The sequence below is a fragment of the Corynebacterium pilosum DSM 20521 = CIP 103422 genome (assembly GCF_000373805.1).
Classification (GTDB): domain Bacteria; phylum Actinomycetota; class Actinomycetes; order Mycobacteriales; family Mycobacteriaceae; genus Corynebacterium; species Corynebacterium pilosum.
In genome coordinates this window covers 230,686-286,568 of the sequence record NZ_KB892438.1, presented here as the reverse complement: position 1 = coordinate 286,568, position 55,883 = coordinate 230,686, and the positions used below count along the sequence as shown (strand labels likewise).

The 55,883-nt window shown below is 60.5% G+C and carries 55 protein-coding genes and 3 tRNA genes (2 of these 58 only partly in view); 40 read left to right on the top strand and 18 right to left on the bottom strand.

The annotated features are described in order from the left end of the window. Positions 1-387, bottom strand: partial view of a guanyl-specific ribonuclease gene (locus tag B097_RS0101310; protein WP_018580729.1) — the 5' portion only. Its footprint begins 24 nt before the window's first position; only the first 387 of its 411 coding nucleotides appear in the window; the start codon lies at positions 385-387; its stop codon lies off the left edge, out of view. A gap of 63 nt (positions 388-450) precedes the next feature. Here B097_RS0101310 and dnaG point away from each other — a divergent pair, with 63 nt between their 5' ends. After that, complete coding sequence (dnaG, locus tag B097_RS0101305; protein ID WP_018580728.1) at positions 451-2,340, top strand: DNA primase; 1,890 nt, start codon at positions 451-453, stop codon at positions 2,338-2,340. 160 nt (positions 2,341-2,500) lie between these two features. Next, positions 2,501-3,385, top strand: a complete 885-nt coding sequence (locus tag B097_RS0101300; protein ID WP_147287059.1) for a hypothetical protein — start codon at positions 2,501-2,503, stop codon at positions 3,383-3,385. 77 nt (positions 3,386-3,462) lie between these two features. Here the strand turns inward: B097_RS0101300 and nadC are convergent, their stop codons facing one another. Continuing rightward, positions 3,463-4,320 carry a carboxylating nicotinate-nucleotide diphosphorylase gene (gene nadC, locus B097_RS0101295; RefSeq protein ID WP_026254217.1) on the bottom strand — a complete coding sequence of 286 codons (858 nt, stop codon included), beginning with the start codon at positions 4,318-4,320 and terminating at the stop codon, positions 3,463-3,465. 30 nt (positions 4,321-4,350) lie between these two features. Here nadC and B097_RS0101290 point away from each other — a divergent pair, with 30 nt between their 5' ends. After that, positions 4,351-4,959 carry a MazG nucleotide pyrophosphohydrolase domain-containing protein gene (locus B097_RS0101290; protein WP_026254216.1) on the top strand — a complete coding sequence of 203 codons (609 nt, stop codon included), beginning with the start codon at positions 4,351-4,353 and terminating at the stop codon, positions 4,957-4,959. Between the two features lie 47 nt (positions 4,960-5,006). Here B097_RS0101290 and B097_RS0101285 read toward each other — a convergent pair whose 3' ends face one another. After that, a complete protein-coding gene (locus B097_RS0101285) occupies positions 5,007-5,426 on the bottom strand; it encodes a hypothetical protein (protein WP_018580724.1) in 420 nt (139 codons plus the stop codon). A gap of 150 nt (positions 5,427-5,576) precedes the next feature. On the opposite strand from B097_RS0101285, the gene B097_RS0101280 reads away from it, so the two are divergent. Together B097_RS0101280 and eno are read left to right on the top strand one after the other, a co-directional pair. Further along, entirely contained in the window at positions 5,577-6,383 is an 807-nt protein-coding gene (locus B097_RS0101280) for a lysozyme family protein (protein ID WP_051078006.1), read from the top strand. A 119-nt stretch (positions 6,384-6,502) separates the two neighbouring features. Continuing rightward, positions 6,503-7,780: a phosphopyruvate hydratase gene (gene eno / locus B097_RS0101275; protein ID WP_018580722.1), complete on the top strand. Its 1,278-nt coding sequence runs from the start codon at positions 6,503-6,505 to the stop codon at positions 7,778-7,780. 390 nt (positions 7,781-8,170) lie between these two features. On the opposite strand, the gene B097_RS0101270 is transcribed toward eno, so the two are convergent. Then, positions 8,171-8,764 (bottom strand): hypothetical protein, encoded by a 594-nt coding sequence (locus B097_RS0101270; RefSeq protein ID WP_018580721.1) that lies wholly within the window; start codon positions 8,762-8,764, stop codon positions 8,171-8,173. Positions 8,765-9,025: 261 nt separating this feature from the next. On the opposite strand from B097_RS0101270, the gene B097_RS12265 reads away from it, so the two are divergent. From B097_RS12265 to B097_RS0101255, 3 genes are read left to right on the top strand one after another with little or no spacing between them, the layout of a single operon-like run. Then, positions 9,026-9,634, top strand: coding sequence for a septum formation initiator family protein (locus tag B097_RS12265; protein WP_018580720.1), 609 nt, complete (start codon positions 9,026-9,028; stop codon positions 9,632-9,634). A 29-nt stretch (positions 9,635-9,663) separates the two neighbouring features. Further along, the gene (locus tag B097_RS0101260; RefSeq protein ID WP_018580719.1) at positions 9,664-10,233 is read left to right on the top strand and encodes a DUF501 domain-containing protein; all 570 of its coding nucleotides are present in this window, start codon (positions 9,664-9,666) and stop codon (positions 10,231-10,233) included. After that, the gene (locus tag B097_RS0101255) at positions 10,230-11,177 is read left to right on the top strand and encodes a Ppx/GppA phosphatase family protein (RefSeq protein ID WP_018580718.1); all 948 of its coding nucleotides are present in this window, start codon (positions 10,230-10,232) and stop codon (positions 11,175-11,177) included. Before B097_RS0101260 ends, B097_RS0101255 begins: the two co-directional genes overlap by 4 nt. Here B097_RS0101255 and B097_RS0101250 read toward each other — a convergent pair whose 3' ends face one another. Beyond that, positions 11,178-11,423, bottom strand: a complete 246-nt coding sequence (locus tag B097_RS0101250) for a hypothetical protein (RefSeq protein ID WP_018580717.1) — start codon at positions 11,421-11,423, stop codon at positions 11,178-11,180. It lies immediately after the preceding gene. A gap of 104 nt (positions 11,424-11,527) precedes the next feature. Between B097_RS0101250 and B097_RS0101245 the strand changes: the two genes are divergently transcribed. After that, the gene (locus tag B097_RS0101245; RefSeq protein ID WP_018580716.1) at positions 11,528-12,391 is read left to right on the top strand and encodes a YwiC-like family protein; all 864 of its coding nucleotides are present in this window, start codon (positions 11,528-11,530) and stop codon (positions 12,389-12,391) included. 92 nt (positions 12,392-12,483) lie between these two features. Here B097_RS0101245 and B097_RS0101240 read toward each other — a convergent pair whose 3' ends face one another. Further along, positions 12,484-13,692, bottom strand: a complete 1,209-nt coding sequence (locus B097_RS0101240) for a multidrug effflux MFS transporter (RefSeq protein ID WP_018580715.1) — start codon at positions 13,690-13,692, stop codon at positions 12,484-12,486. A 61-nt stretch (positions 13,693-13,753) separates the two neighbouring features. After that, positions 13,754-13,826: transfer RNA gene (locus B097_RS0101235), tRNA-Asn, on the bottom strand. A 187-nt stretch (positions 13,827-14,013) separates the two neighbouring features. On the opposite strand from B097_RS0101235, the gene B097_RS0101230 reads away from it, so the two are divergent. From B097_RS0101230 to B097_RS0101145, 19 genes are all read left to right on the top strand, one after another. Continuing rightward, positions 14,014-14,090 (top strand) — tRNA-Ile (locus B097_RS0101230). A gap of 1,003 nt (positions 14,091-15,093) precedes the next feature. Then, positions 15,094-15,285, top strand: a complete 192-nt coding sequence (locus B097_RS0101225; RefSeq protein ID WP_018580714.1) for a hypothetical protein — start codon at positions 15,094-15,096, stop codon at positions 15,283-15,285. Between the two features lie 629 nt (positions 15,286-15,914). After that, positions 15,915-16,127 (top strand): DUF6308 family protein, encoded by a 213-nt coding sequence (locus B097_RS13865; protein WP_350339255.1) that lies wholly within the window; start codon positions 15,915-15,917, stop codon positions 16,125-16,127. Then, positions 16,058-16,300 carry a DUF6308 family protein gene (locus B097_RS13780; RefSeq protein WP_018580713.1) on the top strand — a complete coding sequence of 81 codons (243 nt, stop codon included), beginning with the start codon at positions 16,058-16,060 and terminating at the stop codon, positions 16,298-16,300. The genes B097_RS13865 and B097_RS13780 overlap by 70 nt, the downstream gene beginning before the upstream one ends. A 241-nt stretch (positions 16,301-16,541) precedes the next feature. Next, complete coding sequence (locus B097_RS0101215) at positions 16,542-16,961, top strand: hypothetical protein (RefSeq protein WP_147287058.1); 420 nt, start codon at positions 16,542-16,544, stop codon at positions 16,959-16,961. 57 nt (positions 16,962-17,018) lie between these two features. Continuing rightward, on the top strand, positions 17,019-17,483 hold the full coding sequence (locus B097_RS0101210) for a helix-turn-helix domain-containing protein (protein WP_115324614.1): 465 nt from the start codon (positions 17,019-17,021) through the stop codon (positions 17,481-17,483). A gap of 229 nt (positions 17,484-17,712) precedes the next feature. Next, positions 17,713-19,623: a hypothetical protein gene (locus B097_RS0101205; RefSeq protein WP_147287055.1), complete on the top strand. Its 1,911-nt coding sequence runs from the start codon at positions 17,713-17,715 to the stop codon at positions 19,621-19,623. Positions 19,624-19,766: 143 nt separating this feature from the next. Continuing rightward, positions 19,767-20,336: an Ltp family lipoprotein gene (locus B097_RS0101200; protein ID WP_018580709.1), complete on the top strand. Its 570-nt coding sequence runs from the start codon at positions 19,767-19,769 to the stop codon at positions 20,334-20,336. 183 nt (positions 20,337-20,519) lie between these two features. Continuing rightward, positions 20,520-21,656 (top strand): ImmA/IrrE family metallo-endopeptidase, encoded by a 1,137-nt coding sequence (locus tag B097_RS0101195; protein WP_040429205.1) that lies wholly within the window; start codon positions 20,520-20,522, stop codon positions 21,654-21,656. Positions 21,657-21,671: 15 nt separating this feature from the next. Next, positions 21,672-22,157, top strand: coding sequence for a DUF4411 family protein (locus B097_RS0101190; protein ID WP_018580707.1), 486 nt, complete (start codon positions 21,672-21,674; stop codon positions 22,155-22,157). Between the two features lie 228 nt (positions 22,158-22,385). Further along, a complete protein-coding gene (locus B097_RS12260) occupies positions 22,386-24,410 on the top strand; it encodes a choice-of-anchor M domain-containing protein (protein WP_018580706.1) in 2,025 nt (674 codons plus the stop codon). A gap of 170 nt (positions 24,411-24,580) precedes the next feature. Further along, entirely contained in the window at positions 24,581-26,218 is a 1,638-nt protein-coding gene (locus B097_RS0101180; RefSeq protein ID WP_018580705.1) for an ABC transporter substrate-binding protein, read from the top strand. Then, a complete protein-coding gene (locus tag B097_RS0101175) occupies positions 26,209-27,249 on the top strand; it encodes an ABC transporter permease (RefSeq protein WP_018580704.1) in 1,041 nt (346 codons plus the stop codon). The genes B097_RS0101180 and B097_RS0101175 overlap by 10 nt, the downstream gene beginning before the upstream one ends. Then, complete coding sequence (locus B097_RS0101170; protein ID WP_018580703.1) at positions 27,212-28,060, top strand: ABC transporter permease; 849 nt, start codon at positions 27,212-27,214, stop codon at positions 28,058-28,060. The genes B097_RS0101175 and B097_RS0101170 overlap by 38 nt, the downstream gene beginning before the upstream one ends. A gap of 7 nt (positions 28,061-28,067) precedes the next feature. After that, the gene (locus B097_RS0101165; RefSeq protein WP_018580702.1) at positions 28,068-28,784 is read left to right on the top strand and encodes an ATP-binding cassette domain-containing protein; all 717 of its coding nucleotides are present in this window, start codon (positions 28,068-28,070) and stop codon (positions 28,782-28,784) included. Beyond that, entirely contained in the window at positions 28,781-29,401 is a 621-nt protein-coding gene (locus B097_RS0101160; protein ID WP_018580701.1) for an ABC transporter ATP-binding protein, read from the top strand. The genes B097_RS0101165 and B097_RS0101160 overlap by 4 nt, the downstream gene beginning before the upstream one ends. Positions 29,402-29,449: 48 nt before the next feature. Further along, on the top strand, positions 29,450-30,481 hold the full coding sequence (locus tag B097_RS0101155) for an ABC transporter substrate-binding protein (protein ID WP_018580700.1): 1,032 nt from the start codon (positions 29,450-29,452) through the stop codon (positions 30,479-30,481). Between the two features lie 10 nt (positions 30,482-30,491). Next, positions 30,492-31,508 carry a FecCD family ABC transporter permease gene (locus tag B097_RS0101150; protein ID WP_018580699.1) on the top strand — a complete coding sequence of 339 codons (1,017 nt, stop codon included), beginning with the start codon at positions 30,492-30,494 and terminating at the stop codon, positions 31,506-31,508. Beyond that, positions 31,505-32,308 (top strand): ABC transporter ATP-binding protein, encoded by an 804-nt coding sequence (locus B097_RS0101145; protein WP_018580698.1) that lies wholly within the window; start codon positions 31,505-31,507, stop codon positions 32,306-32,308. The genes B097_RS0101150 and B097_RS0101145 overlap by 4 nt, the downstream gene beginning before the upstream one ends. 226 nt (positions 32,309-32,534) lie before the next feature. On the opposite strand, the gene B097_RS0101140 is transcribed toward B097_RS0101145, so the two are convergent. The 3 genes from B097_RS0101140 to B097_RS0101130 form a co-directional block, all read right to left on the bottom strand. Then, entirely contained in the window at positions 32,535-33,320 is a 786-nt protein-coding gene (locus B097_RS0101140) for a hypothetical protein (protein WP_026254214.1), read from the bottom strand. Positions 33,321-33,461: 141 nt separating this feature from the next. Next, the gene (locus B097_RS13040; protein ID WP_018580697.1) at positions 33,462-34,064 is read right to left on the bottom strand and encodes a hypothetical protein; all 603 of its coding nucleotides are present in this window, start codon (positions 34,062-34,064) and stop codon (positions 33,462-33,464) included. A gap of 1 nt (position 34,065) precedes the next feature. Continuing rightward, positions 34,066-35,355, bottom strand: coding sequence for an amidohydrolase family protein (locus B097_RS0101130; protein ID WP_018580696.1), 1,290 nt, complete (start codon positions 35,353-35,355; stop codon positions 34,066-34,068). A gap of 112 nt (positions 35,356-35,467) precedes the next feature. On the opposite strand from B097_RS0101130, the gene B097_RS0101125 reads away from it, so the two are divergent. Genes B097_RS0101125 through B097_RS0101115 form a run of 3 tightly spaced genes read left to right on the top strand, consistent with a single transcriptional unit; the run spans position 35,468 to position 38,848 of the window. Further along, on the top strand, positions 35,468-36,952 hold the full coding sequence (locus B097_RS0101125) for a peptide MFS transporter (RefSeq protein ID WP_051078005.1): 1,485 nt from the start codon (positions 35,468-35,470) through the stop codon (positions 36,950-36,952). 51 nt (positions 36,953-37,003) lie between these two features. Beyond that, positions 37,004-37,990 carry a trimeric intracellular cation channel family protein gene (locus B097_RS0101120; RefSeq protein WP_081617982.1) on the top strand — a complete coding sequence of 329 codons (987 nt, stop codon included), beginning with the start codon at positions 37,004-37,006 and terminating at the stop codon, positions 37,988-37,990. A 30-nt stretch (positions 37,991-38,020) separates the two neighbouring features. After that, positions 38,021-38,848, top strand: a complete 828-nt coding sequence (locus B097_RS0101115) for a serine hydrolase domain-containing protein (RefSeq protein ID WP_018580693.1) — start codon at positions 38,021-38,023, stop codon at positions 38,846-38,848. Between the two features lie 10 nt (positions 38,849-38,858). Here the strand turns inward: B097_RS0101115 and B097_RS0101110 are convergent, their stop codons facing one another. Further along, positions 38,859-40,337 (bottom strand): NAD-dependent succinate-semialdehyde dehydrogenase, encoded by a 1,479-nt coding sequence (locus tag B097_RS0101110; RefSeq protein ID WP_018580692.1) that lies wholly within the window; start codon positions 40,335-40,337, stop codon positions 38,859-38,861. Positions 40,338-40,598: 261 nt separating this feature from the next. Between B097_RS0101110 and B097_RS13035 the strand changes: the two genes are divergently transcribed. Further along, entirely contained in the window at positions 40,599-40,958 is a 360-nt protein-coding gene (locus B097_RS13035) for a hypothetical protein (RefSeq protein WP_018580691.1), read from the top strand. A gap of 9 nt (positions 40,959-40,967) precedes the next feature. On the opposite strand, the gene B097_RS0101100 is transcribed toward B097_RS13035, so the two are convergent. Continuing rightward, positions 40,968-41,813, bottom strand: coding sequence for an HAD-IIA family hydrolase (locus B097_RS0101100; RefSeq protein WP_018580690.1), 846 nt, complete (start codon positions 41,811-41,813; stop codon positions 40,968-40,970). Positions 41,814-41,832: 19 nt separating this feature from the next. Further along, positions 41,833-42,141, bottom strand: coding sequence for an acyl carrier protein (locus tag B097_RS13420; RefSeq protein WP_018580689.1), 309 nt, complete (start codon positions 42,139-42,141; stop codon positions 41,833-41,835). Positions 42,142-42,178: 37 nt separating this feature from the next. Here B097_RS13420 and B097_RS0101090 point away from each other — a divergent pair, with 37 nt between their 5' ends. Further along, positions 42,179-43,156, top strand: coding sequence for an alpha/beta fold hydrolase (locus B097_RS0101090; RefSeq protein WP_018580688.1), 978 nt, complete (start codon positions 42,179-42,181; stop codon positions 43,154-43,156). A gap of 67 nt (positions 43,157-43,223) precedes the next feature. Here the strand turns inward: B097_RS0101090 and aceE are convergent, their stop codons facing one another. Next, positions 43,224-45,956 (bottom strand): pyruvate dehydrogenase (acetyl-transferring), homodimeric type, encoded by a 2,733-nt coding sequence (aceE, locus tag B097_RS0101085; RefSeq protein ID WP_018580687.1) that lies wholly within the window; start codon positions 45,954-45,956, stop codon positions 43,224-43,226. Positions 45,957-46,167: 211 nt separating this feature from the next. Here aceE and B097_RS0101080 point away from each other — a divergent pair, with 211 nt between their 5' ends. After that, positions 46,168-46,602: a DUF3052 domain-containing protein gene (locus B097_RS0101080; RefSeq protein WP_040429166.1), complete on the top strand. Its 435-nt coding sequence runs from the start codon at positions 46,168-46,170 to the stop codon at positions 46,600-46,602. 59 nt (positions 46,603-46,661) lie between these two features. Further along, positions 46,662-46,737, top strand: a tRNA-Val gene (locus tag B097_RS0101075). A gap of 316 nt (positions 46,738-47,053) precedes the next feature. On the opposite strand, the gene B097_RS0101070 is transcribed toward B097_RS0101075, so the two are convergent. From B097_RS0101070 to B097_RS0101055, 4 genes are read right to left on the bottom strand one after another with little or no spacing between them, the layout of a single operon-like run. Then, the gene (locus tag B097_RS0101070) at positions 47,054-47,860 is read right to left on the bottom strand and encodes a hypothetical protein (RefSeq protein WP_018580685.1); all 807 of its coding nucleotides are present in this window, start codon (positions 47,858-47,860) and stop codon (positions 47,054-47,056) included. A 15-nt stretch (positions 47,861-47,875) separates the two neighbouring features. Beyond that, positions 47,876-48,865: an SURF1 family cytochrome oxidase biogenesis protein gene (locus tag B097_RS0101065; RefSeq protein WP_048402807.1), complete on the bottom strand. Its 990-nt coding sequence runs from the start codon at positions 48,863-48,865 to the stop codon at positions 47,876-47,878. A 15-nt stretch (positions 48,866-48,880) separates the two neighbouring features. Then, positions 48,881-49,351 carry a low molecular weight protein-tyrosine-phosphatase gene (locus B097_RS0101060; protein WP_018580683.1) on the bottom strand — a complete coding sequence of 157 codons (471 nt, stop codon included), beginning with the start codon at positions 49,349-49,351 and terminating at the stop codon, positions 48,881-48,883. Next, a complete protein-coding gene (locus tag B097_RS0101055) occupies positions 49,338-49,985 on the bottom strand; it encodes an HAD-IA family hydrolase (RefSeq protein ID WP_018580682.1) in 648 nt (215 codons plus the stop codon). The genes B097_RS0101060 and B097_RS0101055 overlap by 14 nt, the downstream gene beginning before the upstream one ends. Positions 49,986-50,041: 56 nt before the next feature. Between B097_RS0101055 and B097_RS0101050 the strand changes: the two genes are divergently transcribed. From B097_RS0101050 to B097_RS0101030, 5 genes are all read left to right on the top strand, one after another. After that, positions 50,042-51,190, top strand: a complete 1,149-nt coding sequence (locus B097_RS0101050; protein ID WP_018580681.1) for a Nif3-like dinuclear metal center hexameric protein — start codon at positions 50,042-50,044, stop codon at positions 51,188-51,190. A gap of 18 nt (positions 51,191-51,208) precedes the next feature. Further along, positions 51,209-51,898, top strand: a complete 690-nt coding sequence (locus B097_RS0101045; protein WP_018580680.1) for a zinc ribbon domain-containing protein — start codon at positions 51,209-51,211, stop codon at positions 51,896-51,898. Between the two features lie 2 nt (positions 51,899-51,900). Then, a complete protein-coding gene (locus B097_RS0101040) occupies positions 51,901-53,058 on the top strand; it encodes a bifunctional RNase H/acid phosphatase (RefSeq protein WP_018580679.1) in 1,158 nt (385 codons plus the stop codon). A gap of 688 nt (positions 53,059-53,746) precedes the next feature. Then, positions 53,747-54,709 carry a hypothetical protein gene (locus tag B097_RS0101035; RefSeq protein WP_147287054.1) on the top strand — a complete coding sequence of 321 codons (963 nt, stop codon included), beginning with the start codon at positions 53,747-53,749 and terminating at the stop codon, positions 54,707-54,709. 152 nt (positions 54,710-54,861) lie between these two features. Next, positions 54,862-55,883, top strand: partial view of an RNB domain-containing ribonuclease gene (locus B097_RS0101030; protein WP_018580677.1) — the 5' portion only. The gene runs 373 nt beyond the window's last position; only the first 1,022 of its 1,395 coding nucleotides appear in the window; it begins with the start codon at positions 54,862-54,864; its stop codon lies beyond the right edge, outside the window.

Here is a 55,883-nt window from a genome sequence, read left to right as displayed (position 1 = left end):
AGTTTCATAGTGGTCATCGGTGTAGTAGACCACCTCGGGATTGTCGGCTGGGTCTCCGCCGGTGACGATACGCCGGGCCCCACGATGATTCAAACCGGGCGTTTCCACTGTGTACTCGCGATAAAAGTCCGACCTTTCGTCGGGAAGGTGCCCCTCATAGTTGCCGAAATGGGCGCCGTCGTTGTCTGGGTAGTCGAAGGGCCCGCCGGCATAAATGTCCGCGATGGTGTCGGTGGCCTCCGCGGGAAGTTCGGCGACGGCGCACGTGGCCTGCTCTGCGTCTTGATCCGTAGCCAGGTCAATGCCGAAGATGCCGGCAGCAACGATGACGACACCGGTGACCAGGGTAGGGATCGCCTTGTTCGTCTTCCGATTGGGGTGAGACATGCCAAACATTGTGCACGGCAGCCGCCCCGATTTCGAATTGACGCGCGGTATACCATGGGGCACATGGCTAAGGGCAGAATTCCGGACTCGGATATCGAGGCGATCCGCGAGCGCGCCCACATCGAGGAGATCGTGGGGGAGTACGTCCATCTCAAACCGGCCGGGCATGACTCGATGAAGGGGCTTTCTCCGTTCAAGGACGAGAAGACCCCCTCTTTTCACGTCCGCCCAGCGCGCGGCTACTACCACTGCTTTTCCACCGGCAAAGGCGGCGACGTCTTCTCCTTCCTCATGGAAATGGAGCACCTCACCTTCCCCGAGGCCGTGGAGTCCGTCGCCGAAACCATCGGCTACCACATCAACTACCAGGGCGGATCCACCGGCGCCCGCGACGTCAAGCCCGGCACCCGCGCCCGCCTCATCGCCGCGAACAAGGCCGCCCACGAGTTCTACCGCGAGCAACTAGAAACCCCCGACGCCGCACCCGCCCGCGACTTCCTGCTCAAGCGCGGCTTCGGCCAGGACATCATCTACACCTTCGAATGCGGCTACGCGCCCGGCGGCTGGGACACCCTGACCAAGCACCTGCTGCGCAAGGGCTTCGAGGCAAAGGAGCTTGTCGACGCGGGCCTGTCCTCGATGGGCAGGCGCGGTCCCATCGACAAGTTCCACCGCCGCCTGCTGTGGCCCATCAAAGATATGGCCGGCAACGTGATCGGCTTCGGCGCCCGCAAGTTGTTCGAGGACGACAAGATGGGCAAGTACATGAACACCTCGGACACCATGTTGTACAACAAGTCCAAGGTGCTCTTCGGCCTGGACCTGGCCAAGAAGAACATCGCCGCGCAGCACCAGACTGTCGTCGTCGAGGGCTACACCGACGTGATGGCCATGTACGCCGCCGGGGTCACCACCGCCGTCGCCTCCTGTGGCACGGCTTTCGGTGCCGATCACCTTTCCATGATCCGGCGTTTGATGCTTGACGACGATTACTTCCGCGGTGAGCTGATCTACACCTTTGACGGGGACGAAGCTGGTCAGAAAGCCGCCATGCGCGCTTTTGAGGGCGACCAGAAATTTACCGGCCAGTCTTTTGTGGCCGTCGCCCCTGATGGCATGGACCCCTGTGACCTGCGGCTGGAGCGCGGCGACTCAGCCGTGCGCGACCTGGTGGCCAATCGGGTGCCGATGTTCGAGTTCGTCATCGACTCTTTGCTTTCTGATTATCCTTTGGACACCGCCGAGTCCCGTCTGCAGGCGCTGCGCCGCACCGTCCCCGTTGTCGCCGGCATCAGGGACAACGCGCTGCAGTCCGAGTACGCCCGCCAACTGGCCGGCTGGGTGGGTTGGGACCCCGTAGAAGTGCTGGAGCAGGTTCGTCGAGAAGCGAAAAACCCCACCCAGAAGCGCGACCGTATTATCGTGCGCCGCGACACCGAGGAAGCTAGCGGCGTCGAGCCTGCCTCCCTGGTGGCTCCCGACCCAGACGACCCCGTCCTGTGGCCCCAGCGCGAAGCCCTCAAGCTGGCCTTGCAATACCCGCAGCTGGCCGGCGACTACTTCGACGGCATCAACCCGGACGCCTTCTCCAACCACGCCTACTCCCTGGTGCGCGAGGCCATCGGGCGCGCCGGTGGGGCCGCGGCCGCGGGTGAGGGCGGGCCGAGCTGGCTGGCCACCGTCGCCGCCGAGATGTTTGACCTGGCCGGCCGCAACCTCGTCTCCGAGCTGGCCGTGGAGCCCATTCACGCCGATGACCTGGAGATTTACACCGACTCCGTGCTCTCCCGACTGCAGGAAGCCCGGGTGGGGGACCAGATCGCCCAGCTGAAATCCCAGCTGCAGCGCATGCGGCCCAGCGACGACGAGATGGCCTACAACTCCCTCTTCTCCGACCTGGTGGCGCTGGAGCAGGCGCGCCGGGAGCTCAACGACCGCGCCTTCAGGAACTAGCCTTCGGTTACGGTCGATGAATCTTCCAAAAACAGGCCCAAAACCCGCCTTTTAACAAGATCCATCGACCGCGCCTATGAGTTTTGTGGACAACTCCGAGTTATCCACAGGTTTTTTAGGGCTGTCTGCGGCCCCGCGCGCCGTGCCTCATGCTGTGTGTATGAAAACACAAACGCTAACACCCATTTACGGCAATCCAGACGGCACACTCAGCACAGCCGAGCTGCAATTCATCACAGCAAACTACCGCGGACTCCGCTCCGCCGCGATCACAGGCCTCGCCGGCGCCCGGATCCGCGGCCTAAAAACTTACACGCCGCTCACAACCCTCGACCTCATCCACCCCGACGGCGTCAACGCCCCCGCCCGCTCGCGCTGGAAGCACAGCAGGCGCTATACCACCGGCTTCATCTCAACCAGCCAGGTCAAAATACTGAACGGCTTTAGGCTCGCCCCGCTGTTTCCCACGCTGCTGCACATCCAGAAACTCTACGGCGACCTCGACTCCCTCGTCGTCCTTGACTCGCTGCGCGCCCGCAGCCCCCAGATCACCGAGGAACGCTTTTTATCGCTTGCCGACGATTACCCCTCTCATAGCGGGGTGCCGGGGTTGAGGGAGATGATCTTAATGAGTGAGGCCTCCACGCGCAGCCCTTTAGAGTCGGTGGGAAGGTATCGCCTGCTGACCGGCAACTTTCCCTGGATTCATAGCATTGAGTATGAGGTTAAGATCACCATTATTACCGAGACCGGGCAGCTAGTCACCTATTATGCCGACATCCTAATCAACGGCTTCCTCGTGCTGGAGCTGGATGGACGCTCAAAGTACACGATGGTCTATGGCAAAGACCCTGTTGACACCGTGGTTCAGGAGAGGATCCGGGAGCACCTGATCCAGAACTGCGGTTTTGTGATCAGGCGCGCGAAGTGGGCCGATATGAAGCCGGATGCACAGGGTAGTTGCCCCTTCATCAGGATGGTGGAGCGCGCCGTGCACTCTTACCCCGAGCCTCTGCGCCCGCTGCCCCGCCATTTCCAGTTTTGACCCCCTCCCCGCGGTCGATGAATCTTGCAAAACCAGGCCCAAAACCCGCCTTTTAGCAAGATCCATCGACCGCAGCCCTACTGCTCAAGAAAATCCAGCCCCAGGTCCAGCACCACAGCGGAGTGCGTCAGTGCGCCCACGGCCAGAAAATCAACCCCGGTAGCCGCATAAACAACGGCAACATCAATAGTCAGCCCGCCAGAGGCCTCCAGCAGTAGCTCAGGGGCCCGCGCATCGCGCACCTCCACGGCGCGCGCCACCTCCTCCACAGTGAAGTTGTCCAGCAGGATCATCTCAGGCTCATATTCCAGCAGGGATTCGAACTGCTCGAAGGTGTCTACCTCCACTTCGCAGAACACGTCAGGATACTTTTCCTTCACCGCCAGGAAGGCAGCAACGACAGATCCGGCCGCGACCACGTGATTGTCTTTGATCAGTGCCTCGTCGCCAAGCCCCATCCTGTGGTTCACGCCGCCGCCACACCGCACCGCGTATTTGTCCAGCTCGCGCATGCCAGGCAGGGTTTTGCGGGAGTCCCGTACGCGCGCGCGGGTGCCGGCCAGCTCGCCGACCCAGTCCCGGGTGGCAGTGGCGATGCCGCTCATGTGCCCCAACAAATTCAGGAACGTGCGCTCGCAGGTGAGCAGCTCCCGTGTAGGCGCAGCAATCCGCGCAACAACATCGCCCGGGCCCACGGCCACGCCGTCGTCGATAAGCCTCTCTACTTCAAAGGCGTTGGTCTGCGTCTCCAAGGTCCACGCGACCACATCGAGCCCCGCCAGCACGCCGGGCTCGCGCGACCTGATTTCGGCGACGGCGCGGGCGTCGTCGGCGACGGTTGCGATGGATGTGATGTCGGGGCCGTAGTGGAGGTCTTCGTCCATTCCCCGGCGGATTGCCTGCTTTGCCGCGGCTTCGTTGAGCGGTTGAATCATGGTATCTAGCTTAGGCATATGATGATCTGCATGACGGTTATTGTGCTAGATCCGCGTTGGCCCGATCAGGTTCCGTTGGGTGTGGTGAGCCAGTTGGAGTCGCCTGTGGAGTGCACGGGGGAGGTGCCGGTGTCGGTGCGTTGGGCGTTGCAGGATGTGCCGACGCGGGTGTCGTTGACGGGGTGGGGCACGCTGCTCACGACGGATCCGCGGGCGCCGGAGGTGGCGCAGCGTCGGGCGCGCGGGGAGGCGATCATCGAGGTTCCTAGTCTTAATGATCGGGTGCAGGAGGCCGTGGAGACGATGCGCCACGCCCGCGATCGGGGCGCGTGGGAGATCGCGCAGACGCACGAGTCGCTTCTGCCTTATTTGCGCGAAGAGGTGGGGGAGTTTATTGAGGCGGTCGAGCGCGGGCTTGACGACGATCAACTGTGCAAAGAGCTAGGCGATGTGCTTCTGCAGGTGCTGTTCCACGCGGAGATCGCTTCTCGACGAGGCGCCTTCGCCTTCGGTGATGTGGCAGAGGCCTTTACTAATAAGATGCGTTCGCGTTCGCCTTATCTATTTGATGGGTCCACGGGCATCGTGGATGAGGAGACGCAGGACCGGCTGTGGCAGGAGGGGAAGCGCAAAGAGTAAACCCCCGAGGAGAAGGATCTCGGGGGCCACGTTGCAGGTAAATCAGTTTAGAGACCGAGCGCTGGTAGCAGGTTGCGGATCTCCGGCAGGCCAGCCTGGGAGGACAGTTGTGAGGAGAGGGCAACTGCCTGGTTGGCTGGGGTGACAGGGTCGGCCTTGACGATCTTGCATTCCAAGGCACGGTCGCCCACGGCGTTGATGGTGGGGGCGGAGATAAGCTTCAGTGATGCGTCGTCACTGGCTGCTTTGTGCAGCTTTTCGACGAGGCCGCCACGGGTGGTGGTGTCGTCGACAAGCCCGATGCCGCGCAGGGCTGCACCGAGGGCGCCGCAGTCTGCGGTTTCGACGCCGGCGTTGATGGTGCTGATCAGACCGAGCAGGTTGGTCTGTGCGCCCGCCGGGGCAGCGAGCCCGACGGTGAGTGCCGCTGCAGCTGCGGCCGCGGTGATGCGGGTTTTTCGTGCCATATACCGTTCCTTTCGATGTTTTTGGTTAGGTTGGAGCAATCATATAACAACGCAAGTGATTCGTGGTGCTCTTGGGGTGGAACTGACATGATCGGGGGTAGGTTCTGGTCATGTCGGAATGCCAAAAGTGGTGCTGTATGATCGGCCCTCATGACTGATCGGACAAGGCGGGTAACGGCGGGCTGCGGCTGCGCCGGAGTTATTGCTGTCGTCTTGGCGATCGTGCTGGTAGTCGTGCTAGTCGGCTGGGTCCTCAGCGCGCTACGCCCCGGCGCTGCCGTCCGTTCGTGGCAGCCCGTACCGGACAATGTTCCGCCGCAGGCCGGCACGCCACCGCCGCTTATCGACGTGCACGGCCCCGGCCGTACCGCGGACCTGTTGGCAGACTGGGCCTCGCCGATCGCGGCTGAAACTTACGTGGACCCCCAGGCTCTTCGCGCCTACGGCAACGCGGAGCTGATCGCCCGCGAGGCATGGCCGGAGTGCAACCTGGTGTGGAACACTCTGGCCGGGATCGGCTGGGTGGAAACCCGCCACGGCACCTATACCGGCGATGCGCTTACGCGCGGAAAGCTGGACCCGAACGGTTACGCCACCCCACCCATCGTCGGCCCGGCCCTGGATGGCTCGCCCGGCTTCGCCCGCATCGAGGACACCGATGGGGGACACCTCGACGGTGATACCGAATTCGACCGCGCCGTGGGTCCGATGCAGTTCATTCCTGAGTCCTTTGAGAAGTACGGCCGTGATGCCAACGGCAACGGCGTGCCTGAACCGCAGCAGATCGACGACGCCGCCCTGGCCGCCGCCAACCTCTTGTGTTCCGGGGGCCGCGACCTCTCCGTGCCGGAGGACTGGACTCAGGCCATTTTGTCCTACAACAATTCCAATGACTACGTGGTGAAGGTGCGCGACGCTGCCGCAGCTTATGCCATCCCGCAGCCGGCGGTTCGATAGTTTCTGGTAATAAAAGTCACATCAACAGGGTATTATTGGCTTCAGGCACCCGCCGAACCCAGTTTTCTGGAACAATTGAGTACGGAAAACAAATTTCTAGTCTTTGAGGAGACAAATCAGTGGCTGACATCATTCATGCATTCGCACGCGAGATCATGGACTCCCGCGGTAACCCCACCGTTGAGGCTGGCGTTGTTCTTGACGACGGCGCATCCGGCTTCGCCGGCGTCCCATCCGGCGCTTCCACCGGCGCGCACGAGGCTCACGAGCTGCGCGACGGCGGCGACCGCTACTTGGGCAAGGGTGTCCTGAAGGCTGTCGAGAACGTCAACGAGGAGATCGCTGATGAGATCGCAGGCTTTGAGGCTGATGACCAGCGCGCCATCGACCAGGCCATGATCGCCCTCGACGGCACTGACAACAAGTCCCGCCTGGGCGCGAACGCTATCTTGGGCGTGTCCATGGCAGTGGCGAAGGCAGCGGCGGAGTCCGCAGGCCTGCCTCTGTACCGCTACCTGGGTGGCCCAACCGCACACATTCTGCCTGTTCCGATGATGAACATCGTTAACGGTGGCGAGCACGCTGACTCCGGCGTGGACGTCCAGGAATTTATGATCGCCCCGATCGGCGCGGAGACCTTCTCCGAGGCACTGCGCATGGGCGCCGAGGTCTACCACAACCTCAAGAAGGTTATCTCCGACCGCGGCCTGTCCACCGGTCTAGGCGACGAGGGCGGCTTCGCACCGTCCGTCGACTCCACCCGCGAGGCGCTGGACCTCATCGTCGAGGCGATCAAGAAGTCCGGCTTCGAGCCAGGCAAGGACATCGCCTTGGCGCTGGACGTCGCTTCCTCCGAGTTCTACGAGGACGGCAAGTACAACTTCGAGGGCGGCCAGCTCAGCCCAGACGAGATGATCAAGGTCTACGAGGAACTCGTCGCCGAGTACCCAATCGTCTCCATCGAGGACCCACTGGATGAGGACGACTGGGACGGCTACGTCACCATCACCGAGAAGTTGGGCGACAAGGTTCAGCTGGTCGGCGATGACTTCTTCGTCACCAACCCTGAGCGCCTGGCCAAGGGCATCGAGAAGAAGGCCGCGAACGCTCTGCTGGTGAAGGTCAACCAGATCGGCACCCTGACCGAGACCTTCGACGCCGTGGACATGGCTCACCGCAACGGCTACCGCTGCATGATGTCCCACCGTTCCGGCGAGACCGAGGACACCACCATTGCCGACCTCGCAGTGGCTTGGGGCTGCGGCCAGATCAAGACCGGTGCGCCTGCTCGTTCCGAGCGCGTTGCCAAGTACAACCAGCTGCTGCGCATCGAGCAGGAGCTCGGCGAGGCCGCTGTCTACGCTGGCTACTCCGCGTTCCCACGCTTCAAGGCTTAAGTCTCACGTTTCGCGGGCGCGAGTTTCGAGCGCCCGCTTAACGACGACCGCCTGACCCACCTTCTCCGGTGCGGCCAGGCGGTTTCGCCTTTTCTTCTTTCACTGTCCTTTTCCTCTTCCTCGGTCTGTTTCCGGGTCGCTTCCGGCCCGTTTCCACCCCCTTTCCACAAACCGATATAGTCCTCGCTGCATAGTGCGACTAACTTACTGAAAACCTTTTGGCATCCTGCAGTATGGTCCGAGGACTATACCGGTTTGCACACTGGAGAGCGTTCACCCGCTACAAGCAGCTGACCGGCTGCAGCCTCGCCCGACGTCCGAGCACGAAAAAACCGCCGCCCCAGACCAATAAGGCCGAAGAGCGACGGTTTTGCTTAGCCGCTTAACCGTTTACTGGTCAAGCGTGATGGAAGATGAGCCCAAGGAGGGGAGCAGGCCTTCAAGCTTGCTGCTCAGGGTAGGCAGTAGGGTAGAAGATCCGGAGGACAGGTTAACACCAGGTTCAACGCCTGGCTCCTCGGCTGGTTCTTCGACCTCTGGCAGCTCAGGTGCGAAGTTGATAGTGAAGTAGTAGCTGTTCCAGTTCGAGGTGCGCACGTGCACCTTGTACTCGCCGTACTCCTGGATAGCGCCAGACTGCTCTTCAGGTGCCGCCGGTGCGGTGATCGAGAGTACTGGGAGGCCCTCGTCATTGACGGAACGCTTCACATTCCACTTTACGCTGGTCTCGCCGGGTGCGGTCTCGATGTAGGCGTTGCGGATCTGAATGCCTTCGCCAACCGCGTCAGCTGTCAGTTCGATGGTCTGACCTGGCAGGACGTAGGTGCCGTCGGAGGACTCAAAAGAGATCTCCTCCAGTCCCTGTGCGATTTCTTCTTCGGTCACTGGCTCGTTGCCGGGTTCATAAGCGTAGGCGGCCGGAACGCCCAAAATGCCCAGGGCCAGTGCGCTTGCTGCGATTCCGGAAATAAGCTTGCGGTTCATACTGAATTCCTTTCGTGTAAGGCTCGGGTGGCCCCACGGTACCAAAGAAAGGATAAGACACGCATAAGTTGACCCGACAAGCGTCCGCCTGTCAGGTTCTGAACTGCTGAAGCTCAACTGTTGGATCAGGGGGATTTTTGGTGCGGATCCGCAGTTTTGGTCCCTAATCCAACAGTTCAGCTCCAACAGTTTGGCAAGAAAGAGGTCCCAGCGCGCCGAACCGCCCCCGCACCTACCAACCGCGTAAACTAAACTGTCACTATGTCCACATCAGCATCACGCAACCCGCGCACTGAGCGCAACCCGCGCAGCCGCCGTCTGGGCCGCACGCCTACCCAGGTGCCGGTCGCCAGCCGTGATGCACGCAAGGCCGCCCAGCGCGAGGACAGGGAGCAGCGCAAGAAGCAGGCCCGCGCCTTTTCCCTGAAGGGCGATTACATCGGCATCGCGGTGATCATCGCGGTGGTGCTCGTTGTGCTGATCGCCATCGCGGTGCCTATGCGCACGTACTACGAAGGCCGCAGCGAGATCGCGCGGCTCAATGAGTCGATCGCGGCGAAGGAGCAGCAGCGCAATGAGCTGATCGAGGGCATCAATAAGTACAGCGATGAGGACTACATTAAGCAGGAGGCCCGTCGCCGCTTGGGCATGATTGAGCCGGGGGAGACCGCGTGGCGCATCATCGATCCGCGCATGGATGAGGATCAGGCGGTCACTACGGATCGCGATACGGCCGCCCCGCCCCCGCGTTCGTGGGCTGAGGTTGCGTGGGATTCGTTGGCGGATCCGGAGTCGCTTATCGACGAGGCCCCTGCCGCACCTCAGGGGGAGATCCCGCGGGCACCAGCTGAGGAACCTCAAGAGCCCTAAGAACCAAGCGCTGTGGAACAATAGCGTGCATGAATGTCGCGCAAGCAGATCTTGACATAATCAAAGAGCAGTTGGGTCGCCCGGCCCGCGGGGTGGTGGAGATTTCTTATCGCACCCCCGATGGTCAGCCCGCCGTGGTGAAGACGGCCCCGAAGTTGCCGGACGGCACCCCTTTCCCCACGCTGTATTACCTCACGGATCCGCGCCTGACCGCCGAGGCGTCGCGCCTAGAGGTGGCGCAGGTGATGAAGTGGATGGAAGCACGTCTTTCGACGGATCAGTCGCTTGCCGACGATTACCTGGCCGCCCACCAGCACTACTTGGCAGAGCGGAACAAGCTGGAGGATTTGGGGACTGACTTCTCGGGCGGCGGGATGCCGGATCGTGTGAAGTGTCTGCACGTTCTTATCGCCTACGCGCTGGCCGAAGGTCCAGAGCACTTCCGTCTCGGCACCGAAGCGGTAGCGCTGGCCGCCGACCACACCCCAGCCCTGCGCGGTACCGCGATCCCGCAGGACTGGCCCACCGCGCAGGACCTCGGAATCGTGGACGCCGTCAACGCGCACACGAAGGAGACGACGGGGGAGGAGCTGCTGTGACCCGTGTTGCGGCCGTCGACTGCGGCACCAACTCCATCCGCCTACTGATCAGCGACGTCTCTACCTCCGAGCACAAAGAGATCGCGCGTGAGATGGAGATCGTTCGCCTAGGTCAGGGCGTGGACGCCACAGGGGAGTTCAACCCGCAGGCGCGCAAACGCACCCGCGAGGCCCTAGAGCGCTACGTCAACCTGATGGAGTTTGAGAACGTGCATACGGTGCGGATGGTCGCCACCAGCGCTACCCGCGATGCCTCCAACAGGGACGAGTTCTTCAACATGACCGCCGAACTTCTGGGTCGCATCCAGCCGGGCGCCCAGGCAGAGGTGATCAGTGGGGAAGAGGAGGCAGCCCTGTCTTTCCGGGGCGCCACCTATGACATTCCGGATACGCAGGGGCCATATTGCGTGATCGATCTTGGTGGCGGTTCCACAGAGTTTATCGTCGGCACGCACGACGGCGAGATCCTGGGCGCGCACTCGACGCAGATGGGCTGTGTGCGGTTGACGGAGCGGATGATGTTGTCGGATCCGCCGACGCCGAGCGAGCAGGACATCGCGCGGGATTACATCAATGAGCGTCTGGATGAGACGACGGTGTTGGTGCCGTTTTCGAAGGCGCGGACGTTTGTGGGGTGCGCGGGGACCTTTACGACGATTTCTGCGCTGGCCCAGGGGCTGGAGGAGTATGATCCGCGCGAGATCCATATGAGCCAGCTCAATTTTGGTGCGCTGCGGTTGATTACGCGTCAGCTGGTGGAGGCGCCGTCGGATGCGCGCGCGGCGCACCCGGTGATTCATCCGGGGAGGGCGGATGTGATTGGTTCGGGCAGCGTGATCGTGGAGGAGATCATGGGGCGCATCGAGAAGCTCACTGGCGTCGATCGCTTTGTGATCAGCGAGAAGGACATCCTCGATGGGATCGTGGCCCAACTAGCGGAGTAGCTAGTCCTCGTCGGGTTCGAGGATCTGATCGCCACCCGTATCCTTGCGCAGGTTCTTGACCTCTTTCATGCGCGGGTTGGGGTCCAGGCGGTCGGCCAGGGCCTTGCGGGTGGAGCGCACCACCTGCTTGGTCACTGGCGAGTTGACGGCCTTGGCGGTGGCGTCCTTGATCTGGTGGTAGCGTTTGCGGCCTGCTTTCGTGCCGAGCACATACCCGGCAGCTGCTCCGACGACGAATTGAATCATGCTGCCATGATACAGACGTTGCCCTCTACCTCGCTGTCGGCCCTGTCGCGGTGTTAGAGTAGGCGGTATCCGCCAAAAGTTTGATAATTAGAGGAGTTGTCTGCGTGAGCGTCGCCTTAAGCAGTGCCAAGCCGAAGAAACGGAAGCGTGGCATCAGCCCGTGGGTGCCCAACCAGCATGGGGCGTGGGCGATGCTGATTGCGCCGGCCGTGCTGGGTACTGTCGCTGCGATCATCGCCATGGTGCGTGACGACGATCTTTCCTGGCATCCTTTCGTCGCTGTGCCCGCGATCCTGGTGGCGTGGTTCTTCGGCTACTTCGCCTTCTTTGCCTTCGGGCTTGTGGCGAAGGCGCGAACGCCTGAGCGGAAGAAGCAGTATGCGCCGCCCGTGTTCGTCCACGGTGCGGTTTCTCTTGTCGGGATCGTCGTGGCGCTGGTTGCCCAGCCGCAGTTGGTGTGGTGGGCCGCGTTCTTCGGCCCCCTGGTAGCTATCGCCGTGTGGGAGACCTTGAGGGGGAGGGCGCGCTCGATGGTCTCGGGCGTATCGACGACGATTGCCTCCGCTCTTCTTGTGCCGGTGTTGGCCATGAGTGGCCAGGACACCACCATCGGCAACGTGGTTCCTGCTGCCTGGGGTGCGGCCATCTTCTTGGCGCTGTATTTTTCGGGCACGATTCCCATGGTGAAAACCATGATCCGCGAACGCGGCAATATCACCGTGTACTGGGTCTCGGTGATCTATCATGCGGTGGCGCTGGCCCTCGTGGTGCTTGTGGTGGTGTGGGGCACACCGGGTGCGGTGGCCACTTTCTTTACTGTTGCGACGATGGTGATCGCGCTGTTTCGCGCCTGGTGGCTGCCGCGTTCTGCTGCTTCTGGCCGGAAGTGGACTGCGCGCGATGTGGGGATGGCCGAAGTCCCATTGCTGCTGGTGGCGTGTGTGGGCGTGATTGCTGCGTTTATCTAGCTGTATAGCCTTAGCTCGGGATTATTGCTGCGTAAGGTGCGAACTCGCAAAATACGACCGCTTCGTGTCGATTGTAGAATCTTTCCAGAAGTCTAAAGTTGGCTATGTTGGCGCAGCAGTGTCCGCAGAAACCATGCTTGTGCCACCGCCCCAAGTACCATCACGAGGAGCATCGGCACAGCTGTGGTGCCATCGCCAATCCCCGTAAGTGGGGCGATCACCGCGGCGAAGCTGAACTGCACCGCGCCCATCAGCGCTGAACCAGCGCCACGACGGTCTGCGGAGGCTTCGACGCACAGTGCCGAGGCGTTAGGCAAGATGATGCCTGCGGCCGCCACCACCCCAAAGAAGCCTGGAATCATGGCCCAGGACGCGGTGGAAAACGCGAAGACTCCCAGTGCCAGCCACACCACTGACACCACGGTAAGGATCACGCCACCACATACCAGTCGCGTAGGCCCCACTTTAGGAACCAGCACGCGGCTGAGCATATTCATGGCGAAAAACCCTAAAGCGTTGACGGTGAACACCACGGAATAACCCACTTGTCCCAAGCTTCCGATGCGTTGTAGCACAAATGACGAGGCTGCGATGTAGGCAAACATCACCGCGAACGTAGCCACAAACACAGTCAGCGGAGCCATATAGGCCGGCTTCTTCAAAAGGGTGCCCACATCGCGTAGGGAGGCCCGCACGCCACCTGTGCTGCGTTCCTCCTTTGGAAGAGTTTCTGGAACGATAACCAGCACGCTGACGAACATGATGCCGGCCAACACTGCTAGGAACCAGAAGACACTGCGCCAGCCGAGTGAGGGGATCATCAACCCACCGACGATGGGTGCTGCCAGTGGTGCTAAGGACTGAATGGACATTAGCATTGCAAAGGCTTTGGCCACACCAATGCCTTGCCCTAGGTCGCCCACGGCTGCACGCGCCAAAACCACACCGGCTGCGCCGAAAGCTCCTTGGAGTACACGCGCCGCGATCAGGACCCAAATATTGGGAGCCAGAGCGCATACTACTGAGGCTGCTGCAGCGCCGAAGAGTCCGATCAGCATCAGCTTGCGCCGTCCGAGTTGATCAGACCATGGTCCAATGACCAATTGCATGAGACCCAGTGCGAGTAGGAAGCCTGTCAGTGTCGCCTGGGTGAGTGATGCGGTGGTCTGGAGGTCCTCGGTGATTTCGGGAAGCCCGGCGATGTAGGTATCAATGGCAAAGGGGGAGAAGCCACTGCACAGGGCGAGGGTGAGCAGGATGGGCGTTGGAATACTTTGCGCGTGTTCCGTGGGCTTGGCCATTGCGGGAAGTCCTTGTTATTGGAAAGACGAAATCCCGGAACATTTCTGTTCCGGGTGTTTGCTCCCCCAACTGGGCTCGAACCAGTGACCTTTCGATTAACAGTCGAACGCTCTGCCAACTGAGCTATAGGGGAATAGCTGTGTTGCTGTCTTGCTCTGTGCAACGGTTAGTAACTTTAGCCCTAAGCTTCGGGCAATTACAAATCGCCAGGTAAGAAGGGCTTTCCGGCGCTTAAGTGTGTCCTTGGATTTGGCTCTGTCAAGGTGATTCTCAAAATGAATTGGAGGGCCGGTATGATTACGTGGACGCGTTTACGCGATGGGGCTATAGCTCAGTCGGTTAGAGCAGTGGACTCATAATCCATTGGTCGCGGGTTCGAGCCCCGCTGGCCCCACCATGTGATCAGTCGGGACATACTTGACAGCATCCGTCGCGACATGGTTGACAGTCGGCCTCACCGGCCTAGAACAGTGTTCTAGGGTGGTGGGGCCTTCTTCATACTTGGGTTGTGTTCTCAATGATGTTGGGCCGGTAAGAAGCGAGCAACCCGGGGGCGGTTTGCTAGGCCGTCATCGGCTTCTTTGTGGAGGGCAGTTCGCAGTGGATGGCGAAGGCAACTGCGAGGTCTCTTTCTTGCTCATGGTTTGTGGTGCCACACCACAAGTGCCAACTATGTGGCGACTGATCTGTCAGCTGTCACTGAAGGTGCTACGGGACTGCAATCTGCCATGAGGTCGGGGTACGGCAAAAGAAAAGAGGAGGTCTGGTCGCAGACAGTCAGTATCGGCGACCAGACCAATGGAATTTTCACCCGTCGAGGAGACTGATGAAGAGAAGGGGGTTCGAGACTCGACAATGAAACCCCATCTCGCTAATGATTGTAGAGGAAAGTATGTCGGTTTTCTCGATCGGCTTGTAGATTTGAAGAGGGGCCCAGGACTGCTTTGGGAACAAAGAAATGAAATAGGGCCAGCAGTTCAGAGGACAGGGGCGCTCTAATTCAAATGAGTGCCATTATGTGAGCGGTGTTTTGCCGACTGTTTAGGGGTTTCGAAACACGTCGGCCGTGGCGGAGACGCTGCGCGAGACAGTGATACCTGCGATATGCTCCAAGTTATGGCACGAAAGTTCGTGGGGATGCTTGGGCTTCTCGCGTTAGCTTTGGGCCTCGGCGGGTGCAGCCAGACGGAAGAAACCTGTTGCGCTTTGCCGTCGCTGGATCCGGAGGAGTTTCAGAGATCGGGCGACTCTCAGTTCGGGACTTACGATATTGGTGCGCCAGGTGATGCCCAGTGTGAGGTGACGACCCGTGGGGGGCAGCAGACGAGCTGTTCTGCGCGTCGTTCTCAGAGGACGGGAAGCCGGTCGGGGTCAGAGTAGGGAGCGATGGAATATTTCGGATGGTTGAGGTCCCAGCGGATTACACCACGCCAGAGGCACAGAAGCTTGCGGACGAAAACCAGATTTACTTTCCGGACTTTTACTTTATGGGGACCGAGGAGTACCTGTGGGTTGGGCACAACGAGACTAGGGAGGGAGCCAAGGTTAGCGGGAACGGAATCGAGATTATGCAGGTACCTGCAGACAAGTAAATGAGCTGCTCTGGGGCGAGGGTATCGTCGTAAAGCGATCGGGATACGGAGCGCTATGTGCGGTGGGAGAACCAGAGCATAGATGCTCCGCTCACGAAGGACACTGGCCATGAAAAATTTTGCTCTTGCTGCGACACTTCCCGTCATTGGCGCTGTACCCGCACGAGCCGCGCAGGCCTTTAGTGATGGCACGTACTCTCGTTACCAGCTCACCCGCGAGGAGCTGCCCGCGTTGGCAATGATGAAGTCTCCGCAAACGCTCGATACTATGGCTTGGACTAGCGTGAGACACTGGCCGAGCACCAGTGGCAGCCGAGTGACTGCACGAACAATCGAATGGCGGACCACGGTTTCGTCTACCACGCTGTGCCCATGACTGGGACCCACGCGTACGTGACCGAGTGGGGGATGGACTGGGCATCGGCGATGGTACCGGCTGACGTGCGTGGCTACAGGGATTCTGTGGCGGGGAACTTGAACTGACTGCAGGCTGAATGCCGCGCTGGGCGGAACTCTACTGTTGAGTTTGCGGACCCGGCGCCGGCGATCGGTGCGATGAATGTAGGGCCGTGGGTTGATGGTGTGCGGTCAATGGTTTGAGGAGATCAGCTCAGGAGGCATGACGCAGCGTGGCATCGTCCATTTGCGGGGCGTATTACTGGCGGAGGTTGGCACTGTCGCGGGAAGGTCAGTTCACTGGTGAGTACTTTGGCCGGTGGGATCAAGATCCCTCGCCCAATGCCTTTATTGCTGAGGACATTGTCGCGGTTTCATGTTTAAGCGTAAACATTCCTGCACCCCCGGAGCATTTCGCGATGAGGTTGGCGACCTGCTGGCTATGACTTTCTTCGGTGATCAGCTGAAAGATGCGTTCCAACCGGGCCCGGAATCACCGTTGTGGCGGCTTGAGACGCTGCTGTGGAAGGAACCGAGCATTGGGCGTGTAAAAGCTTCGAAACTGATTGCCCGAAAACGACCCCACTGGAACACGATCTACGACGACAGGGGTCAATAGCGCGCTGGGTGAGGGAGGATAGGTTCTAGTTCCTGTGTGGGAAGCCTTGCAGAACGCGGGTTTTCTGATGCTCTCAGTGGTTGTGTCCTTTGGCAGGGCTGCCGGATTCACTCTCCCTCCTGCCGATTTTTGAGGATGGAGGCTGGGGAGAGGGTACAACTGACTGATGGCTTGAGGTGACCAGCTTTGGGTGGGTGGATTTGGAGCAGGTGCTCGTCGTTAAGCGCGTACGGTGGGCGGCGTGATTACAGCTGAGATTTTCGTAGAGGATGGCACCGCTGATCCCGAATATGTCGAGGCCAGCGAGGGTGCTGTGTTAGTGCGGGAGCACGGGATCGATCGGATTCGGGTGACGGCGTCTGCGGAAGACGTAGTCGCGCGGACTGTGGAAGTGGTGTGGGGGAGTGGGGCTCGGGTGCTGCGGGTCTCGCCGTGGGTGGTGTCGGTTCCTGAGCTGGCGGCGCTGACCGGGAAGGATCGGGACGAGGTGCGTAAATGGACACGCCGGAAAGGGTTTCCGGCAGTGTTTGCGAATTTGAGATCACACAAGATGTGGTTGCTCGAGGAGCTTGTGGACTGGTTTGCAGATGAGGGGATACCACTGAAGGTGACACCGCCGACTGCAGAGATGAGGCGGGAGCTGGAGAAGGAACTGGGGTAGAAAGTGTTTACCCCTGCTCGTATTTCGATTATTGCGAATAGGTGGAGTTCTGTAACTATGATTGCCACATCTGATAATGATCGAAAAGAAGCGGTAATACTCCCTCCAGACTCCGACGATATGGAGCAGCTCCATGAGTTGGCAGGCATCCTTGAGAGTGCTTGCGGAGACGCTGTTTTAATAGGGCCAGATGGTCATGAGACTGCTATCCCGGAGCAGGTATCCAAAGTGCTTGTGGGGGTAGTTGACGCTATGGCGCACGGGCGTGCGATTACTTTGACCCCGATTGACACCAAGCTTACTACGCAAGAAGCAGCGGATTTTCTCGAGATTTCTCGACCGACCTTGATCAAGCTATTGGAGAAAGGCCGGATCCCTTATGAAAAGATGCCGGAAAGTCGTCATCGGCGGATACTGCTAACAGACCTTGTCGAGTATCGGCAGGCGCACAAAGAGCGGCAAGTTAGAATTCTTGACCTACTCGTAGAAGACGCAGAGGAAGCTGGTCTTTACCAGGCGTGACTCTGCCCTAACTAGATGCTTCAGGGCCGTCGGCTCGTCGATAAGCGGCGGCTCCGGTTGGTGGATTGCCACAATTAGTGAGCCGTTGCGGGGAGCGGTCCCCAGATTCCTCGGAACCGGGATGGAGGCCGGTTAGGTTGAGCGTTGACAGAGTTTCGCGCTGCGGATACTCCGTCAAGGAACTAGTGTGACGCGGAAAGCGCTTTTGCGGCGAGAGGTGGAACCAATCATGGCTCAATCGGACGGAAAGTCGACACCCAATTATGAAAGCTGGGGCGAAGTAAGTCATCTTCCAGAAAATTACTCGGTAGAGGATGGCCAGCTTCCGCAGTGGAGGATTGCGCTTTTTACGCTCACCTATGCGATTCCGGAAAACGAGCTGCCGGATGAACTGCAGAATGCGGAGTTTTTCGATGAGGGTGCGCTGCGGGAAGCTGGGTTTGGTCGAGGCAGGGCACAAGGAATTCGTCAGTTGTCGATGCCGTACAAGTGCGGGGAGACGGGGCTGTGGATTAATCCGCCAGACGAAGAAGGGGTGCGTAAAGAGGGCTGCCGTGAAGGGGTATCCGAATTTATGCCTAAGGCGCTGTATGAGTCGGCGCGACGGCGTTATAACGGAATTCTCGAAGAGACTTTGGGCGCTGTGGCGGCGGACGAAGACATCATCCATGAGGAGATAGTTGGGGCCTCGCACGCATCGAAGCAAGCGAAAAAGCAATCGCTTGAAGAGGTGCGACAATGTGCGCGCTTTTATAACATTACGTACTCGCGCACGGAGCGCGCGGCCGACGTGGCATGGCAACTTTATGGTCTCAAGGCGCGGGGTGCTAACGCGCCTAGTAGTGAGCGTGTGACCCGTGAGGAAGCGATGCAGGCGCGCGACGGCAGCCTCCGAGTGGTGAGTTTGGAGCTAGCAGAATTTAAAGACCCAGGCACTGACAGTGGTGACATTTTCAACCGTTTTATCGTCGTTACGCTCGCTCTGGAAAATGCTTCCGACCTTGTGCTGGAATCTACGTCTCAAGCGTTGCAACGTCGGCGGAACTACCTGTGGACCGATTCGGGTGACAGTGATTCGGCCGCGGATTTGGTGGAGCTGACGGAGTATCGCGTCCTGGACAAAGTGTCGAATGAAATTGAATGTGCACTGAGTGATGCGGTTAATCCGCAAGGCGTTGAGTCGGGGGATAATCTGCGGGTCACGATTAATCGTTCGAATGTCATCACGTTGAACTCGGCCTCCAGGCGCCCAAACGCGCAGTTTCCCGTGATGCCTACGTTGAGGTCTGTCGTGGTAGTTCCCAATGGTGAGGTGAAAAACTATCCGCCCCTGGCCACGGAGGGGTACGCGAACTCTGATGAGTGTGAAATCCCATGGCCAAAAGAAACAGTGTGGGCGTGGGCACTGGCCTCCGGTGCTGACAACTTTGTGGCCGGCACGCCAGATTTCACCTCGGCGCCGAAGCCCACTGTGCCTACGCACCCGTATCTTCACTGGCGTTCCTGGGTTGACGAACACGGGTTTGCGCTTGTTCGTCGTGACCACCCTGATAACGGGGATTTCAAATTCTTCGTCCTCGCGCCCACCAGGTTTACTGACTTGGTCATGCTGGTGATGCGCTCCCACGTCGTGCTGACGGCCTTGGGTGTTCAGCTTCGGGAGCTTCGGTTCACCAGCGTGAATCAGCGTACTCAGGGCAAGGAAATCGGCAAGAAGGAGCTTGAGGAACTCACCGCAGAAATGAGCGAATTCCGGGAAGTTCAAGCTGACTTCGTCCGCTTCCGCGACCGAATCTGGCGCAACTCCGTAGCAAAATATGAAGCCGACACCAGGGTGCTCCGTGGGATGCGAACTGCGACAGGCGCGGAGGACATGTACGAGGATTTTGTTGACGAACTTGATACGCGCCAGGAAGTGTATTCCTCCCTTTACTCTGGCCACCGCCTTAACCTGGAAGCGCAAGAGCAGGAAGAGCGCGACCGCGCGGCGCGTAAAGGGGAGGAAGTCCAAGTGTGGTTGGCCGTCTTTGCAGTAGTTCTGGCGATCCCTGGACTTGTGGCGCTCGAATCGTGGTTGAAATTTGGTCTTTCGGTTACGCTAATCATGATTTCCTTGCTGCTCTTGCTCTTTCTGAAATAGTTTAACAACCGGAAAGAGTAGCCAGAATAGGAGCGTAGATAGTTTTCATTAGCAAGTATGTGCGATTATTGGGCTTTGGATGTCAGACGGGTTTCATACGGTGTTTTTGTCAGTCAGAACATCTACTCGCAAGGAGAAATACTATGTCCAGTCCTTTTAATCTTGGTGGCGCACAAGAGACCGACAAACAGCCTGTGCTGAAGAAGGGTGCCGGCATCGCTGTGGCTGTAATGGTCCTGTTTGGTGCCACGGCCTGCAGTGTCGACAGTGAACAGCAGGTCTCGTCAACAAGTGAGGAAAGCGTGGCATCGTCGGAAGTGATCGCCGGTGAGAACGTTGCAGACCAGCCCGCGCAAGAGGAAGAAGACGGCGCTGAGGCTGAGGCTCCGGCGGGGGCAGATGTTCCGATGGAGTACCGCCAGGCGCTGCGCTCCGCGGAGAACTACCTCAGCTTCTCTGGTTTTTCCTACGATGGTCTCTACGATCAGCTGACCAGTGAGTATGCTGATAAGTTTTCGCCGGAGGCTGCGCGGTATGCCGTCGATAATGTGGGCGCAGACTGGAACGCTGAGGCTGTGGAATCGGCTGAGAGCTACCTCGAGTTCAGCGGCATGTCGCCCGATGGGCTCTATGATCAGCTGACCAGCGAGTACGGAGACAAGTTCACGCCGGAGCAGGCGCAGTACGCGGTCAATACTGTGTTTGCGCAGTAAGGGGTCGGTGCTACGCGGGGCAGATTGCTTTTGGTGGAAGCTAAAGGCAGGCCCTAATGCGTCACAAGGTGTTCAATCTTGAACCCTTGAGATCAGGCGCTGCACTGTAGTTCTTCTTAAGGACGCACTGGTACCGCATCGGCAAAAGCGTTCTACGTCAGCGCCTTGAAGGAGGAAATGGTAATGAGTTCACCACGAGTTGCCATTTCGCCTTCGGTGCTGACGTGGGCAACGCGACGAACTGGCTTAACCGACAACGAGTTATCCAAGAAATTCCCCAAGTTTGAAGAATGGCTTGAAGGAAAAGAGAAGCCGACACTCCCACAAGCCCGCGCGCTAGCAAAGGCAGCGCGGCTTCCTTTCGGCCGTCTTTTATTGGATGAGCCAACTGGTGAAGATGTGGGGCTTCCTGATTTTCGCACCGTTAACAATTCGGAAATTGATGAATTGAGTCCGGACCTACAAGAAGTAGTCACCAAAGCTCAACAAAGGCTTGCTTGGTACTCGGAGTACGCAATGCGAGAAGGTGTCCAGCCTCCTTCGCTCCTTTCCTCCGTAATCGAAGGAACTGGAGCAGAAACAGCGGCGAATGCGGCACGGCAATCACTCGGCCTTGAAGCTTTTTCGCCGATCGCAGGGAGCCATAAAGTGCGAACACTCGTCGCGCTCATGGAGAGTAACGGGATTCTAGTTGCGCGGAACTCCATTGTGGAGAATTCAACCAAACGGCCCTTGGCAGTTGAGGAGTTCCGTGGGTTCACAATCGTGGACGATGGTTTCTGCCTTGTTTTTATTAACACCCGGGATTCCAAGACGGCCCAGTTATTCAGCTTGGCCCACGAACTTGGACATGTTGTCTCGGCGACGCCAGGCCTTTCCGACCACTCTAAAAACGTTGAGGTGGAGCGTTGGTGCAACAAGTTTGCTGCTGAATTCATAGTGCCTGCCGGCGCTGTGAAAAATGAGCATAATTCCGGCAGGCTTTTAATGGAGGAAGTTAAAAACCTGGGTCAGCGTTTCGGAATGAGTAGAGAAGCAATGTTGTGGCGTCTCGTAGAGCTCAAGTTATGTAGCCAAGAAGAAGCCAACGAGGTTCTGCCCCTTATAAAAGGAGATCCACGGGATTCCCGAAAAGATTCAGGTGGGGCGCCGCCGCACCACGTGCTTGTTAGGGCGCGTGTCGGAGGAAGGTTCTACGATACGGTCACGCAAGCTGCTGAAAACGGTCAAATTTCCCAACGCGATGCTGCTCGATACTTAGGAGCTGCCAATTATGAGTCATTCATGAAGTTGGTCGAGACGCGGAACCTGAGCACCTAAGAAGTGGAGTGGAGGATGTACCTCGTTGATACGAATTTCTTGGGCGAGCTTGCGACCTTGTACCCCGAGGATGTGTTCCCATCTTTATGGAAAGCGCTAGAAACTACGCTGTTTTCAGAATTGGTCTTTTTCCACGAGGAAGTCGACAAAGAATTAAGGGCGTGGAAACACCCTAGCTTGGCTTGGTATGAACAACATCTAAAGCAGGATCAGGTCGTGCAGATCGATGAGGGCGACTTTGCTGTTTATGCAGAAGTGGCTCAATGGGTAGAGGAAGATCGTCACCCTAAATACAACTCGCCGGCTGTAGATGAGTTTCTTGAGTGCGCGGATTCTTGGCTTGTTGCAGCGGCCTATAGGTATAAAAGGGCGATTGTTACGATCGAGGTTCCAGCGCCTGGGGGCAAGAAAAAGGTGAAAATTCCAGATGTCGCGTCACACTTTGCCATCGAATGTATAGGCACGATTGAATTCTTGCGTCGGCTGGAGGTGAGGATCTGAGCGATTGGGGAGTACCCAGAAGCCTCAAGTAATGAAAATGGAACTCATTAACTATAGTCCTTAATTGACGTCATGCGCATCAGTCGCAGGACCGCAAGAAAGGACTCCACGTGGCTCGCTCCACTCGTTACCTCGCTGTGCTTACAGCCACCACTTTGTTCGGATCGCTCGTCGTTACGCCCCCCTGCATCCGCCGGGCCTGATGACGGCAAAGCGCTAGGCACGCGCATGCACATCGATGCGCCCAAGACCTACTGGACAGGCGAGACCTTTGACCTGCACGCCTTGGAGAACACGCCGCTCGACCAGGCGGCGCTGTGGGTGGGGAAGGGCTACCACGCGCGTACGGGGCAGCAGCAGTACCTCTACGAGCTTCCGGCCAATAACACCATGGCTGATGTGGGTAAACCCGGTGAAGTCTACTACACGGCGCCGCGCACGCCGGGCGGGAATCAGGATCCCATCTGGTGGGGCTACGGCGCGGACGTGCAGCTACCTGCAGAGGAGTTTGCGGGCGGAGTCGCGTCCATGGATCTGCTGGCGGTCGAGGGGCCGGGAGAGGTTGAACTCTTCGCGGACTACGGCGATGAGTCCGGCCCGGAGCGGCTCCTGGGCACGGGGCCGGTCTCGCCGAAATCCGTCAAGCTGCACAAGGGCTTGCACACGCACAATTCCACCCTGTTTACCAAGCCGGGCCGCTACGTGCTCACGTACCGCTCGACCGCACGTGACCTCGAGGGCAACCTCATCGCCTCTCAACCGCAGAAGCTCGCAGTCCAGGTCGGCGGCCAGGCGCCCAAGCCCGATCCCACGCCCTCGCTGCGTGCGCGTTACGACGAAGCCCCAGCCGGCTCAACCGAAGGGTATACGCTGTCACTTTCTGCAGCTGCAGAAAAGCACAACACCACCATCGGCTTTCACGCCCCAGGTGCTGGCGATGGCACGCTGACCTTATTGATTGACGGCTACTTCCTCACGGATCTGGACGTAGTGGATGGCCGCGCGCAGTGGGACGAAGCTCTCGGTCCGCTGGAGTCTGATATCCAGGCGGTGTTCACTCCGGACCACGGCGAACCCGGTGCCCGGTGGATCTCCGATCCTCTGCGCTACGAACAAGGTGCGGTAGGGGAGACGTCGGAAAGTGCCGATACCTGGGTGGATAGCACGGGGACTGAGCGTGTCCTGCAGAGTGCGGAGGAGGTGCACCTGGATTCTGGGGTGCTGCGCGCCAGGCTGGAGCCCGCCGGAGAAGGGGCGATGCGCATGCGGCTGGAGGGGGATCGGAACCTGGCAGGGTTCATTACCGGCGGGGTGTACGACTCGCAGGAGGATACGGTAGCGACGTATGAGGTCAACAGTGGTTTTAATGGTGGGCAGGCGGATCTGCTGATCCCTTACGGTGAGTGGATGAAGGGCTCCACTGTGCGTTTTCGGGTGGACGCGCACCCGACCGTGCACGCGGGCTCGGCTGAACTGGTGCTGACGGAGTCCCTGAACCTTGAGGCGCCAGTGATCGCGGAGGGCACGTTGAGCGATGTCGCGCAACCGCCGGCCAAGTCACGCGAACCGCGATTCTGCGGCGACAAGCTGGTGCTCGACCATGGGCATGTGGACATCCTTGCAGGTCACGACGATGGCCTGACTGTAGGGCAGAAGGATGAGACCGGAATCCACGCGGACGGGGCTGTGATGCGGACGCTTGATGATGTCGTCCTAGACGTCCCCGAAGGCGCGCGGACTGTGCGCCGCGGCGTGCTGGAGCAGGACCGTCTGGATTTCTTGGGGTCGGAGTTCTACCTGCTGCCGCAAACCCAGAACCGGGAACTGATCTGGCCGGGCTACAACACCCAGGCGCTGGACTACTCGAAGTTTGAGGGCGGGGTGGACCTGCGACTGGAGCCAGTCAGTGTGCCCGAAGGAGCGCAGTGGGGAGTGTTCACCGACCAAGGCTTTGGTCAGCTCGACGTGCTTGCCGATTCCTCTGCCGGCGACCACGCGATCGAGACCGACTATCCCGCCCACGTGCACACCAACTGGGCCTTTAGCGCGCCGGGCGTCTATGCCTTTGATGTCAGCTACGCCGCAAAGGGCGCCGATGGGGCGCGCTATGAGTCCGCCCCGCAGCAGCTGGTCTTCTCTGTGGGCGAGGGGCCGGGTATGAGGTGCCGGACCAGGACGTGCCGGAGCAGGAGGCGGGCAGCGCGCGCGGTAGCTCGTCGTCAAGCATGTGGTCGTGGCTGGCCCCGGTCCTAGGCATGGGTGCGGTCGCGGCTCTCTTCGGGTTGCTGTGGCGGAATTTCCGATAGACCTTTTTGGGAAATCCCAGCTAGTGGCATGTGTAAAGTTGCGGTCATATCGCCTCATTGTCAAGGGTTTGATTGAATGTTAGGATCACTGGCAATCCCATCATGAAAGGTTGAAAAATGCGTAAAAGCATCCTGGCTGCGTGCGCAGTCCTGACCGCAACGTCTCTGGCGATTTCTGGTTGCAGCAACTCCGAGTCCACCGATACCGATGCGAATTCGGGCGCGGCAGCGTCCGGCTCCGCTGCCTCCGGTGTGTCCGCAGAGCGCGCCGACGATGAGCTCGTCCTCGCGCTTGGCGATTTCGGCGAGTCCGAATTCGACCCCGCCAAGGGCTGGGGCACCCACAATGAGCACAAGGTCTTGCACTCCTCCCTGCTGAAGTGGACGAATGACATGGAGCTTGTCGGCGACCTCGCCGAGTCCTACGAGGTCGACGGCTCCACCTGGACCTTCCAGCTTCGTGACGATTTCAAGTTCTCCGACGGTGAGCCAGTCACCGCCGAGGACGTCGTGTTCACCTACGAAATGCTTATCGACGATGGCACCAACTTTGACGTCTCCACCGTCAAGGAGGTCCGCGCTAAGGGTGACAACACCGTCGTCTTCGAGCTGAATGAGCCAGACAGCCTCTTTGGCCCACTGACGGCACTGATCGGTATCGTGCCGGAGCACGCTTATGGTCCGGACTACTCGGATGACCCGATCGGCTCGGGCCCATACAAGATCGTCGAAAAGCAGGTCGGCGAGCAGGTCATCATGGAGGCCAACGAGCACTACCCAGAGGACCTGCACTACAAGAAGCTCACCTTCCTGCTGGCAGACGAGGAATCTGCGATCGCGGCTGCCAACGCGGGCCAGGTGGACGTGCTGAAGGTCTCGCACAACAACGCTGACCAGCAGATTGAGGGCATGGAGCTGGACGCACGCCCGTCCGTCGATACGTTCGCGCTGACTCTGCCTGTCACCGAATCCGGCAACACGGGTATTACTGTGGGCGAAGAGGTTGAGGTCGGCAACGACGTCACCGCAGACCCAGCAATCCGCAAGGCAATCACCCTGGGCCTGGACCGCGAGGAGCTCAGCGAGCTGGTCCTCAACGGCTACGGCAAGCCTGCCTGGTCCGTGGCGGATGACCTGCCATGGGAGGTGGACTTCTCCTTCGACGACGGCCAGGCCGAGCAGGCACTGGAACTGCTGAAGGAAGCTGGCTGGGAGGACACCAACGGTGACGGCACCGTGGACAAGGACGGCCAGGAGGCGGTCATCCCGCTGATGGTTCCATCCAATGACCTCACTCGTATTGACTTGGGCGAAGCCATCGTCGTCCAGGCTGAGGAATTCGGCATCAAGTTCGAGCCGGAGCACGTCACCTGGGATGAGATCTATGAGGAGGGCAAGACCAAGTCCGTGGTCTTCGCGCTCGGCTCGCTCTCGCCGAAGGAACTGTGGGACGCCTACGCCACTGACGCGATCGACACCGCCTACAACAACATGCCGAACTACTCCAACCCGGAGGTTGACCAGCACTTCGAGTCCGCTCGTACCGCTGCGGACTTCGAGGCCTCCATTGAGGACTGGAAGGCAGGCCAGGAAGCCGGCGCCAACGCTTCGCCAGAAGGTGATGTCTCCATGGCGTGGATCCTGCGCCGTGACCACCTCTTCTTCGTTGCCGACGACGTTGACCTCGGCGGCGAGCTGATCCATGGCCACGGCCACGGCCTCCAGATCTTCCGCAACGTGGAGGAATGGAGCTGAAACGGCTAGCATTCGCGATACTCCGCCTAGCAGGATTGCTATTCAGCGTCACGCTGGTGGCCTTCCTGCTGGTGGAGTTTTCGCCTATAGACCCCATCGCGCAGTACATCAATGATCTGCAAGGCATAAGCGACGAGCAGATCGCCCAGATCGCAGCACTATGGGGGCAGGACCAGCCGTGGTGGCAGCGCTACTTCGGTTGGCTCGGTGGCCTTCTCACCGGGGACATGGGCACCAGCTATATCTACCGCCGCGACGTTGCCGATATCTTGGCCTACGCCGTAAGTAACTCGCTGATCCTCATGGCGGTATCCTGGGTGCTCTCCGCGGTCATCGGCTACGGCCTGGGCGTGCTGGCGGGTGCCCGCAAAGGCGGCATCCTGGATCGCATCATCGTCGCGATCACCTACCTGCTCACCTCCACGCCCACCTTCGTCGTCGGGCTGGTGCTGATCATGATTTTCGCCGTCTACCTGGGCTGGGTGCCCATCGGCATGTCGCAACCGCTGGGTATGCTTTCCGACGAGGTCACCTTCGCCGACCGCTTCCGGCACGCCTTGATGCCGGCCATCACGGTCGCGTTGGTGGGTATTTCCTCAGTGACCCTGCACACCCGCCAGGCGATGGTCGCGTTCATGGATTCGGACGTGGTGCGTTTCGCCCGCTCGCGCGGGATGTCCACCGCGACGATTGTGTGGCGCCAAGGCATCCGTAACACCATCGTTCCTGCGATCATGCTGCAGTTCACCACCTTGTCGTCGTTAGTCGGCGGCTCTGTGCTGGCAGAGACGGTGTTCTCTTACCACGGGCTGGGGTCCACCATCACCCAAGCGGGGTTGAACGGGGACGTGCCGCTCCTGCTGGGTGCCGTGGTGATCACCGCCGTGGTGGTGTTCGTGGGCAACCTGCTTGCGGACATTATCGCCGTCGCGCTGGAACCCAGGATGAAAAAGAGCAAACAGGCACAAGAGAAGCACGGAAAGGAGCCAGGAGATGCCCTCAACGCTGTACCGGCCTCGACGCACCCTTAACAACCGTGTCCTCTTCGCCGTGTTCTTGGTGTTGGCCATTGCGTGGCTGGCATTCATCCTGATTCTGGCCGCCAGCTACCCAGAATCCTCGGTCCGCCCCACCGCGGGCCAACGCAACCTGCCGCCCAGCGGTGAGTTCTGGCTGGGCACGGATTGGATGGGCCGCGACATGATGGCCCGCACCGTCAAGGGCCTCACCCTCAGCCTGCGGGTGGCGGCCATCACCGCGACGGTATCCGTGGTCGTCTCCGTCATCTTCGGCGTCCTTGCCGCCATCGGACCAAAGTGGACGGACTGGCTGGTCAACTGGCTGGTCGACATGACCCTGGGCGTGCCCCACATCGTGGCCTCCCTGCTGATCTCCTTCGCCGTCGGCGGTGGCACGCTCGGTGTCATCCTGGGCGTGGGGCTCACACAATGGGCGCCGCTGGCCCGCCTGATCCGCGGCGAGATCCTCAAAGTCCGCGAGGAACCCTACGTGGCCATGTCGCGCGCCCGCGGCCACGGCAGCGGATGGGTGGTGGGCAACCACTTACTCCCGGCGCTGGTCCCGCACATCCTGGTCGGCTACGTGTACATGGTCCCGCACTCCATCTTGCACGAGTCCTCCCTGACCTTCCTCGGCTTCGGGTTCGACCCAAGCCGCCCGTCACTGGGCATCATCTTGAGCGAAGGCCTTCGCTTCTTGTCCAATGGGCAGTGGTGGCTGGTCGCCGGCCCGATCGTGATGCTGCTCGTGCTCGTCCTACTGCTGGAGGCCTGCAGCCAGCTGCTCCGCGGCCTGCTCGCCCCGGCGACTAGGCACCAATAGGAGGCCCATGATGAACGCACTTACCGTGAAAAACTTGAGCGTCTCCTTCCACCAGTACGCCGGCATGTTCCAGCGCCGCCACGCGACACCGCTGCGCAACATGACCGTCGAGATCGCGGCAGGCGAAATCCTCGGCGTCGTCGGCGCTTCCGGCGGTGGTAAGTCCTTGCTTGCCGACGCGATCCTGGGCCTCTTGCCCGTCAACGCCCATGTCGATGGCGAGATCGTTGTGGACCATAAGACCATGCGTTACGTCCCCCAGGGCGTGAACCATTTCGACCCCACGCTCACGATGGGCAGGTTCATCGCCATGGATGGCCTGGATCCGGTAAGCCAGCTGGCACGTTTCGGACTGGGCGAGGATGTCGTCGATAAGTACCCGCACGAACTCTCCGGCGGCATGCTGCGCCGCGCCACCTTGGCCACGGTCAACCCGAAGCTCACGCGCCTGCTCATCGCCGACGAACCCACGCCCGGGTTGGACCCCGCAACCACCGAATTGGTGCTGGACTTTTTCTGCGAGCTTCGCGACGAAGGTTGTGCCATTTTGTTCATTACCCACGACATGATCGCCGCCACCCGCGTGTCCGATCGCATCGCCGTCATCCGCGACGGGGAACTTGTCGATACCGTCCCCGGCGACCTGTCCGGCGAACTCACGCCCTATACCCAGGCGCTGTGGGACGCCCAACCCGCCAACCAATTCTGGGGAGCACTGCGATGAGCCTTCTTGCGAGCAATATTAGTTTTGGTTACTCGGACGTGCCGATCCTCAATAACGCCACCCTAGAGGTCCCCGCCGGGGAAGTGGTGGGACTGCACGGCTATAGCGGCGCCGGCAAATCGACGCTGGCCCGGATCATGGCCGGCCAGTTGGAACCGGACTCCGGCGAAGTCACCGTGAACGGGCAGCCTTTGCGCCAGGGCGAGTACCTGCCGGTGCAGCTGATCCAGCAACACCCGGAGCGCGCTATTGATGCGCGCTGGCGCCTGGACAAAGTAGTTCGCGGGATCCCTTTAGAAACTTTGAACCGCATGGGTGTGGAACAGGACTGGCTGCGCCGCTACCCGCTGGAGGTTTCTGGCGGTCAGCTGCAACGCATTAATATCGCCCGCTCACTGGATCCGCGTACCCAGTTCGTGGTGGCCGATGAGATCACCACGATGATGGATGCGCTACTCCAGGCCGATATTTGGGCCGGGCTTATCGACGAGGTCCAGCACCGTTCGCTGGGGCTGTTAGTGATTTCCCACGACCATGATTTGCTGCGCCACGTGTGTGATCGGGTAGTTGCGCTGGACGAACTGTCCGAAGTTGGCCATGGACGTACCTTTAGGTAGAGTTCACCTATAAGATCAATTGAACGTTTGAATTGAAGGAGTTTTCTCGTGTCTCGAGTACAAAAATCGGTTCTCGGTGCGCTCACCGTCGCCACCGCTATTAGCCTAGTGGCCTGCGGGGGAGAGGCAGCAGACAATAATGCGGGAGCGTCGTCGGAAAGCGCTGCTGACTTCGAACCGGTGACCATCGACAACTGCGGCACCGAGTTCACGGTGGAAACCCCGCCGCAGCGCGCGACCACCATGGAACAGGGCGCGACGGATACCCTGCTGATGATCGGTGCTGAAGACCAGATCGCAGGCCATAGCCACCACAAGTCCTACCCGCCAGCCGGTTTTGAAGAAGCCACCGAAAACCTCACCATGATCAGCGACGATCCCGCGAACTCCGAGCAGCTGCGCGCGGCGGACACTGACTTTATCTTCTCTCCCTTCGCAACCTCGTGGGAAGAAGCCAGCGCGGGTACCCGTGAGGAATGGTCCCAGCTGGGTGTTCCCACCTATAACAACAACACCGAATGCCGCGACTACGGCGAGAACAAGGGCAAGGACCAGTTCGAGCTGCTGGAGCGTGACTTCACCGAGCTTGGCCAGATCTTCGGCCAGGAGGAAGGCGCGCAGGCGCTGATCAAGAAGCAGGACGAAGCGCTGCAGGAGGCCGCGGACACCCAGGCACCCGAGGGCACCACGTTCATGATGCTGTACTCGGCGTACGAGTCCGATCCATATATTGCCGGCGGCCCTTCCATCGTCAGCGAAATGGGCGAAAAGTTTGGCATGACCAACGTGTTCGCAGATGTCGACGAAGAGTGGCCCACCGTTTCCTGGGAGGCCATCGCTGAGGCCGACCCAGACGTGATCATCCTGGGCGATTTGGCGCTGCGCGGTTCCCCTGGTGACACGTGGCAAGAGAAGGCAGAGCTGCTGGCATCCACCCCGGCCGTGCAAAACCTGGACGCTGTGAAAAATGAGCGCTACATCGTCATCGATGGCGTAACCACCTCTGCCTCCGCGCGTTCCCACGAGGCGATCGTGGAGATCGCCAAGGCGCTGCGCGACGGCGTCCTCGACGACAAGTAATCCAGCATCGATGAAACGTGCCGTCATTACAGGGCTGATCGGTGCTGTTCTCCTTCTTATCGTCATGGTTGTGTCCATGACGATGGGGGTCAGCTCCGTCAGCCTGGCCGAGATCCGTGGCTGGGCCACTCATTCCACCGGGATGTTCGTAGACCCCGCCTTTCCGCGGCCCTCCACCCTGCGCGAATCGATCCTGGTGGACTTGCGCCTCCCTCGCGTGCTCATGGCCGCTCTTGTGGGCGCGATCCTCGCCGTGTGCGGTGTGGTCATGCAGGCCATCACGCGCAATGACCTTGCCGAACCCTACCTCCTGGGCATCTCTGCCGGTGCTTCCACCGGTGCCGTGGTGGCCCTGATCTTTTCCTCCTGGCAGTGGGGCATTGCCGGCGGCGCGGCAGTGGGCGCGCTCTTAGCCTTCGCCGTCCTGATGGGCCTGATCGGCGGGCGAGCCGAAGACGCCACGCGCCTTGTCCTCACCGGTGTGTTGGTCGGCTTCCTTTTCGACGCCCTCACCCAACTCATCACCACCGCCTTCGGTGACGCAGACGCCACCCGCAGCGCACTATTCTGGCTGCTCGGCGTGTTGGGCGCCGCCCGGTGGGACAGCCTGATCATCGTCGCGATCGTAGGCGCCATCGGGTTAGCGATCCTCTGGGCCCTCGCCCGCTACCTCGACGCCATGGCCCTAGGCGGCGACATCGCCTACACCATGGGCGTGCCCGTCAAAGCGGTCAGCTACGTGGTGTTGATCGTCGTGAGCCTCCTGACCGCCGCCACCGTCTCCGCCGTGGGCGCCATCGGCTTCATCGGCCTGATCGTTCCCCACGCGGTGCGCATCATCGTCGGCCCGAAGCACGGCTCCCTGATCCCACTCTCCGCCCTGGTCGGCGCGATTTTCCTCGTGATCGCCGACGCGTGCGCCCGCGTTGCCTTCGCACCCCAGGAGATCCCCGTCGGCGTGATCACGGCCCTGATTGGCGTGCCCCTGTTCTTCGTCGTGCTGCGCCGAAAGGATCGTCAACGATGACCATCACCGTACGCGACCTCGCCGTCACCTACGGCTCAAAGACAGTGGTCAGCGACATCTCGCTCGACTTCGACACACCGGGCGTCTACGGCATCGTAGGCCCCAACGGCGCCGGCAAGTCCACCTTGATGCGCGCCATCGCCGGTGTCCAGGACTTTTCTGGCACGGTGCTTTACGACGATCAACCATTGCGTTCTTATTCAAGATCAGAGCGCGTGGAAGTGCTTTCCTATATCGCCCAGTACTCTGGCCCGCCGATCTCTATGACGGTGCGCGATATCGTTACCCTTGGCCGTACTGCCGGCAAGGGCTTGTGGGGTGGGATGACTGAGCGGGACGAGGAAATCGTCGACGAGTCCATGAGCCACACCGATGTGACCAGCCTGGCTGACCGACCCCTTTCCCAACTATCCGGTGGGCAGGTCCAACGGGTGATGCTGGCGCGTGCAATGGCCCAACAGGCCAGCCACATGCTGTTGGATGAGCCCAATAACCACCTTGACCTGCAGCACCAGTACAACCTGATGAGCCTGCTCAACCACTTCGCCCGCGAGCACGGCGTGATCATCCTGATCGCGATCCATGACATTGCGATGGCCGCTAGGTTCTGCGACTCCGTGGCACTCATCGGTGAGGGCGGAATCCTCCTAGACGCCGGCCCGGCCGAAGAGATCTTGAACCCCGATGCGCTGAGGGATGTTTTTGGGGTGCACGCCCAGTTGGTCACGGTGTCGTCGGGCCGCGTGTTGCTCGATGTGGAGGGAACCACCCTAAAATCGTGGGGCCCGCACCTGCCCTAAGCCTGTAACGCGCTTTTTGGCCGACAAAACGGGTGAAATCCCCAAAAATCCCCCGTTTTGTCGGCCGAATGTGCCTTTGGTGGTTTAGGCGGCCCAGCCGAACCGGTCGAGCCTTTGTATCCACGAATGCCAGCGCCACACCGGTGCCCATTCGCGCCGCGGGGAGGCACCCTCCATGACGGCAATGGTGTCCTCAACCATGTCGAGGCAGCGCTCCAGCTCTTCATCAATGCATTTCGCGGTGAATTGAAGAACAACATAGCCATTGAGGGCGGCATCGTTGAGCTTCCAAGAGTCCCTGATATGCGCCTTCTCCCCGGCAGTGGTGGAAAGATCGCGGTGAGTTTTTTAACGCCCCGATCTCAATCAATAGCCGTTTGAACCTTTTGCTCCGGAAGTCCCACATATACGGGCCAATGAGCACGTTTTGTTCAAAGTCCAGGCCTCTACGCTTTAGAGCGTGAAAGAACTTTCGCTCGGTCTTACTATCTGTGCCGATGGAAAGGGTCGAAATATACGCGCGAAGGTCTTTGGGCACGTGCCCCATCCAGGACAAATGCAGTTCAAGGTTGTGCTTGCCTTGCTTCTTTGCGTAGGCGTTTTCAAGGAAATCGGCCAAATCGTGCGCGGAGATCTGCTCCCTGGCATCCCAGGCTGCAACAATTGGCGGCACCACTCGGGTCTGCCCGAATTGCGTGGCAACCGTGTGCCGGTGCCCGCGCACGCGAAATTTAGCGTTTGAGCGCGTTTTCACGGTCCTGGGCGCGCGAAATTGAAGAGGGAAGGTGAGGCGCGCCTTGTTATGGAACTGGTAGGCGGACACCCCGGTCAGGACCCATTCGGGGTGGATCTTTAGCAACGCGACCGCGAATTCATTCGCGCTCAGTCTACCTAAGGCATAAAAGCCGTGGTCAAGTTTGGTGATCTCACCGCTTCTCAAAAGGGTCCGAAACGCCCGCACCCCGATGCCCACATGAGCGCACAGTTCTTCCCGTGTATAGATTTTTCCCATGTTTCCCCCGAAACGTTGATCCGTGTCTCCTCAATCTAACTGACAGACTCGGTGCGCGCCGGGAAAGAGCACATTCGGCCGACGAATCGAACGATTTTTAGAAAAAGGGAAGGATTTGTCGGCCAAATCGCGCGGGCGGGGTTAGTACGCGTAGATGAAGTGGTCCACGGGGTCCTCATAAAGCGGGGAATCGCGCCGGGCTTGGGCCACTCGCCTCATTCCGCGCTTCTCATAGAACGGCCAGGTGCACAGGGAATCGGTGTACAAATAGAACTCGCCGGCCTTTTCCCCAAACTCTTGGAACAGTGCCTTGCCAACGCCACTGCCACGGGTCTCAGAGCCAACGACGAACAGAATCACCTCATTGTCCGGCTCGATATTGCGTGCCTGCATATCGCGCATTAGGCCAAAGGACACAATCATCTCGGTCAGCCAGTCCTTAATACCGGGCCATTCGCGCGCAAACACAGGCACAATGCGCGCCAAGTCCCGCACGATCGCACCCATTTTCCTCAACCGGCCCGGCAACACCGGATCCCCCTTAATGCGGCCGATCAACAATCCTGCAGGCTGATCGTCGATAAGCGCAATGCGGAAATGCGTGGCGCTCAAAGTGGCGGAATTGAGGTAAATGTCTAGGAAGGTGCCCACGCGCGAGCTGAAGCGGTGATCGACGTGGAAACCCTCGTTGATTAGGTCGAAGACGAATGGGGTGTCGGATGGTTGGAAATCACGAATCTGCATATTAGGCCCAGGTTACCTCTGCCGGCTTCGCGCGGAAGATCTCGCGGCCCTTGTGCATGGAATAGACGATGGTGGAGCCCTGGCGCAGCACCTCCTGCTGGGTGGCGGCGTCGATGATCACAAGGGAGGCGTCCTTGCCGGGCTCAATGCCATAGTGATCCGTAATGCCCAAATTATAGGCGGGGTTGGTGGTGATGAAGTCCAAGCAGGAATCCATGTGCTGCGGGGTGAGCATGTGGGAAACGTGCAGGCCAGTATCGACGATGCGCATCAAATCCCCATTACCCAGCGGATAGAAAGGGTCCGCCATGGAATCCTGGCAAAACGCCACCGGGATCATCTGCTCCGTCAGCTCGCGCACCGGGGCCACACCGCGCGGGACAGGGTTCTGCCAACCGCGGCCCTGCAGGTGCAGGTTCTCATTCGGGCACACGGCAAAAGTGACTTGCGATTCGCGCAGTTTCGGCAGCAGGCGCTGCATGTAGCCGGGGTTGTAGTAGCTCATCGCCACCGCGTGGGAGACGTTGGCGTGCTCCTGCATGGACCTTTGAGTGGTCTCGGCGGCCATGACCTCCACGAATCGGGACTGCGGGTCATCGATCTCATCGCAGTGGATATCCACCCGCGCGCCGAACTTTTCGGCAAGATCAAAGGCATGCTTCACGGACTGGACACCCAGCTCGCGCGTGGGTTCCAAGTGGGGGATCCCGCCGACCACGCTCGCCCCGCGCTCCAGCGCTTGCTCGACCAGCGCCGCGCCGCCTTCATAGGCGTACATCCCGTTTTGGGGGAAGGCGACCAGCTCGATATACACCTGATCCTTCAGGTCCTCGCGCAGCTGCACCAGCGCGTCCAGGCCGGCAAAGGTGGGGTCGGTGACGTCCACATGTGTGCGGATATAGCCCACGCCGTGGCTCATCGCGGACAGCGCGGCCTGCTTGGCGTTGTTATAAATCGTTTCCTGTTTGTGCAGGCCACCGTCTTTGCGCTCGCCCCAAATCTCGATCGCCTCAAAGAGCGTGCCGGAGTGGTTCGGCCGCGGAATCCCATTGGTGTTCGCGTAATCAAGGTGCACGTGCGCCTCGATGAATTGCGGCGCGACAAGGCGTCCGGCGGCGTCGATACGCTCGCCCGAGAACTCGACTTGGGGGCTGGGCGTGTTTTCGTCGCCCACCTGCGGGTCGCGCGGGGTCTGGCTTGAGGATTCGCTTATCGACGAGATCCTGGTCCCCTCGATGCTGATATCCCAGAGGCCGTCGTGTTTGGGCAGGCGGGCGTTGGTGATCAGCATGGTGGGTCCTTTCGTGCAAGGGGTGTTTAGTAGGCACTGTAGCGAAAAGTGTGTGGGGTGGCGGGCGTGTGAGGAATAGGCCTTTTAATGTTTGAAGAGTAAATATTGAGGAATGAGTAGTGTGATTGATCCGTCCACGCGAGCGGGCGGCGAAGAGAAGCGGTTCTTTGGTCAGCCGTGGGGGCTCGCGAACCTGTTCGGCGTGGAGCTGTGGGAGCGTTTCAGTTTCTACGGCATGCAGTCGATCCTCGCGTTCTACCTCTACTATTCCGTCAGCGAGGGCGGTTTAGGGATGAGCGAGGCCCAGGCGCTGTCGATTGTCGGCGCCTATGGCGGGCTGGTGTACATGTGCTCGCTGGTGGCCTCCTGGGTGTCGGACCGCATCCTCGGCCCGGAGCGCACCTTGATGTGGTCGGCGGTCATCGTGATGGTGGGCCACATTCTGCTTGCGGTGATCCCTAGCTACCTTGGTCTGGCACTGGGCCTGGTGTCCATCGCGCTGGGTTCCGGTGGTGTGAAGACGTCGGCCCAGGTGGTGCTTGGCCAGCTGTACTCGCGCGAGGACCCTCGTCGTGACGCGGGCTTCTCCATCTTCTACATGGGCGTGAACATCGGCGCCCTGTTTGGCCCGCTGCTGACCGGCTGGGTCTTCGGCATGGCCGGTTTCCACTGGGGCTTTGGTCTGGCGGCGGTCGGTATGGCGATCGGCCTGCTGCAGTACATGGGCATGCGCAAGACGACGATCAAAGAGGCCGGCCACAAGGTGCCCAACCCGCTGCCGGCTTCCGACTACTGGAAGTGGGGCGTTGGCGCCCTGGTGCTGGTCGTGGTTGCTGTCTCGCTGATCGCCACGGGTGTGGTGCGCGTGGAGTGGCTATCGACGATTACTGCCATCATTGCGGTGGCTGCGATCGTGGTGTTGCTGGTCCAGATGTACAACTCTGAGCTGACCACGCCGCTGGAGAAGTCGCGGCTGGTGGGCTACATCCCGCTGCTGATCGGTGGCATCGCGTTCTTCGCGATCTTCCAGTCCCAGTTCACCATCCTGGCCGTGTACTCGGACCAGCGCCTGGACCGCAACTTCTTCGGCATTGAGCTGCAGCCGGGCCAGGTGCAGTCCTTCAACCCGATCTTCATCATCATTTTCTCGGGCGTGTTCGCCGCGATGTGGACGAAGCTGGGCAAGCGCCAGTGGTCCTCGCCGGTGAAGTTCGGCGTGGCCAATATCATCATCGGCTGCTCGCTATTCTTCTTCCTGCCTTTCGCTGGTGGTGGGGAGAACTCCACGCCGCTGTGGGTCGTCGTATGGATACTGTTCCTGTTCACCATGGGTGAGCTTTTGCTGTCGCCGGTGGGCAATAGCTTGGCGACGAAGGTGGCACCCCAAGCTTTCGAATCTCGCCTGTTCGCGGTGTGGCTGATGGCCGTCTCCGCTGGTACCGCGCTCTCGGGCACCCTGGGCGGGTTCTATGACCCAACCTCTGCCGATGCGGAGCGCTCTTTCTTTATCACCATCGGCGTGCTTGCCATCGTGATCGGGCTTGCGCTGATCGCGGTGCGCTCCTGGGTGCTGAAGAAGTTCGTCGACGTGCGTTAGCCCGAAGACCACTTCGTGCCACCTTTCGGCGGCACCCTTACACTGGTATGCGTGGAAGATCTCGCACCTAACGTTCAAGCTCTGTATCGATTTCTTGACCTCGCCGGCGTATTCCTCATGGGAATCGTCGGCGGCACGATTGCGCGCAAGCGTAACTTCGACATCATCGGGTTTTTATTCCTCTCGCTATTTACCGCACTGGGTGGCGGTATTTTACGCGACATGATGATCGGCCAGGGGACGGTGGCCGCCATGGCGAACGAGGAATACCTGATCCTCGCGTTCGGCGGCGCGCTGGTCGCGGCGCTCACCGATTTCAAAGGCAAGCTGTGGGAACTGTTCAAGTTCCACGCCGACGCCATCGTCTTAGGCTTTTGGGCCGTCACCGGCTGCGTGAAGGCGCTGAGTTATAACCTGCCGGTGGTCGCGTGCGTGTTCATGGGGGTGGTCACGGCCGTCGGCGGTGGCATGGTTCGCGACGTCGTGATCGGCAGCGTTCCCAGCATCTTCACCTCCCAGCAGCTCTACGCGGTGCCCGCCCTGGTCTCTGCGGTGTCCATGGTGATTTTTGACGCCTTCGGCCTGAACCTGCTGGGCATGGCGATCTCACCACTCTTCGCCATCGCCTTGGCCATGTTGTCCTACTGGCGCGGTTGGTATATCCCCGCGCGTTCGGATTTCGCCCCGGTGAACATGACGGCCTCTCAGGTCCGCGAGTTGATGAAGCTGGCAGAAGACCGCGGCCGTCGCGTCGGTAGGCGCATCGAGCCTTCGCGCGTGCGCAGCTGGAGGCATGAGCAAATGGAGAAAGATTTGCAACGACGCAAGCGCCGCCAGGGCGATGAGGAAACGCCACAGAGCGCCGATCAGGCCGAAAAGACCGCCGCGGAGGAACGCCAGGAGTTCGAGGACGCGTTGGACGTCTTGCTTGACGACGACGCCCGGACCGATTCGGACGAACAGTGGACGCTGGGCACAAAAGACTCCAACGACGAAGACACCGACGCCACCGAGGACTCAGCCAAGCACAAGGACTAGGCGCTCTCCACGCAGGCTAGGATCGTGGGCATGGATCTTCACAAGCACCTCGAATCATGGCCGCCCGACAATGTTGCGGCGGCGATCGTCGGCACGCACGAGGCATCTTACGGTGATCAAGACCGCGTCTTCGAGCTGATGAGCGTGACCAAGCCCTTGGCCGCGTACGCCTTTTTGATGGCGGTGGAGGAGGGCGTGTTCGAGCTGGACACCCCGGCCGGGCCCGAGGGCTCGACGGTGCGCCACCTGCTTGCGCACGCTTCTGGCGTGGCGATGAGCGAGATGAAGGTGCGCAAAGGCGTGGAGGAGCGCCGCATTTATTCCTCCGCCGGCTTCGAGTGGCTGGGCTATATCGTGCAGGAAGAAACCGGCATGTCCTTCCAGAACTATTCGCGCGAGGGCGTGTTCAAGCCGTTGGGGATGAAAGACACGGAGATTTGGGGCTCGCCGGGCCATGACGGGCGATCGTCGGTAGCCGACATGTCGCTATTTTTGCAGGAACTGCTGGAGCCGAAGCTGCTTGCGGAGCAGACCGTGCGCGAGGCCTTTACCGTGCAATACCCGGACCTGATTGGCATCGTCCCTGGTTACGGCATGCAAAAACCCAACCCGTGGGGGCTGGGCTTCGAAATCAAAGGCGAGAAGTCACCGCACTGGACGGGCGACAACATGCCCGCCGATACCGTCGGCCACTTCGGCATGCGCGGCTCCTATGCCTGGCTGATCCCCGCGTGGAGCGAGCACGAACTCGCCGGTACCGGCATGGTCTGCCTGACCGACGAAAAATTCGGCGACTGGGCCAAGCCTTTGTGGCAGGAGACGAACACGGCGCTTATCGACGAGATGCTCGCCAGCTAACTTCTCGGGGCTAAGCGTACGGGTCCTTGAACCCGATGTACTGCAGCTCGGTGTACTCTTCGATGCCCTCGGCGCCACCTTCGCGGCCCAGGCCGGAGTGCTTGACACCGCCGAAAGGTGCCGCCGCGTTGGAGGTGACACCGACGTTGTAGCCGACCATGCCGAACTCTAAAGCCTCGGAGGCGCGGAACAAGCGTCCGGAGTCCTTGGTGAACACGTAGGCGGCGAGGCCGTATTCGGTGTCGTTGGCCATCTCGTAGGCGGACTCTTCGTCGGCGAAGGTGTAGATGGGGGCGACGGGCCCAAAAATTTCCTCGTTGAACACGCGCGCCTGGGTGGGCACTTTGGTTAGCACGGTGGGTTCAAAGAAGAAGCCGTCGCCCTCGATGCGGGATCCACCGACCGTGGCAGTGGCCCCCAGTTCCAGGGCGTCGTCGACAAGCTCCTGCACGTTCTCCACGGCGGACTTTTCGACGAGCGGGCCGACATCCACGCCCTCGTCCAGGCCGTTGCCCACGTTCAGTTCGCGGAAGCGGTCAGCGAGCTTCTTCGAGAACTCTTCTGCGATGGACTCGTGGACGATGAGGCGGTTGGCGGCGGTGCAGGCCTCGCCGATATTGCGCATCTTGGCGGACATGGCACCGTCGACGGCGGCGTCGAGGTCAGCGTCGTCGAAAACGAGCAGCGGTGCGTTGCCGCCCAGCTCCATGGAGGTGCGCAGCACGTTGTCGGCAGCACCCTTGAGCAGCTGCTTGCCCACGGCGGTGGAGCCGGTAAAGGAGACTTTGCGCAGGCGCTTATCGGCCATCAGTGGCTCCGAGATGGAGGAGGCGGAGTTGGAGGCGACGATGTTGAGCACGCCCTCTGGAAGGCCGGCCTCGACCATGGTCTGGACGAAGTATTGCGCGGTCAGCGGGGTGAGCTTCGCGGGCTTGAGCACCATCGTGCAGCCGGCGGCCACGGCGGGGCCGACCTTGCGGGTGGCCATCGCCAGCGGGAAGTTCCACGGCGTAATCAGCAGGCAGGGTCCGACCGGCTTGCGCTGGGTGATCACGCGGTTGCCGCCTTCGGGGATCTCGAAGGTTTCGCCCTTGAGGCGCACCGCTTCTTCGGAGAACCAGCGCAGGAATTCGGCGCCGTAGGTCACCTCGCCTTCGGCTTCGGCGTAGGGCTTGCCCATTTCGGCGGTCATTAAGGTGGCGAAGTCTTCGGTGCGTTCGATGACTAACTCGTAGGCGCAGCGCAGGATCTCGGCGCGCTCGCGCGGGGCGGTGCGCGCCCAGTCCTTCTGTACGGCGCATGCTGCGTCGAGGGCTGCAACGGCGTCGTCAGAGGTCGCCGATGCCATGGTTGCTAAGGTGTCGCCGGTGGCGGGGTTAATGACGTCGAAGGTCTCGCCGGTCGAGCCCTCGCGCCACTGGCCGCCGATGTAGAGGCGGGTGTCTACCTTGTTCACGATCTCTTGAAGTTTGTCTTTGTGATTGCTCATGGCCCCCACCGTACGCGCGTTACGACGAGTGCGTCGCGCAAAAATCGCGCGCTCAACCTCAAGTGAAGGTTGAATAAACGGGGGATGAAGTGCAACTTTAGGGTTGCCGATGGGGTGGGAGTGAAGCCAGAATCGAAACCACAACAGTGAGATTATTGAGGCCGTTGGGGAAGACGAACCTCGTCTCATAGAAACGCATCCCGCCATGCTTCGTGCGGGATGTGGCATCTGTGCCTACTTCTTTTACGGAGGGATCCCCACATGACCACCACTTTGGCCGCACCTGCCCCCGCGAGGATCACGGACGAGGCGGAGCACCACTACGCAGCGCAGCAGCGCACCTACGTCCTGCAGATCACCGGCATGCCCGTACACCTGCGCGGCACCGTCGAAAACCTCATGGCCGACTACCTGCCACCAGCAGAAATAGAGAACACCCCAGGCATCGACATCTGGGACATCACCTGGTTCACCCGCTGGCAGCGCGACACCACCACTTTTGGCGCCCGCGGGTTGCGCTGCCGCGAAGTCATCACGGCTCCCGAGGCATCCGAATTCACCGCAGCGCTCGAGCAGCTGGCACACGACTACGGCTTCCGCGCCAGCGTGGTGGAGGCCTAAGTACCAGGCCTAGTCGGAGTGGGAGTCCTGGTACTCGTCGCCACGGTTGGCCATGTTGATATAGTGGCCGTCCCCGAACGGGTCCAAGATGTGATCCGCCAAGTCGCCTACTGAACCAATAGTGGTGGTGGGGCGGTAGGGGTAGCGCTGGATCTCGGCGTCGTCGGAAATGCCTGAGCGCACAAGAATCGTGCGCATGCCGGCCTCTAGGCCAGACTTCACGTCCGTATCCATCCGGTCGCCAATCATCACGGCGCGCTCAGAATGGGCGCCGATGTGGTTGAGAGCAGAACGCATCATCACCGGGTTTGGCTTGCCGATATAGTACGGCTCCTTCCCAGTCACCGCCGTAATCATCGCGGCCACCGCACCCGTCGCAGGCAGCACACCCTGCGGACCAGGCGCCGTGACATCAGGGTTAGTACAGATGAAACGCGCACCACCAATGATCAGGTTGCACGCAGTGGTGATCGCCTCGAAAGAATAGGTCCGCGTTTCACCCAGCACCACAAACTCCGGATCATTATCCGTAAAGATCCACCCAGACTCATGCATCGCAGTGGTCAACCCGGTCTCGCCAATCACATAGGCCGTGGACACCGGTACCTGCGAAGACAGGTAGCTGGCGGTGGCGGCAGCAGAGCTCCAGATATTGTTCTCCGGAATATCCAGGCCCATCGTCGCTAAGCGCGCCGACAGATCGCGCTGGGTACTCATCGCGTTATTCGTCAACACCATGAAGCGAATATTGTTATCGCGCAGCGCCTCGATGAAAGCGTCGGCGCCGGGGATCAGCTCGCCCTCTTTGATGAGGACGCCGTCCATGTCAGTCAGATAGGAAATGGGAGCATTCATACTCCCTATCTTGGCCTAACTATTCGTTGTCCGCGAGGTAAGCAACCAGATCACCAATAGTGTCAAAGCTCAACGCGGTTTCTTCGTCGATACGCACCCCAAACTGCTCCTCCGCGCGCACGATCAGCTCAATGCGCGCCAGCGAATCAATCCCCAAACTATCCGCGGTGGACTCCGCCGTGACCTCGTCCGCCTCCACCCCGGCCACCGATTCGATCAGCGCTGCGACCTGACCCATCGTATCCAGCGACGCGTCCGCGCCGGGCTGGTCAGGCGCAGTGCCCAGGTCTGCAAGTTTGCCAAGGTTCAAGCGTTGCGAAAGCTCCATGCCAGCCAGTCTACCCAGCTGCGCTAAAGTCATTCGCATGCGAAACCCCGCCGACTACGCCCGCGCACTGACCCCCAGCGGGCGCCGCAACCTCGCCCTCGCGCGTGGCCGCCTGCACGCCCAAGAGCGCAAGCCCGGCCTGACGAACCTGTCCGCGCAGGGCATCGTGCTTAACGACGATATCCCCGTCCACTGGTATGAGGTGGGCGAGCCGGATGCCGATATAACCGTGGTGTATATTCACGGCTTCACTCTTGCCGCGGAGGCGTTCTACCAGCAGGTTGATGCGCTGCGTGGCAGCGGAGTGCGCCAGATTCTGATGGATCTGCGGGGCCATGGCCAAACCGGTGCGGTGCGACCGGAGCGGTGCAGCGTCGACGAGGCAGCCGACGATGTGTGGGCCGTGATGCGTGAGCGTGAGGTGCGCGGGCCTGTGATCGTGGTCGGCCATTCGCTTGGTGGGCTGGTGGCGCTGAGCCTGATTCGTCGTTATGGGCACGAGTTCACCGCGGCGGGTGCGGTGTTGATTAATGCGTCCGTGGAGGCGCTGAGTGACCAGGGGATTCCGCAGATCCTGGCCACCCCGGCCGCCGACGCCGTCTATAACGCCGTCGAGGCCGCGCCCGAAGAGGCCGATAAATTCCGCAACGAGGTCACCAAGATCATCGCCCCGGGGCTGGCGGTGACCATCTTCCACCGCGACACCGATTATGAACTGATCGACTTCCACGCCGCCATGATCCACGAAACCCCGCTAGAAACCTACGTGGGTTTCTTCGACGACCTGCAAGAACACGAAGAGCTGCAGGCAGGTGTTGCGCTGGCAGGCGTGCCGGGATACGTGCTGGTGGGCGCGCAGGACGATGTGACGCCGTTGAGTCAGGCTCAACGCATTCAGGACATTTGGCCGGAATCCTACCTGCAGGTCATCCCGAACGCTGGGCACATGCTCCCGCTGGAAGCTCCGGACGTGGTCACTGCGGCGATCCAGCGGCTCGTGGGTTTGGTTCGATAAAAGGTCCGCCCCACACCGCGCGAGTGGCGATGTGGGGCGGAGGTGCTCGTCGTTAAGCGCCTAGCTCCTAGACGGAGGTTGGATCGTCGAGCTTGTAACGCTTGGCTGCGTCGGCGGCGACCGAGATATCGATCTTGCCCTCCTCAGCCAGGCCGATCAGCGCTGCGACAACCATGGACTCCGCGTCGATGTTGAAGTAGCGGCGAGCAGCCTCGCGGGTGTCGGAGAAACCGAAACCGTCGGCACCCAGCACGTAGTACTCGCCTGGGACGTATGGGCGGATCTGCTCGTGCAAGTCCGTCGCAAAGTCCGAGGTAGCGACGTATGGGCCGGAGGTCTGCTTCAATTGCTTCGTCACGAATGGCTCCTCTGGATCCTCAGCAGGATTGCGGAGCTTTTCGACGTTCTTTGCTGCACCATCGCGGGCCAACTCCACCCAAGAGGTGACCGAGTAGATGGACGCGCCAATGTTGAACTCTTCCTTCAGCAGCTCCTGGGCACGCAGCGCGTACTGCATACCGATACCGGAAGCCAGCAGGGAGACCTGGTGCTCGCCCTCGTCCGACTTATCGTCGAAGAGGTAGATGCCCTTGTGCAGGCCTTCCTCGTCCAAGTTCTCTGGCGGAGCAGGCTGGTGGGTCGGCTCGTTGTAGACGGTGAGGTAGTACATGACATCCTCGCCGCGATCCGGTCCGTACATGCGGTCCACGCCCTCGCGGATCAGGTACGGCAGCTCGTAGGCGAATGCTGGGTCGTACTGGATCACGTTCGGGTTGGTCGACGCGATGATCGGGGAGTGGCCATCCATGTGCTGGGTGCCCTCGCCGAACAGCGTGGTGCGGCCGGCGGTAGCTCCGATGATGAAACCGCGGGTCAGCTGGTCGGCGGCCGCCCAGAAAACGTCGCCGGTGCGCTGGAAACCGAACATCGAGTAGAAGATGTACATCGGAATCATCGGCTCGCCGTGGGTGGCGTAGGAGGTACCAGCCGCGATGAAGGAGGCGGTGGAGCCGTCCTCGTTGATGCCCTCGTGGAGGATCTGGCCGTCGGTGGCCTCGCGGTAGCTCAGCATCAGATCGTGGTCCACCGGCACATAGTTCTGGCCGTATGGGTTGTAGATCTTCAGCGTTGGGAACCAGGAGTCCAGGCCGAAGGTGCGGGCCTCGTCCGGGATGATTGGGACGACGCGCTTGCCGATCTCCTTATCGCGCATCAGCGACTTGAAAGTACGCACCAGCGCCATGGTGGTGGCCACTTCCTGCTTACCCGAGTCCTTCAGCAGAGACTTAAACGTGCTCATCTCTGGGACCTCAAGCGGGGTGTACTGCACGCGACGCTCTGGCAGCGAGCCGCCAAGCTCCTTGCGACGCTCCAGCATGTACTTGATCTCTTCCGCGTCCTCACCAGGGTGGTAGTACGGCGGCAGGTACGGATCCTTCTCCAGTTCCTCATCAGAAATGGGGATCTGCTGCTTGTCGCGGAACAGCTTCAGATCGTCCAAGGTCAACTTCTTCATCTGGTGGGTCGCGTTACGGCCCTCAAAGTTGTGGCCCAGGCCGTAGCCCTTAATGGTGTGGGCCAAAATGACGGTTGGCTTGCCCTTGGTCTTCAAAGCACGGTCATAAGCGGCATAGACCTTGCGGTAATCGTGGCCGCCGCGGCGCAGCGCCCAGATCTCGTCGTCAGTCATGTCCTCGACCAGCTTCAGCGTGCGCTCATCGCGGCCGAAGAAGTGCTCGCGGACGTAGGCACCATCGTTGGCCTTGAAGGTCTGGTAGTCGCCATCCTTGGTGGTGTTCATGATGTTGACAAGAGCACCATCTTCGTCCTTGTTCAGCAGCTCATCCCACTCGCGGCCCCAGACCACCTTGATCACATTCCAGCCGGCGCCGGTGAAGAAGGACTCCAGCTCTTGGATGATCTGGCCGTTACCGCGCACAGGGCCGTCGAGGCGCTGCAGGTTACAGTTCACGACGAAAGTCAGGTTGTCCAAGCCGTAGAGAGCACCCATCTGGATCAGACCACGGGACTCAGGCTCATCCATTTCGCCGTCGCCGAGGAATGCCCAAACATGCTGCTGGTCAGTGTCCTTAATCCCACGGTCCTGCAGGTACTTGTTGAAACGTGCCTGGTAGATCGCGTTCATTGGGCCAATACCCATGGACACGGTCGGGAACTCCCAGAACTCCGGCATGTCATGCGGGTGCGGGTAGGAAGGAATACCACCCTGCGGGCGGGAGACCTGCTGGCGGAAGCCGTCAAGGTCATCCTCGGTGAGACGACCCTCGAGGAAGGCGCGAGCATACATACCAGGGGAAGCGTGGCCCTGGAAGAAGATGTGGTCGCCACCCTGAGGGGCGTCCTTGCCCTTGAAGAAGTGGTTGAAGCCCACCTCGTAGAGAGGGGCCGCACCAGCGTAGGTGGAGATGTGCCCGCCGACCTCAATGCCAGGGCGCTGAGCGCGGTGCACCATGATGGCAGCATTCCAGCGCATCCAGCGGCGGTAGCGCTTCTCAATTTCCTCGTCGCCTGGGAACTCTGGCTCCAGCTCCGTTGGGATCGTATTCACGAAGTCAGTGGAGGTCAGAGATGGCAGTGGGACACGTTTCGCAGAGGCACGCTCCAAGAGGCGCAGCATCAGGTAACGAGCACGTTCGGGAGAGGACTCGTCGAGAAGCCCGTCCAGGGAATCCATCCATTCCCGAGTTTCCTCTGGGTCAGAGTCATGCAGGTATGACGCGACACCGTCGCGAATCAGCGGAAAGTTAGAGTCGGCGTTCTGTGCCTCGTGATCAGCCATGAACAATCCTCCCAAAAAGTCGAGTAAATGCGGTTCCTCTAGCCTACTTAATAAAACTGTTTTGTACCCCTATTGGTGCAACAATCTCGCTAAAACCCACCCCTTGGTGAATAGCTGTGCCCGGGTACCGAAAACTGGGGGACAACAAAACCCCGAATTTAACGCTTCAAAGCGAGAAAAGAATCATTAGAACCGTTATCCTTTAGCTATTATGCACAACTCTCAAGGAGGACAACACACAGTGGGCGCCGCCGGTGTCAATGATTATGCACAGCTACTAGGCATCCAGGACGACTACATCGTCCAGGAGCTAGGTTGGGACGAAGACGCTGACTCCTCGATTTCAGAAGCTATCGAGGAAGCAATCGGTGAGGCACTCCTGGACGAAGAAACAGATGAACTGTGCGACGTGGTCCTGCTCTGGTACCGTTCCGACGACTACGATCTTGTCGACGCACTCATGGATGCAGCCCGCAACCTAGACCAAGAGGGGTGTATCTGGCTTCTCACGCCAGGAGCGAACAAGCCGGGGGCGGTCAACCCTGGAGACATCTCTGAATCTGCTCAGCTTGCTGGCATGGTGCAAACACGCGCCGAGAAAGTCGGCGAATGGCAGGGTTCTTGCCTAGAAATGGGCGGCCGTTAACCATCCCTGAGCTGCTGTTTTGTTGCATGACGTCAGTCGTGCTAATGTTTTCAAGCAGCGCGCCGTTAGCTCAGCTGGAAGAGCAACTGGTTTACACCCAGTAGGTCGGCGGTTCGAGCCCGTCATGGCGCACCAACTTGAAGCCCCTCTCCGATTGTCCGGAGAGGGGCTTCGTCGCGCGTGTGGGGCTAGGGATGGCTTAGCGCCCAAACTGCTGAAGCTCAACTGTTGGAACTGGGCGTTTTTAGCCACTGGGGACCCTCAAACGCCCCTGTTCCAACAGTTCAGATCCAACAGTTTATGGTTCGAGGGTGCCCTGGAGGCGAAAACAGCAATCTTGCACCAGGTCCACCTTCCGATGACCAGGCACTTTGAAATGGACCGGTGCAAGATGGCCACTACTGCCCCCGTGGAGTATGGCGGAAGCGCCTGCGGCCAACCCCGCGTCGGTTTAGCGCTGGAGTTCAGCCTCAATCGCCGCGACCAGATCAGCCGACTCTGGGGTGGTGGGGTCTAGCCACAAGGTGATTGCGTGGCGGTGGAACGCGCCCTCGAAGGTTGTGGCTACCTGTCCGTCCATTGCGACGGCTTCGAGCAGGTCGGCCTCGGCATCGACGGCGCCGAAGTCAGGGTCAAGGTGGTATTCGATATCGCGAACGTTCCACTCGCCGACTTGGAAGCGCATGGAACCACGGGTGGGGTCTTCGGTGTCTTCGAAGAAGACAACATCGGAGATGTACGCGTCGCTGCCCGCAGCTGTGGAGGCCTCCTCGAGGAAATCCAGAAGGTCATCGTTAGAGCAACGCAACAGCTGATCGTCATCTGCGAAAACTCGGTTAAACATCAGCTCGCCGGCGGGATCGCGGGAGGCTAAGAGGCTGACTATTGGCCGGCGGCGAAAGAGTTCGACATCGTCGCTAAGCGCGTCTTCGATGTCCTCCGGCTCCACCTCCGCGCGCGGCGTGAGGCCTGCCTTCTCTAGGGTCTGTATGGCAGAGACGATCAGGCGCGCATCATCCGCAGTCAGTTCGTCGGCGCCAATGCTGTCGATCCGCGCCACTGGTTCCGCGGAATCTTCAGGCAGTGTTTGGTCGTTGAGATTCTCGCCGGCGATAGCGGGCCCGGCGTGCGGCTCAATCAAGGCCGCTTCATGTTCAGGCTTGACGACTGGCTTTTTCAGCTGCGGGTCCAGCTCAGGGTGATTGGGTGATTGGTCTTCATTGTCGTCTCCGCTGAACAAACGCTTGAGAAAGCTCATTGTGTCGCCTATTCCTTAGAATCGTTCTTCGTCCCGCTGCGTGTTGCGCGCCCAGTGGTTGCGGCGCGAATCTCCGTAGCGGTTGCGCATGCGCTGCGCCTGCCTAGACCCATTATCGGCCATTACCTCGTCTTGTGCAGGGGCCTCATCGTTCTCCGGGTGGGGATCCGGGCCGGCGCTCGGTGCAGCTTCGACCCCGGCGAGTTCTGCTTCCTCTTCCTTAACCCGGCGACGCTCCTTGAACTCCGCGCGGATGAAGTACAGCAGGCCCAGAGGAGCCATCACTCCGAAAGCAATCCACTGCAGCCCGTAGGACAGGTGGTTGCCGCGGTCAAGCTGGGGTAGTGGTTGAGCGTTCAACAGGCCAGCTTCGTCTGGAAGCAGCTGGATCCACGGTTCGGCGAGGTCTTCGTCGATAAGCGAAGAGATCTGCTCCGTGTTGATCGAGTACACCTGCGTGTACCCCTGATCTTCCAGCGGCGGATTGTGGTGGATGCCTTCGTCGACCCGGATCAGACCGGTGATGGTGACGGGCGTGGACGGGGCGGGTTCGAACTCTGGGACTTGGGTGCCGTCGATGGCTTCGACCCAGCCGCGGTTGACCAAAATGGTCTGCCCGTTGTCCAGTTCGAAGGGGACCATGCCGTGGAAGGCTGGAATCGACTCAACGGGGCGCAGCCGCAAGAGGATTTCGTCGGCGGGCTGGTATTGGCCGGTGAGGGTGACGCGTGTCCATTCGTTGTCGCGGTCCCACGTGCCATCAGGTGCGACGATGTCTGTCACCGGCACCGGATCCACTTCGAAGGCCTGAGCGATGCGCTCATTGCGTTCGACGATCGCGTCGTCCTTCCCCAACTGCCAGGGGGCGAGGAAGCTGAACGCGAAATAGGAGAAGATGATGATCAGGACAGCGGTGATCACCCAGCCGGGTGTTAGGAACTTTTTCCACCAGGCTGAGTTGGCTGGCTGTGCCGAACTGTTCGTCCTTCTCGCGGTAGTGCTCACAAATACCTACTGTACCTAGGCTTGCAACTGTTCCCGAACCCACGACACAATGCCCGGGGTGGCCGCCTCAATTTGGGTACGGGTGGTGGTGAAACCTTCGGGGCCGCCGTAGTAGGGGTCGGCTACGCTCGCCTGATCGGGGGATTCGGGATCGAAAGAGCGCAGCAGGCGTACGCGCTCTTCAGGCACACCGCGCGCCACGAGTTCGGAGACGTGCCCGGTATCCAGGGCGATGAGGAGGTCTGCGTCGAAACGGTCGCCGCCGAACTGGCTGGCGCGGTGGCGTGAACCGTCATAGCCGTGATCGCGCAGTTCTTGTACGGCGCGCTCGTCGGCGGGGTTGCCTACGTGCCAGCCACCAATGCCAGACGACGTAACGTTCACCTGGTCAGCTAGTCCTTCGCGCACCAGGGCGTCGCGGACGATCACCTCGGCCATCGGGGAGCGGCAAATATTGCCCGTGCAAACAAAATCAATGTGCAGCATGAAACTTCCTTATAATCTGATCGAGTTCTTCGGTGGTTTTCGCGATGTACTTCGCCCGCGCCCACTCGTCGGCAGTGCCATAGCCCCAGGTCACGGCACACGTATCGACGCCAAATGCGGCCGCCCCCTCGATGTCGTGGGAACGGTCTCCGACCATCAGGACCGGCTCGCCTTCTAGGTTGACATTATCTTTGACGTACTGGATCACCTGTTTCTTCCCGCGGCGGGTGCCGTATTCCTCGGCCGCGCCGATGAATTCAAACAGGTCCAGCATTTCTTCGCGCTCCAGGATGGCGCGGGCAAAGCCTTCGCCTTTCGACGTCGCCGTGATCAATCGGAAACCGTCTGCGCACCACTGCTCCAGCAGCTCTTTGACCCCGGGATAGGCTTTCGCCTCCGCCCAGCCGCCACTGCGCGTGTAGTCCATGTAGGCGTTGAAGGCGCGATCCACCGTCGGCTGGTCCATGCCCAGGCTTGCCATCGTTTCCTCCATGGGCGGGCCGGCGATGCGGCTGATCCGCTCCTCGGACGGGGCCGGCCACCCCACCTGGTTCAGGGCATGAAGGAAGCCGGCGCGGATTCCGGGGAAGGAATCGATGAGGGTGCCGTCGACGTCAAGAAGTACAGTAGTCACGCCCTCCAGCAAACCACACTCGGGTGATGTCCGCCCGCTGCTCTAGGATGGGGCACATGACTGAAACAGGTTTGACCGTTGGTGATGTTGTCCGCACCCTCGACGCCGCGTACCCGCCCCACCTGGCTGAATCGTGGGACGCCGTGGGGATGGTCTGCGGCGATCCTGACGACGAGGTGACCCGTGTCGCGTTCGCGCTCGACTGCACCCAGGAGGTGGCCGAGGCCGCCGTGGATGCCGGCGCCCAGTTGTTGGTCGTGCACCACCCGTTGTTGCTGCGCGGGGTGGAATCGGTGGCCGCGAACACGCCGAAGGGCAAGGTCATCCACACCCTGCTCAAGGGTGGCTGCGCCCTCTACACCGCGCACACGAACGCGGACTCGGCGCGTCCCGGCGTGAACGACAAGCTGGCTGACCTGGTGGGCATCACACCCGGCCGCCCCATCAAGGTGGTGGACCCGCGCGCCCGCGACAAGTGGGGCGTACACATTCCGGCCGCACACGTGGACACGGTGATGGCCACGCTTTTCGACGCCGGCGCCGGCCGCATGGGCAACTACGCTGAGTGCGCTTTCCAGATCGAAGGCCGTGGCGGATTCACCCCCTTGGAGGGCGCGGACCCGACCGATGGGGTCGTCGGCAAGCACTATGCTGATGCCGAAACGCGCGTGGAATTCGTGGCCGATGCCCGGATCCGGCGCACGCTTATCGACGAGCTGCGCCGCGTCCACCCCTATGAAGAACCGGCCTTCGACATCACTGCGATGGAGCAGGACGTGGATCTTGAGACGGCCACGGGCCTGGGGCGCATTGGCGAATTGCCGGAGCCGATGACGCTGCGCGAGTTCACCCAGCAGGTAGCCAACGCGCTGCCTGAAACCGCGTGGGGCGTGCGCGCAGCGGGTGATCCGGAGCAGATGGTGCAGAAGGTCGCCGTCGGTTCTGGTTCGGGAGACAGTTTCTTGTCGGACGTGGCTGCGCTGGGAGTCGATGTGTACGTGACCAGCGACCTGCGCCACCACCCCGTCGACGAGCACCTGCGCGCCGGCGGGCCCGCCGTGATCGATACCGCGCACTGGGCCAGCGAATATCCGTGGACCACGCAGGCAGCGGGTATCGTGGCAGATCTTGGCGTGGACACCCACATCATTCCCACGCGTACCGACCCGTGGACAGTATCCGCGCACCCACAGAACGCGAAATAGCCACAAGGAGAATTATCGATGAAACTAGCCGCTGACAAACAGCACCTACTGCTCGAGCTTGCTGACGCAGAACGCTCCGCCGGACAACCCCCAAAAATTAGCCCGGAGCAGGAAGAACTAGAAAAACTGACCAAAGAGCGCGCCCGCATGGCCGACGCTACCGGCTCCGCACAGTTGGCTGTCGACGACATGGAGCTGGAGATCCTGCGCATCCAGGAAGACGAGCGCAAGCTGAAGCGCCGCGAACTGGACAACAAGAAGCAGCTCGGCGCGGAGACCGACCCAGAGCGCCGCAAGGATCTGGAACACGATACGTATGCCACGAAGTCGCGCATCATGGACCTGCTTTCGGAGCTGAAGGAGGCGCACAACGAGATCGCCGCGCTGCGCAACAACCGCGACGTGCACGGCGCCAAGCTCTCGGACCTGGACGCCAAGATCGAGGTAGCACGCCGCGCCGCCGAAAATGCGCCCGAGCCCAAGGCTGGCGCGGATCCTGCAGAGATTCGCGCCCAGCTGCCGGCCGAAGTGCTTGAGGCTTACGACGATGCCGGCGCCGCCCCCTTCACCCACGGCCGCACCTGCGGCGGCTGCTTCCTCCAGCTGCCACTAGCCGAGCGCGAAGAGATCAACGCCGTGCCCGCCGACGAAGTACCCACCTGCCCCAACTGCGGCACCTACCTGGTGCGCAGCGCCACGGGGAGCTAAGCGTGAAGATCACCATCTACGCCGACGGCGGCTCCCGCGGCAACCCTGGTGTGGCAGGTTCGGGCACGGTGCTTTACGACGAAGACGGCGACATTCTTCGCAAGATCGTCTACGTTGTCGGGCAGAAAGCCTCCAATAATGTTGCCGAATACCACGGCCTGCTGCGCGGCCTAGAAGCTGCCGCCGAACTTGGCGCCACCGAGGTGGACGTCTATATGGACTCCAAACTCGTCGTGGAGCAAATGAGCGGGCGTTGGAAGATCAAGCACCCCGACATGCAAAAACTGGCACTGGCAGGGCAGAAGCTGGCGCGCGGTTTTGATGCTGTCACCTACCAGTGGGTGCCGCGTGACAAGAACAAGGTCGCCGACAAACTGTCCAACGACGCCATGGATGCCGCCGCCCGCGGCACCGAACCAGGCATCGTCGGGCAGGCGCCTCAGCAGGAGGAGCCGGAGGCGGAACCAGAGCACGAAGTGGCCACCCACGCCCACTGGAACGGGCTGGAGGACACCCCAACCCGCTTCATCCTGCTGCGCCACGGGCAAACCGAACAGTCGGCGGCCAAGGTCTTCTCCGGCTCCTCGGACCCGCACCTCACCGACGTAGGCATCGACCAAGCGCGCCGGGCTGCTGATTGGATTGCTGCCACCGAGGACATCGGGAAGATTAGCGCGATCGTCTCCTCGCCGCTGCGGCGCACACAGGAGACAGCGGCGATCGTCGCTGAGAAACTGGGCCTTGAGTACCAGGTGGAAGACAAGTGGCGCGAGATGGATTTCGGCGCCTTTGAGAACCTCACCCGTGCAGAAGCACTGGAACGGTATCCGGAGGAATTGCCGGAGTGGGAATCGTCGATAAGCGTGGCCCCTCCCAACGGCGAATCGATCGCAGCGATGCACCGCCGCATCACCAGCGCGCGTAAGAGCCTGCAGGAAAAGTGTGAGGGGACGACGGTGCTCGTCGTCACGCACGTCACCCCGATCAAATCGATGATCCGCCAAGGCCTCAACGCCAGCGGTGACCTGTTCGCGCGGATGTTCCTGGACCTGGCTTCGATCTCTGTGGTGGAGTTTTACCCCGAGACCGCGGTGGTGCGCCACGTCAACGACACCGCGCACCTGCGGGCAGATTGGGACAATCGAGGTCCCGGCGCGTAGAGTAAATGCTTGCGAATGAGCCGGCCGGGTGATCGCGGTACCCCGAACTAGCTGCACGAATGCGGCACAAGCGGGGGTCGAGGAAAGTCCGGACTCCACAGGGCACGGTGGTTGCTAACAGCAACCCGGGGCAACCCGCGGGAAAGTGCAACAGAAAGTAGACCGCCCAGCTAATGCTGGGTAAGGGTGAAAGGGTGCGTTAAGAGCGCACCGGCATGCGTGGTGACACGCGTGGCCAGGTAAACCCCACTGGGAGCAAGGCAATACACTGCGCTTTCGGGCGTGGTGGTTCGGATGGTGAGGCTGCCCGCTGAGTCCGAAGGTAGCTGCTTGAGGCCGCCAGTGATGGTGGGCCCAGATGGATGATCGCCACCCGCGCCGTGCTGTTTGTGCGGTGCGGGGACAGAATCCGGCTTATAGGCTGGCTCATTCGCCCAGTTTCTTTCTCTTTTTCGTTTCTTTTCTTCCCCTTTTCGCAAACCGATATAGTCCTCGCTACATAGTGCGACTAACTTGCTGAAACCCTATTGACAACCTGCACTATGGGCCGAGGACTATATCGGTTTGCGGGTGCGGGGCGGTGAGAGCATTCACCCCCAAACTGCGGAGTTATCCACAGGCAACCCGCCGAGACTGAGTTATCCACAGGTTTCCTAAGCATCGGATGCGGGAACCCAGAAGTCGGTTCATGATTAACCACATGGGGGAAACACCAACTGAGAAAATCATTCGTCGTCGAAAAGAAATCCTGGCGGATTGCCGCTACCTAAGAACCGTGTCAACGAACGAACGTTCATTGCTGCGCAAACTTCAATCGGGGGAGATGATCAAACTGGCACCGCTTTTTGCGGTGCCCAAAGATATTTACGAATCGTTACCTTTTTATGAGCGCCGCTGGTTGCGTGGTATCGCCTGCGGGCGGTCGTCGACGTCGGCGGTGGTCGTCGGAAAGTCCGCCGCGCGCGTCCACGCGATGTGGGTCATCGCCCGCGCTGAGGAACCGACCGAACTGGCGCTGCCCGGTGGTGGAGTGCCGCCTCCGCGCCAGCAGCTGCCCAACACCTTGTACCACAGGAGTGCGCTGAGCGACGAGGAAACGGTGCAGGGCAATCATGTGCGCGTGACGACGAAGGCCCGAACCGTTATCGATATCGCACGGTGGCACGGGTTCGACGATGGGGTAGTGGCCGCGGATTGGTTCTTGAAACAAGGCGGGACCAAGGAAGAACTGCGGCGCGAACTGGGGCGGTTGGGGCCTGTGAAAAATAAGGGGGTTGCGCGCAAAGTTATTGAGGTGGCAGTTGCGAATTCGCAATCGCCCTATGAGAGTTTGCTGCGTGCGATTCTTGTTCGGGAGGGTATTCCGATCCTCGGCGCGCAATATGAGGTTGCTGGGTTCCATGTTGATATCGGGTTGACGCTGTTCAACGGGGTTGAGGTGGACGGCGATGAGAAATATGACGAGACCTTTGGCAGCCCACCCGAGCTGGTGATTACCCAGGAACGTGCTCGTGAGAAGAAGATCCAGAACGCGGGGATGCGGCTGTTGCGGTTCCGGCCGAATGAGATAGTCGCTAATCCGGGGAGGGTTGTTGCTGAGGTGCGCGCCGCGTTGTCGCGTGAGAAGGAGTTTGGTGGGCGCGCCGGGTAGGCCTGCTAGGTCCCTTCACAAACCGATATAGTCCTCGGCCCATAGTGCAGGTTGTCAATAAGGTTTCAACAAGTTAGTCGCACTATGTAGCGAGGACTATATCGGTTTGCGGGGATAACCAGCGCCGGAAGTTTCTGCCATACTGGTGTTTTATGAAGCTCTATGCTGCGCCACTTAACTTCCGCTCGATCGCCCGCGAGTTTGAGGTGCCCACGGAATTTAGTCCTGAGCTGCACGAAGCGGCGGCGTCGGCAACTGACCGGCTCGCGGAACAGCGCAGAGATGCGCGCCACATCCCGTTCGTCACCATCGACCCGGCCGGCTCGAAGGACTTGGACCAAGCGGTGTACATAGAGAAGCACGCAACCGGTTTCACGGTGCAGTACGCGATTGCAGATGTGGCAGCGTTCATCGGCCCGGATTCGCCACTGCGGGAGGAGTCTCTGAAGCGAGGCCAGACGATCTACCTGCCGGATGAGCCGGCGCGGTTGCACCCGGAGGAATTGTCGGAGGGTTCGGCAAGTTTGCTGCCGGATGTGGACCGGCCCGCAGTCTTGTGGACATTCCACCTGGATACCAGCGGCGATGTGGCAGATGTGACCGTGGAACGCGCCATGATCCATTCGGTTGCACGCCTCGATTATGACGGTGTGCAAGAGGACTTGGATCAGGGCCGTATCCACCCCTCCATCGAGCACCTGCCTGAGGTGGGTCGGCTGCGGCAGGAGAGCAGCCTTCGTCGTGAAGCGATCAACTTGCGGCTGCCGTCGGTGCGCGTGGACCAGCTGGAGGACGGCCGCTATGAGCTGCAGATTGAGCCGCGACACCCGATCATGGACTACAACTCGGAGATCTCCCTGCTCACGGGCATGGCGGCGGGCCAGATGATGCAGCGCGCGGGCGTCGGTTTTTTACGGACGCTGCGCCCGGCGAACGAAGAGTCGGAGGCCACGTTCCGCGCTGAGGTGCGGGCCCTCGGCTTCGAGCTGGGTGGCACGCCGATCGGGGAGTTCCTCAGCCGCATCGATGCTGATACCCCGCGCGGGATGGCCGCGATGCGTGAGGCGCAGAAGTTGCTGCGCGGTTCCGGCTACGTGTGGTTGGCGGATAAGGATCCGGAGGTGCACGCGGGCATCGGCGGATATTACAGCCATGTCACGGCACCGCTGCGGCG

What these genes read in the sequence shown, in the direction of transcription:
- dnaG (WP_018580728.1), top strand. Translation starts at nt 451, where the DNA reads ATGGCTAAGGGCAGAATTCCGGACTCGGATATCGAGGCGATCCGCGAG.
- B097_RS0101300 (WP_147287059.1), top strand. Translation starts at nt 2,501, where the DNA reads ATGAAAACACAAACGCTAACACCCATTTACGGCAATCCAGACGGCACA.
- nadC (WP_026254217.1), bottom strand. Translation starts at nt 4,320, where the DNA reads ATGATTCAACCGCTCAACGAAGCCGCGGCAAAGCAGGCAATCCGCCGG.
- B097_RS0101290 (WP_026254216.1), top strand. Translation starts at nt 4,351, where the DNA reads ATGACGGTTATTGTGCTAGATCCGCGTTGGCCCGATCAGGTTCCGTTG.
- B097_RS0101285 (WP_018580724.1), bottom strand. Translation starts at nt 5,426, where the DNA reads ATGGCACGAAAAACCCGCATCACCGCGGCCGCAGCTGCAGCGGCACTC.
- B097_RS0101280 (WP_051078006.1), top strand. Translation starts at nt 5,577, where the DNA reads ATGACTGATCGGACAAGGCGGGTAACGGCGGGCTGCGGCTGCGCCGGA.
- B097_RS0101270 (WP_018580721.1), bottom strand. Translation starts at nt 8,764, where the DNA reads ATGAACCGCAAGCTTATTTCCGGAATCGCAGCAAGCGCACTGGCCCTG.
- B097_RS12265 (WP_018580720.1), top strand. Translation starts at nt 9,026, where the DNA reads ATGTCCACATCAGCATCACGCAACCCGCGCACTGAGCGCAACCCGCGC.
- B097_RS0101260 (WP_018580719.1), top strand. Translation starts at nt 9,664, where the DNA reads ATGAATGTCGCGCAAGCAGATCTTGACATAATCAAAGAGCAGTTGGGT.
- B097_RS0101250 (WP_018580717.1), bottom strand. Translation starts at nt 11,423, where the DNA reads ATGATTCAATTCGTCGTCGGAGCAGCTGCCGGGTATGTGCTCGGCACG.
- B097_RS0101240 (WP_018580715.1), bottom strand. Translation starts at nt 13,692, where the DNA reads ATGGCCAAGCCCACGGAACACGCGCAAAGTATTCCAACGCCCATCCTG.
- B097_RS0101225 (WP_018580714.1), top strand. Translation starts at nt 15,094, where the DNA reads ATGGTTGAGGTCCCAGCGGATTACACCACGCCAGAGGCACAGAAGCTT.
- B097_RS13780 (WP_018580713.1), top strand. Translation starts at nt 16,058, where the DNA reads ATGTTTAAGCGTAAACATTCCTGCACCCCCGGAGCATTTCGCGATGAG.
- B097_RS0101210 (WP_115324614.1), top strand. Translation starts at nt 17,019, where the DNA reads ATGATTGCCACATCTGATAATGATCGAAAAGAAGCGGTAATACTCCCT.
- B097_RS0101205 (WP_147287055.1), top strand. Translation starts at nt 17,713, where the DNA reads ATGGCTCAATCGGACGGAAAGTCGACACCCAATTATGAAAGCTGGGGC.
- B097_RS0101200 (WP_018580709.1), top strand. Translation starts at nt 19,767, where the DNA reads ATGTCCAGTCCTTTTAATCTTGGTGGCGCACAAGAGACCGACAAACAG.
- B097_RS0101195 (WP_040429205.1), top strand. Translation starts at nt 20,520, where the DNA reads ATGAGTTCACCACGAGTTGCCATTTCGCCTTCGGTGCTGACGTGGGCA.
- B097_RS0101190 (WP_018580707.1), top strand. Translation starts at nt 21,672, where the DNA reads ATGTACCTCGTTGATACGAATTTCTTGGGCGAGCTTGCGACCTTGTAC.
- B097_RS12260 (WP_018580706.1), top strand. Translation starts at nt 22,386, where the DNA reads ATGCACATCGATGCGCCCAAGACCTACTGGACAGGCGAGACCTTTGAC.
- B097_RS0101180 (WP_018580705.1), top strand. Translation starts at nt 24,581, where the DNA reads ATGCGTAAAAGCATCCTGGCTGCGTGCGCAGTCCTGACCGCAACGTCT.
- B097_RS0101175 (WP_018580704.1), top strand. Translation starts at nt 26,209, where the DNA reads ATGGAGCTGAAACGGCTAGCATTCGCGATACTCCGCCTAGCAGGATTG.
- B097_RS0101170 (WP_018580703.1), top strand. Translation starts at nt 27,212, where the DNA reads ATGCCCTCAACGCTGTACCGGCCTCGACGCACCCTTAACAACCGTGTC.
- B097_RS0101165 (WP_018580702.1), top strand. Translation starts at nt 28,068, where the DNA reads ATGATGAACGCACTTACCGTGAAAAACTTGAGCGTCTCCTTCCACCAG.
- B097_RS0101160 (WP_018580701.1), top strand. Translation starts at nt 28,781, where the DNA reads ATGAGCCTTCTTGCGAGCAATATTAGTTTTGGTTACTCGGACGTGCCG.
- B097_RS0101150 (WP_018580699.1), top strand. Translation starts at nt 30,492, where the DNA reads ATGAAACGTGCCGTCATTACAGGGCTGATCGGTGCTGTTCTCCTTCTT.
- B097_RS0101145 (WP_018580698.1), top strand. Translation starts at nt 31,505, where the DNA reads ATGACCATCACCGTACGCGACCTCGCCGTCACCTACGGCTCAAAGACA.
- B097_RS0101140 (WP_026254214.1), bottom strand. Translation starts at nt 33,320, where the DNA reads ATGGGAAAAATCTATACACGGGAAGAACTGTGCGCTCATGTGGGCATC.
- B097_RS13040 (WP_018580697.1), bottom strand. Translation starts at nt 34,064, where the DNA reads ATGCAGATTCGTGATTTCCAACCATCCGACACCCCATTCGTCTTCGAC.
- B097_RS0101130 (WP_018580696.1), bottom strand. Translation starts at nt 35,355, where the DNA reads ATGCTGATCACCAACGCCCGCCTGCCCAAACACGACGGCCTCTGGGAT.
- B097_RS0101125 (WP_051078005.1), top strand. Translation starts at nt 35,468, where the DNA reads ATGAGTAGTGTGATTGATCCGTCCACGCGAGCGGGCGGCGAAGAGAAG.
- B097_RS0101115 (WP_018580693.1), top strand. Translation starts at nt 38,021, where the DNA reads ATGGATCTTCACAAGCACCTCGAATCATGGCCGCCCGACAATGTTGCG.
- B097_RS0101110 (WP_018580692.1), bottom strand. Translation starts at nt 40,337, where the DNA reads ATGAGCAATCACAAAGACAAACTTCAAGAGATCGTGAACAAGGTAGAC.
- B097_RS13035 (WP_018580691.1), top strand. Translation starts at nt 40,599, where the DNA reads ATGACCACCACTTTGGCCGCACCTGCCCCCGCGAGGATCACGGACGAG.
- B097_RS0101100 (WP_018580690.1), bottom strand. Translation starts at nt 41,813, where the DNA reads ATGAATGCTCCCATTTCCTATCTGACTGACATGGACGGCGTCCTCATC.
- B097_RS13420 (WP_018580689.1), bottom strand. Translation starts at nt 42,141, where the DNA reads ATGGAGCTTTCGCAACGCTTGAACCTTGGCAAACTTGCAGACCTGGGC.
- B097_RS0101090 (WP_018580688.1), top strand. Translation starts at nt 42,179, where the DNA reads ATGCGAAACCCCGCCGACTACGCCCGCGCACTGACCCCCAGCGGGCGC.
- aceE (WP_018580687.1), bottom strand. Translation starts at nt 45,956, where the DNA reads ATGGCTGATCACGAGGCACAGAACGCCGACTCTAACTTTCCGCTGATT.
- B097_RS0101080 (WP_040429166.1), top strand. Translation starts at nt 46,168, where the DNA reads ATGCACAACTCTCAAGGAGGACAACACACAGTGGGCGCCGCCGGTGTC.
- B097_RS0101070 (WP_018580685.1), bottom strand. Translation starts at nt 47,860, where the DNA reads ATGAGCTTTCTCAAGCGTTTGTTCAGCGGAGACGACAATGAAGACCAA.
- B097_RS0101060 (WP_018580683.1), bottom strand. Translation starts at nt 49,351, where the DNA reads ATGCTGCACATTGATTTTGTTTGCACGGGCAATATTTGCCGCTCCCCG.
- B097_RS0101050 (WP_018580681.1), top strand. Translation starts at nt 50,042, where the DNA reads ATGACTGAAACAGGTTTGACCGTTGGTGATGTTGTCCGCACCCTCGAC.
- B097_RS0101045 (WP_018580680.1), top strand. Translation starts at nt 51,209, where the DNA reads ATGAAACTAGCCGCTGACAAACAGCACCTACTGCTCGAGCTTGCTGAC.
- B097_RS0101035 (WP_147287054.1), top strand. Translation starts at nt 53,747, where the DNA reads ATGATTAACCACATGGGGGAAACACCAACTGAGAAAATCATTCGTCGT.